This is a genomic window from Microbacterium sp. X-17 (genome assembly GCF_039615055.1).
In genome coordinates, this window is sequence record NZ_JBDHNI010000006.1 from 1 (window position 1) to 56924 (window position 56924).

A 56924-nucleotide genomic window follows, 5' to 3' on the forward strand; every position below is an offset into this window, starting at 1 on the left:
CTTCAACCTGGCCATGGATAGATCACTTCGCTTCGGGTCTAGGACATGCGACTGAATCGCCCTATTCAGACTCGCTTTCGCTACGGCTACCCCTCACGGGTTAACCTCGCCACATATCGCTAACTCGCAGGCTCATTCTTCAAAAGGCACGCTGTCACCCCTACAAGGAGGCTCCAACGGTTTGTAAGCAAACGGTTTCAGGTACTATTTCACTCCCCTCCCGGGGTACTTTTCACCTTTCCCTCACGGTACTTGTCCGCTATCGGTCATCTGGGAGTATTTAGGCTTATCAGGTGGTCCTGACAGATTCACACGGGATTTCTCGGGCCCCGTGCTACTTGGGATACTCTTCGCGCCATTGGACCATTTCGGCTACGGGGTTGGCACCCTCTATGACCGGCCTTTCAATGCCGTTCGCCTATGATCCTCTGTAACGCTTGCAGTTCGGCAGAAGCTGCTGAAAAGTCCCGCAACCCCGACCATGCAACGCCTGCCGGCTATCACACATGATCGGTTTAGCCTCTTCCGGTTTCGCTCGCCACTACTAACGGAATCGCTTTTGCTTTCTCTTCCTGTGGGTACTGAGATGTTTCACTTCCCCACGTTCCCTCTACCCGCCCTATATATTCAGGCGGGAGTCACTGGGTCACCTTACGGGCCCAGCGGGGTTTCCCCATTCGGAGATCCTCGGATCAAAGCTCGTTTATCAGCTCCCCGAGGCTTATCGCAGATTACTACGTCCTTCTTCGGCTCCAGATGCCAAGGCATCCACCGTTTGCTCTTAGAAATTTGAAATCACATGAGTTTTAGAATCGATCGGCTCATCCGAAGATGAGCAGATTGACCAATGATCTATCAGTACATAAGTACTGTGATCATCTATGTGATTCGAACCCGAAGGTTCGAATCTAAGATGCTCGCGTCCACTGTGTAGTTCTCAAAGTACGGGCGGTACCTTCTCCGCCGGCCGAGTTATGACCGACTAGAAAAGGTCCAGAGGATTCGGTTCTCATCCGTTCGAATGAGGTCCGGTCCCTCAGGACCCAACAGCGTGCATGTGCGGGGCTTCCGGGTCCGAGCCGTTCCTATCTACAAGAGATGTACTGAGTTCGAGCCGTTCGGCTCCGCACCAATGTCAATGTTCCACCCATGAGCTAACCGGCTGAGACGTTCGCTCAGATCTGGCGCCTGGACACCCGAGGGTGCCAGATGCTCCTTAGAAAGGAGGTGATCCAGCCGCACCTTCCGGTACGGCTACCTTGTTACGACTTAGTCCTAATCACCGATCCCACCTTCGACGGCTCCCTCCACAAGGGTTGGGCCACCGGCTTCGGGTGTTACCGACTTTCATGACTTGACGGGCGGTGTGTACAAGGCCCGGGAACGTATTCACCGCAGCGTTGCTGATCTGCGATTACTAGCGACTCCGACTTCATGAGGTCGAGTTGCAGACCTCAATCCGAACTGAGACCGGCTTTTTGGGATTCGCTCCACCTTACGGTATTGCAGCCCTTTGTACCGGCCATTGTAGCATGCGTGAAGCCCAAGACATAAGGGGCATGATGATTTGACGTCATCCCCACCTTCCTCCGAGTTGACCCCGGCAGTCTCCTATGAGTTCCCGCCATTACGCGCTGGCAACATAGAACGAGGGTTGCGCTCGTTGCGGGACTTAACCCAACATCTCACGACACGAGCTGACGACAACCATGCACCACCTGTTTACGAGTGTCCAAAGAGTTGACCATTTCTGGCCCGTTCTCGTATATGTCAAGCCTTGGTAAGGTTCTTCGCGTTGCATCGAATTAATCCGCATGCTCCGCCGCTTGTGCGGGCCCCCGTCAATTCCTTTGAGTTTTAGCCTTGCGGCCGTACTCCCCAGGCGGGGCGCTTAATGCGTTAGCTGCGACACGGAAACCGTGGAATGGTCCCCACATCTAGCGCCCAACGTTTACGGCGTGGACTACCAGGGTATCTAATCCTGTTCGCTCCCCACGCTTTCGCTCCTCAGCGTCAGTTACGGCCCAGAGAACTGCCTTCGCCATCGGTGTTCCTCCTGATATCTGCGCATTCCACCGCTACACCAGGAATTCCATTCTCCCCTACCGCACTCTAGTCTGCCCGTACCCACTGCAGGCCCGAGGTTGAGCCTCGGGTTTTCACAGCAGACGCGACAGACCGCCTACGAGCTCTTTACGCCCAATAATTCCGGACAACGCTCGCACCCTACGTATTACCGCGGCTGCTGGCACGTAGTTAGCCGGTGCTTTTTCTGCAGGTACCGTCACTTTCGCTTCTTCCCTACTAAAAGAGGTTTACAACCCGAAGGCCGTCGTCCCTCACGCGGCGTTGCTGCATCAGGCTTGCGCCCATTGTGCAATATTCCCCACTGCTGCCTCCCGTAGGAGTCTGGGCCGTGTCTCAGTCCCAGTGTGGCCGGTCACCCTCTCAGGCCGGCTACCCGTCGTAGGCTTGGTGGGCCGTTACCTCACCAACTACCTGATAGGCCGCGAGTCCATCCTTGACCGAAATTCTTTCCACGCACAGGAGATGCCTCCGTGCGTCATATCCGGTATTAGCTTCCGTTTCCGGAGGTTATCCCAGAGTCAAGGGCAGGTTACTCACGTGTTACTCACCCGTTCGCCACTAATTCCCTAGAGCAAGCTCCAGGTTCATCGTTCGACTTGCATGTGTTAAGCACGCCGCCAGCGTTCGTCCTGAGCCAGGATCAAACTCTCCGTAAAATGTTCAGCTCCAAGTCGCAAGCGACTGGAAACATTGTGCAGGATCGGAGAGGAATATCTCGTCTCCTGCGAGTTTGTCTTGACTAGTTTCGAATATCTACTGACATTCTGTTTCTAATCCAAAGGAATCTCTTGCATCGACTTTCAGACCGAGGTCTTCGGGTCAATGCCGAGGTTTTTGGCATTTGACATTGTGCACGCTGTTGAGTTCTCAAGGATCGGACGCTCTCACCTTCAACCCTCTCGGGCTTCTCTGTGAGGCAACTTCTCTACCTTACCACTCTCAGTCAGTTTGTCAAGTTGGCCGTTTCGCGCTCTTTCGTTCATCCATCGTGGGATACATCCGATTTGCACGACCCGAACCGGTCAGACCTGCTCAGTGAGTGGGGTGTTAATCCTAAGCGCAGCAAAGCAACTCTTTCAAGTTGAGATTTGCCGCTAGGCTAAGGATTCGGTCCCGCTTGAGGCCGGGGAGCTCTTCCGCTCTCCCGCACCTTTGGGGTGACAAGTAAGTACTTTACGCAGGCCTCCGGGACGTCGCAAATTCCGCGGACATCCCGGGCGTGTCGCACGGCAGGATCCGCGTGATTCCGCGGAAGTAGCCCCCTGGAACGCGAAAACGCGGTCGCCCGGAGGGGCGACCGCGTCAGGCGGGAGGGGCGGAATCCGATCAGGATCCGAGCCCCGAGTAGGCGTGGAGTCCGTGGAAGAACACGTTGACGACGCCGAAGTTGAAGAGCACCGCTGCGAAGCCGATGATCGCGAGCCATGCGGAACGCGATCCGCGCCAGCCGCGCGTCGCCCGCGCGTGGATGTAGCCGGCGTAGATCACCCAGATGATGAACGTCCAGACTTCCTTGGTGTCCCAGCCCCAGTAACGGCCCCACGCCTTCTCGGCCCAGATGGCTCCGGCGATCAGCGTGAACGTCCAGGCGATGAAGCCGACGATATTGATCCGGTACGCGAGGTTCTCCAGAGCGACCGCGCTGGGGAGGGTCGCGAGGAACTTGAACTGCTGGGGACGGGACTCCGCGACCTGGCGTTCGCGCCGGTACTGCAGGAGCTGGAGACCCGAGAGCGCGAAGCCGAGTGCGAAGAACGCCGTGCCCAGCACGGCCACGATGATGTGGATCACGAGCCAGTACGACTGCAGCGCCGGCTGCAGCGGGACCACTGGGACGAAGTACCGGAGCAGCGCGATCCCCTGCAGCACCAGGACCAGGCCGATGATGAACGTGCCGAGGTACTTGATGTCCCACTTGAGGTTCGCGACCAGGAAGACGCCGACGATGACCAGGGTCCCGGTCATCGAGAACTCCCACATGTTGGCCCACGGCACCCGGTCGGCCGCGATGCCGCGCAGGACGGTGGCGATCAGGTGGAAGCCCCAGCCCACGATGGTGAGGCCGAACGCCCACTTGATCGACGCCGACGAGGCGGCGCCGTTCATCACGTCGTCCTCGAGTCGTGTGCTGATCCGGGAGGACAGCCGGCCGAGCGCAGACGACGGCGGCGTCGCCGGAGGTGCCTCAGCCCCACCGCCCGACGCGGACATCCGCGCGGCCGTGGCTCCCACCGGTTGGGCGACCTCCGCCCGCCGGGCGACGGCGCTCGGGACGACCGCGGCCTCCTCGGCTGTGGCTCTGGCTCCTCTGCGGGCGAGGTCGAGCGCGAACGCGATGAACGCGGCCGCGTAGAACCCCATCGCCACATAGATGAAGACCGTGGACAACTGGGACAGGGTTTCGGTCACGAGTGCAAGCCTAATTCTTCGGGGTTCGGGTGAGGAGTGCGGTGTGCTCGTCGGCGACGGCGGTCACAGCCGCGAGGAGGTTGGGGTCCTCACCACGGGCGAGGCCAGCGTACTCCAGGGTCAGGGAGCCGTCGGGGTTCTCGACGGCCTTGACCCAGATGCGACGTCGGGGCACGAAGAGCGACGTCAGCAGGCCGCCGAGGATGAGGATCGCGAACAGCAGCACCCAGCCCTGGGCGGGGTCGTGGTGCACGTCGAGCGATGCGTAGCGTTTGACGTCTCCCATCGAGATCGTGCCGAGCCCGCTCGGGAGCTCGACGGTCTGACCCGGCTTCAGCTGCAGCGCCTTGGTCTTCGTGCCGGGCCCGGCCAGCTGGGACATCTTGTCGGTGTTCAGGCTGTAGACCGATTGCGGGACGCCGCTGTCGACGCCGAGGTCGCCTGCGTAGACGTTCAGGCTGAGGACCGGATCGTTCAAGCCGGGGAACGTCGAGGTCAGAGCGCCGGCCGCCGTCGCGCTCTTGCCGACCGTCGGGTAGAAGAAGCCGATCATCCCGACCTGCTCCCGGAGGCCGTCGGGCACTTTCACCCAGCCGAGCGAGGTGAGCTGCGCGTCCTCGGCGATGAAGGGCACCGAGTCGTTGAACACCACCTTGCCCTGGGGATCGCGGACGGTGATGGTCGGCGCGTAGCCGTTGCCGAGCAGGTAGACGTTCGTGCCGCCGATCGCCAACGGCTCGTTGACCTTGATCGTCGAATCGCTCGACGTGTCGCCCGGACCTGTCGTCGTCACCTTCGCGGTGTAGTCGAGCGGGGTGCCTTTGGCGTTCGGGTTCTTGGTCTCGTACGCGACATCCAGGCTGTTGACCCGGATCGAGAACGGCTCGAGCGACCCGTCGGAGAAGAACCTCCCCGGGTTGAACGAGTTGTAGGACGGCAGGCTGTTGACGAAGCTCTGCCCGACGACGACGACCTTCTGGCCGGTGTAGCCGAAGCCTCCGCCGATGCCGACGGCGACCAGCACGCCGAGCAGCGCGATGTGGAAGACCAGGTTGCCGGTCTCGCGGAGGTAGCCGCGCTCGGCGGAGACCGACGTCGATCGGGCGTCCTGGTAGAGGGACACCCGGTAGCGCGAGCGGCGGAGCACCTGGCGCGCCGCTTCGATCGGGTTCGGGGCGTCCGCGCGGAGTTCGGCGGGCAGGATGCGCGCTTGGAACGCCGACATCCGGGTGAGCCGGACGGGAGTCTTGGGCGGCCGGGCCCGCAGCGCGCGGAAGTGGTGCGCGGTGCGCGGGATGATGCAGCCGATCAGCGATGCGAACAGCAGCAGGTAGATGGCCGAGAACCAGAACGACGTGTAGACGTCGAAGAGCTGGAACTTGTCGAGCACCGGCGCGAGCTGCGGGTTGTCGCTGAAGTACTTGGTGACGCCGTTCGGGTCGGCGCCGCGCTGCGGGAACAGCGAGCCGGGGACCGCCGCGATCGCGAGCAGGAGCAGCAGGAACAGCGCGGTGCGCATGCTCGTGAGCTGGCGCCAGGCCCAGCGGAGCCAGCCGAGCGGGCCGAGCTTGGGCTGGACGACGTTCGGATCCTCGCGGGGAGGCGCGACGTCGATGTGGTCAGATGGCCGGGACAAACCCGCGGATCACCTCCAAGAACTGGGACATGAGGTCGGTCCACAGGCCGGAGGCCATCAGCACACCGATCACCACGAGGAGCGAGCCTCCGATGATGTTGACGACGCGGATATGGCGCTTGACGAAAGCCACCGATCCCGCGACCCAGTCGAATCCGAGCGCGACGAGGAGGAACGGGATGCCGAGGCCCACGCAGTAGAAGAGTCCGAGCAAGGCGCCTCGCCAGGGTGAACCAGAGCCGAAGCTCAATGAGAGGATCGCCGCGAGCGTCGGGCCGATGCACGGCGTCCAGCCGAGGCCGAAGACGACGCCGAGCAGCGGCGCGCCGATCAGGCCGGTCGCCGGACGCCAGGTCGGCTTGATCGTGCGTTGCAGGAACGAGAACTGGCCGATGAACACAAGGCCCATCAGGATGACGAGCACGCCGAGCACCCGGATGACCACCTCCTGCCATTGGAGGAGCCATCCGCCGAGAGCGCCGAATGCGGCGCCGTAGGCGATGAAGACGACAGCGAAGCCGAGCACGAACAAGGCCACCCCGGTCAGCACCCGGCTGCGGTCGCGCTTGGCACCCGGGTCGCTGATCCCGCCGACGTAGGCGAGGTAGCCGGGCACGAGCGGCAGGACGCACGGGGACGCGAACGAGACCAGCCCGGCTAGGAGCGCGATGGGGAGTGCGAGCAGGAGCTGGCCGCTGAAGACGATCTGACCGACGTTCACGGTCACTTCCCGGCCACGGCGTCGGAGATGAGCGAGTCGAGGATGCTCTTGTCCGGGATGGCGCCGAGGATGCGGGCGGCCACGCGGCCCTGCTTGTCGATCACGATCGTGGTCGGTGTGGCCTTGGGCGGGACGGTTTTGCTGAAGGCGAGCAGGACGGACCCGGTGTCGCGGTCGAGGACGGAGGGGTAGGTCACGCCCTTGTCCTGCTCGAAACTGGCCGCCGTGCTCGCGGAGTCGTAGAGGTTGACGCCGAGGAAGCTGACGCCCTGGGAGGCGTACTTCTGCGACAGCGATTCGAGGTCGGGCGCCTCCACCCGGCACGGCGGGCAACCCGCGTACCAGAAGTTCACGACGAGGACCTTGCCGGCGTAGTCCTTCGAGGACACCGCGGTGCCGTCCGCGAGCTTGCCGGAGAAGGCGACGGGGGCGCCGCGATTCGCCGCGGCGTACTCGCTCACGCTGCCGTCGCCCGCGATGTAGTTCTGGCCGTTGCCGGAACGGTACTGGTTGGCGAGGGCGTCGTTGGACGTGCACCCCGAGAGCAGGAGGGCCGTGGCCGCGGCGGCCGCAGGAAGAAGGAGTGCGAGGCGGCGTCGAGCGGAGAGTCGGACGGAGGTCACACGGCCCCCACATCGGTCGCTGCCTTGATCAGGCTGCCGGCGGGCTCGACGTAGCCGACCTCCACCACCCGGACGACGGGCGGGGCGTCCGGGTCGGCCGGGACCTGCGCCTCGCCGGGACGCGGCTGAGGTGCAGGGGCCGGCTCGGTCGTCCGCTCGAAGGTGGTGATGCTGGAGAGCGCGCAGCGGCGCTTGCGCGGGTCGTGCGGGAACCGCTCCCCCGCTGCCGAGAGGTGCATGACCCAGATCGGGAGTTGGTGGCTGACCAGGACGACGTCGCCGGACTCGACCGAGTCGAACGCTGCGTCGACGGCCTCCTTCATCCGCTTCTCGATGCTGGTGTAGGCCTCGCCCCAGCTCGGCCGGGGCGGGTAGACGATGAACGGCCAGTTGGCCGGGTTCTTCAGGGCGCGGCGCATGTTGGTGCCCTCGAAGTGGTTGGTGGGCTCGATGATCCGCTCGTCCACCTCGGGGTCCAGACCGAAGGCCGCCGCGATCGGCGCCATCGACTCGCGGGTGCGCTGCAGCGGCGACATGCGCAGCAGGGACACCGGTCGGGAGCGGGCGGCCAGGTCGTCGGCGGCGGCCTGCGCCATCCGGTGACCGAGTTTGGACAGCCCGAAGCCGGGCAGCCTGCCGTACAGGATGCCGTCGGGATTGAACACCTCTCCGTGACGGACGAGATGTACCTGGCTTGCTACCACCGCACCAGTCTACGGAGCGGCTTGCCTTGAATTCACTGAGCGTGGGAGCGCTGCACCCCCGGCCGCCCCTCTCGGGCGGTAATGGCGAGCGGTAGGCTTGTCGATCGTGACCGCACGCGTTTTGATCAAAGACCTCGCCGCTCTGCCCGACGGCCCCGTGAGCGTCGCCGGATGGGTCGAGACCGTCCGCGACCAGAAGAAGGTGCAGTTCGTCGTGCTGCGCGACGAGTCGGGCGCTGTCCAGCTCGTCAATCCGCGCACGGTCGACGAGGACGGCGCCGTGGTCGCCGACGAGCCGGCGACGACCATCTCCGGTCTGTCGCAGGGGTCGTTCGTGCGCGCCACCGGGGAGCTCAAGCACGACGAGCGGGTCAAGCTCGGCGGCATCGAGATCAAGCTGAACACCCTCGAAGTCGAGACGGCCGCCATCCCGGAGACGCCGATCGCCGCGGACAGCGGCATCGACAAGCGCATGGACTGGCGCTTCCTCGACCTCCGCGAGCCGAAGCACAACCTGATCTTCCGCGTGCAGACCACTCTCGAACACGCCATGCGGCAGTACTGGGTGGACAACGGCTTCATCGAGATCCACACCCCGAAGCTCATGGCCTCGGCGTCCGAGTCGCGCGCGGAGCTCTTCGAGTTGCCCTACTTCGAGACGACCGCGTACCTCGCCCAGAGCCCGCAGATCTTCAAGCAGATGGCCCAGGCCGCCGGCTTCGGCCGCGTCTTCGAGATCGGCCCGGCGTTCCGCGCCGACCCCAGTTTCACCAGCCGGCACGCGACCGAGTTCACGAGCGTCGACACCGAGCTGAGCTGGATCGACAGCCACGAGGACGTCATGAAGGTGCACGAGGACCTCCTCGTCGCCGGCTTCACGGCGGTCAAGGAGAAGCACGGCGCGGAGATCGAGGCGCTGTTCGGCGTCGAGGTCACGGTTCCGACGACTCCGTTCCCGCGCATCCCGCTGGCCGAGGCCAAGCGCATCGTCGCCGAGCAGGGCTACGAGGTGCCCCGCGCGGACGACGACATGGACCCGGAGGGCGAGCGCCGGATCTCCGCGTATGTGAAGGAGACCTACGGTCACGAGTTCGTGTTCCTGACGGACTACGCCTCCAGCATCCGGCCGTACTACCACATGCGTCACCCCGAGGACCCGTCGATCACCAAGAGCTACGACCTCATCTTCAACGGCGTCGAGATCTCCACGGGCGCCCAGCGTGAGCACCGCGTCGAGATCCTCGAGGAGCAGGCCGTCGACAAGGGGCTCTCGGTGGAGGAGCTGGAGGACGTGCTCGCGACGTTCCGCTACGGCATCCCGCCGCACGGCGGATTCGGGATGGGACTGGCGCGCGTGCTCATGCTGATGCTGCACCTCGCCAACCTGCGCGAGACGACCTATCTCTTCCGCGGACCGACGCGACTGACCCCGTAGCCGAGAGCGCGGTCCACTGTTCGCCGGCCACCAGGATGTGGCCGAGGAAGCGCAGCCCGATGGTGGCCGCCGCCTGATCAAGCCTGCGGGTGAGGACGGTGTCGGCCACGGACGGGTCGAGCAATCCCGACGGATGATTGTGCGCGACGGCGAACGACCGTCCGCCGCGAGTGAGCACGGCCTGGAGGATGTCGGCCGGCTGGATGGACCGCTCGTCGACGCCGCCGTCGCGCAGAAGCACGAGCTCCAGGGGCCGGGCCGCGCGATCGGCGACGACCACGACGAACCGCTCGCTGTCGCGGTGCAGCAGCTCGGGCCTGACCACGTCCGCGATGGCGTCGTGGTCGACCAGCCGCGTCCACGAGGATGATCGTCCGGCCCTGCGCCAGATCTCGATGATGGCGACGAGCCGGCCGGCTGTCGCGGGGCCGACGCCCGGCAGGGTCTCCAGCCGGGCGAAGTCCATCGTCGCGAGCCCGGGGAACCCGCCGCAGCGGGCCAGGATGGCGCGTGCCAGGGACAGGACGCTCCGCCCCATCTGGCCGGAGCCGAGGACGAGGGCGAGGACTTCGTCGTCGGTGAGCGAACCGACGCCGAGCCGGCGCATCCGTTCCCGTGGACGGTCGTGATTCGGTACATGGGCAAGTGACTCCTCTGCTTCTTCCGACTCGGACATGCGTCCACGCTAGGAACGGGATGGAGTCCTTCGTGGCCGATCGTCTCAATCTGTGGAGAACTGGCCTGCGGCCTCCACCTGTGGATGACAATGGGTGGAGAGAATCAGCCGACGAAGGAGTCGTCCCGCAATGACCAGCACCCTCCCCGAACCCCGCCCGAACGATGTCGTCATCCTCTCCGCCGCGCGCACGCCGCTCGGCAAGGTGACCGGCGCGCTCGCCAGCCAGACCGCCGTCCAGCTCGGCACCGTTGCGCTGCGGAAGGCGATCGAGCAGTCCGGGCTCCAGGCGTCCGACATCGACACCGTGATCTTCGGGCAGGTGCTCCAGGCCGGCGCGGGACAGAACCCGGCGCGGCAGACGGCCATCGCCGCGGGGATCGGCTGGGACGTCCCGGCGACGACCATCAACAAGGTGTGCCTGTCCGGACTCGCGGCCGTGATCGACGCCGCGCGGCTCATCCGCGCCGGCGAGGCCACCGTGGTCGCGGCGGGCGGCCAGGAGTCCATGACGAACGCCCCGCACATCCTCCCCGGCTCGCGGAAGGGCTGGACCTACGGGTCGCTCGAAGCGCTGGACACGGCCGCCTATGACGGGCTGACGGACGCGTTCGACAAGATCTCGATGGGCGCCTCGACCGAGAGCTACACGGAGAAGCTCGGACTCACGCGGGAGGCGCAGGACGCGTTCGCGGCGTCGTCGCACCAGCGCGCGGGCGCGGCGGCGGCCTCCGGGGTGTTCGCGGAGGAGATCGCGCCGGTCAGCATCCCGCAGCGGAAGGGCGACCCGATCGTCGTCGCGGTCGATGAGGGGGTGCGGCCGGACTCGACGGTGGAGGTGCTGGCCAAGCTGCGGCCGAGCTTCGCGGAGGGCGGGACGCTCACTGCGGGCAACTCGTCGCCGTTGAGCGATGGGGCGGCGGCGCTGATCCTCACGTCGCGGGAGAACGCCGAGCGGCTCGGGCTGGAGTGGCTGGCCGTCGTCGGGGCCAGCGGGCAGGTCGCGGGGCCGGACAACTCCCTCCACTCGCAGCCGTCGAACGCCATCAATGCGGCGCTGAAGCGGGCCGGGTGGAGTGTGGACGAGCTGGACCTGGTGGAGATCAACGAGGCGTTCGCGGCCGTGGCGTTGCAGTCGACGGCCGACCTCGACGTGGACCCGGAGAAGGTCAACATCCATGGCGGTGCGATCGCGCTCGGGCATCCGATCGGGGCGTCGGGGGCGCGGCTGGCGGGGCATGCGGCGCATGAGCTTGCGCGGCGGGGGGCCGGGCGGGCGGCGGTTGCGTTGTGCGGTGGTGGCGGGCAGGGGGATGCGCTACTGCTGTGGCGGTGATAACGGAGGAGATCGGGGTGCGGTGAGCCCGGAATAGCAGTCAACGGAGGAGATCCGGCCCGAGGTGGGGCGGGTCTCCTCCGTTGTTTGCGGGGGCGGGGTTAGGGGAGGTGGCGCTCGGTGGGGCCGTTGTACAGCGACAGGGGGCGGATGAGGGAGTTGGCGGCGTACTGCTCGAAGATGTGGGCGGTCCAGCCGGTGACGCGGGCCGCGGCGAACAGCGGGGTGAAGGTCTCGGTGTCGAAGCCCATCAGGTTGTAGGCCGGGCCGGAGGGGTAGTCCAGGTTCGGCTTGATGTTCTTGCGGTCGCCCATCGCCTTCTCGAGCGCGTCGTAAAGGTCGAGCATGTCCTGGCGGTCGTAGTGGTCGACCAGCTCGACGAGGGAGGCCCGCATGGTCGGCACGCGCGAGTCGCCGTTCTTGTAGACGCGGTGGCCGAAGCCCATGATCTTGCGCTTCTCGGCGAGGGCGTCGTCCAGCCAGGCCTCCGCCCGGTCCGCGCTGCCGATCTCGTCGAAGGCGTGCATGACGGCCTCGTTCGCGCCGCCGTGAAGCGGGCCCTTGAGGGCGCCGATCGCACCGGTGACCGCCGAGTAGACGTCCGACAGCGTGGAGGCGATGACGCGCGCGGTGAATGTGGAGGCGTTGAACGAGTGCTCCGCGTAGAGCACGAGCGAGACGCGGAAGGCGTTCACGACCACCTCGTCCGGCACCTCGCCGAAGGTCAGCCAGAGGAAGTTCTCCGCGTAGTCGAGGTCGTCCCGCGACTCCACCGGGTCGAGCCCGCGACGGCGGCGCTGGATGTACGCCACGATCGTCGGGAGCTGGGCGAAGAGGTAGACCGCACGGCTGAGGTTGAGCTCCGGGTCGAGGATGCCGTTCTCCTGCTCCAGCGTCGGGTCGAGGCCGCCGAGCTGGCTGACCGCGGTCCGCAGGGCGTCCATCGGGTGCGCCGAAGCGGGGATGTCGTCCAGCGCGCGGCGGGTGCGGTCGTCCATGCGGCGCAGGCCGCGCTCCAGCTTCTCGAACCCGGCCAGCTCCTCCGCCGTCGGCAACTCGCCGTGCCACAGCAGCCAGGCGACCTCCTCGAACGAGCAGTTCGCGGCCAGTTCCTGCACCGGGTAGCCGCGGTACAGCAGCGAGTTGGTCTGCGGGTTGACGGACGAGATGGTCGTGGTGTCCACGACGACGCCGGCGAGGCCCTTGTGGATCTCGGGGTCGGTCATTGTGCTGCTCCTTCGCTGCTGTGCTGGTCGTGACTCGTGCTGGACGCGGCTATGAGCGGAGCTCAGCGGCGCACCTCGAAGTTGTACACCGATGTGTCGAACGCGTTGTAACCCTCGTAGTCAATCAGGTCGTACAGCTCGGCGCGATGCTGCATCCACCCGAGCATCGGCTCCAGGGTGCCCTCCGCGAGGAGCTGGTCGAGACCGCGCTCGGCGGCCCCCATCGCCAGGCGGAGCAGGGAGACCGGCCAGATCACGATGTTGACGCCGATGTCGCGGAGCTGGTCGACGGTGAACAGGTCGCTCTTGCCGAACTCGGTCATGTTGGCCAGGATCGGCACGTCCACGGCGGCGCGCACGGCCGCGAACTCGGACAGGTCGGCCATGGCCTCCGGGAAGATCGCGTCGGCGCCCGCGTCGACGAGCGCCTTGGCCCGGTCGATCGCGGCCTCCAGACCCTCCACCGCTCGGATGTCGGTGCGCGCCATGATCAGCAGGTTCGGGTCGCGGCGGGCGTCGGCGGCGGCGCGGATGCGCTTGAGCGCGGTGTCTTCGTCCACGACCTGCTTGCCGTCGAGGTGGCCGCAGCGCTTCGGGTTGACCTGGTCCTCGATGTGGAGGCCGGCGACGCCGGCGTCCTCCAGCGTCTGCACCGTGCGGGCGACGTTCATCGGCTCGCCGAAGCCGGTGTCGGCGTCGACCAGGGTCGGGAGGTCGGTCATCCGCGCGATCTGTGCCGCACGGCCGGCCACCTCGGTGAGGGTGGTGAGCCCGATGTCCGGGAGGCCGAGGTCGGCGGACAGCACGGCGCCGGAGATGTAGACGCCCTCGAAGCCCTTGCGCTCGATGAGGCGCGCGCTCAGCGGGTTGAAGGCTCCCGGCATCCGCACCAGCTCGCCGGACGCCAGCCGCGCCCGGAACGCCGCGCGCTTCTCGTGCGCGGGAAGGGAGGAGTACAGCATCAGAACAGTCCTCTCGGCGCGGGGACGCCGGCCAGGAGGCCAGGGCGCGCGGTGATGGTGAGGCCGCCGAGCTCGGCGGCGGACAGCTCGGGGAGGCGCTCGGCGAGGGCGAGGAACCGCTCGACCTCGGCCTCCTCCAGCACCTCCGCCGCCAGTGAGCGGAACTTGGCGACGTAGTCGGCGCGGGCGAACGGCCGGGCGCCGAGCGGGTGGGCGTCGGCGACGGCGATCTGGTCCTCGATCACGCGGCCGTCGGCGAGGGTGATGACGACGCGGCCGCCGAACGCCTTCTCGGCCGGGTCGATGGAGTGGTAGCGGCGGGTCCACTCCGGGTCCTCGGTCGTGGTGACCTTGCCCCAGAGCGCGACGGTGTCGGGACGGGCGGCGCGGGTCGGGAGGTAGGACTCCACGTGGTGCCAGCCGCCGTCCTGCAGCGCGACGGTGAAGATGTACGGGATGCTGTGGTCCAGCGTCTCGCGCGACGCGGTGGGGTCGTACTTCTGCGGGTCGTTCGCGCCGGAGCCGATGACGTAGTGGGTGTGGTGCGAGGTGTGGATGACGATGCTCTCCACACGCTCGGGGTCGGCGGCCTCCGGGTGCTCCTTGTGGAGCTTGCGGGCGAGGTCGATCCAGGCCTGCGCCTGGTACTCGGCGGAATGCTCCTTGGTGTACGAGTCGAGGATGGCGCGCTTGGCCTCCCCGGCCTCCGGCAGCGGCACGTCGTAGGACGCGCTCGGGCCGTCGAGCAGCCAGGCGATGACGCCGTCCTCGCCCTCGTAGATCGGGGTGGGGCTGGTCTCGCCGCGCAGCGCCCGATCGATCGCCTCGACGGCCATCTTGCCGGCGAACGCGGGGGCGTGCGCCTTCCAACTGGAGATCTCGCCCTTGCGCGACTGGCGGGTGGCGGTGGTGGTGTGAAGCGCCTGGCCGATGGCCTGGAAGATCGTCTCCGGCGGCAGGTGCAGCAGCGTGCCGATGCCCGCGGCAGCGCTCGGGCCGAGGTGGGCGACGTGGTCGATCTTGTGGGCGTGCAGGCTGATCGCCTTCGCGAGGTCGATCTGGATCTCGTACCCGGTCGCGATGCCGCGCACCAGGTCGCGGCCGGTGAGACCGTACGCGCGGGCGGCGTGCTGGGCGACGGCGGTGATCGGCGGGATGTTGTCGCCGGGGTGCGAGTACTCGGCGGCGAGGAAGGTGTCGTGGTAGTCGAGCTCGCGCACGGCCACACCGTTCGCCCAGGCGGCCCACTCCGGGCTGACCCGGGTCCGCTGCGGCTCCCCGAACACGGTCGCGCCGTCCTGCGGGTGGTCGGCGGAGGCGGTCAGCTCCTCCAGCTGCGCGGCGGGCAGCGGGTGGGCCAGCGCCTGCGAGCGGGCCGACACGACCGGCCTGCGGGTGAGGGAGGCGGCGGCCACGGCGGCGTTGTCGATGACGCGGTTGATCACCATGTCGGCGACCTCGGCGTCGACCTCCACCGGGTCGGCGGCGACCTCCGCGATCTTCCAGGCGAGCTGGTCCTGACGGGCGAGGTTCTCGTCGCTTCTGTGCACACGAACGTTGTGGAGCTTCACGTAACGAACCTACCTCGCCTACGCTCCTGCTATGGTCCCGCCGCCCTCCCTGCTCGCCTTCGCGCTCGCGTCGATCGCGCTCATCGTGATCCCCGGACCGAGCGTGCTGTTCGTGATCGGGCGCTCGCTGGCCCTCGGGAGGCTCGGCGGCCTACTGAGCGTGCTCGGCAACGCGCTCGGGATGCTGCCGCTCGTGGTCGCGGTGTCGCTCGGGATCGGGGCGCTCGTCGCGCAGTCACTGGTCGCGTTCACGATCGTGAAGTTCGCGGGCGCTGCGTACCTGATGTACCTCGGGGTTCAGGCCATCCGGCACCGCAGGCACACGGCGGTGACGCACGAGGCGACGCCGCCGCGGCGGTCCCGCTGGAGGATCGTCGGTGAGGGGATGCTGGTCGGGGTCACCAACCCGAAGTCGCTGGTGTTCTTCGTGGCGGTGCTGCCGCAGTTCGTCGACTACCGGGCGGGCGGCATCCCGGTGCAGCTGTTCGAGCTGGGGGTGGTGTTCCTGCTGCTGGCGTTGACGTTCGACAGCGTGTGGGCGCTCGCCGCGGGGACCGCCCGGGCGTGGTTCGGGCGGTCACCGAAGCGAGTGGAGCGGCTGGGTGCGACCGGCGGCGTGCTGATGATCGGTCTCGGCGGGGTGCTGGCGTTGACCGGGAACAAGCACTGAGCGTCGGCTAGATGTCCCCTGCGGTCGCGATCGGGGTGACGACGGCGCGGCCCAGCGAGTGGAAGTGCGCGTTGAAGCCCAGCACCGCCGGGGTCGACTCAGGGTCGAGGTCGAGGTGGTCGACGTCGAGGGCGTGGACGACCACGTGATAGTGGTGCGTCCCGGTTCCGGGAGGCGGGCCCGCGCCGGTGAAGCTCTTCGAGCGCAGCTCGTTGGAGAGCATCGCGGCGCCCTGCGGGAGGCTCGCGCCGCCCTCCGCTCCCGCGCCGGACGCCAGCGAGGTCACCGACGCCGGGATGTTGTAGACGGCCCAGTGCCAGAAGCCGGAGCCGGTCGGGGCGTCGGGGTCGTGGATGGTGACGGCGAAGCTCTTCGTCCCGGCGGGGAACCCGCTCCAGGAGAGCTGCGGCGACACGTCGCCACCGCCTCCGCCCGCGCCCCACTGCGCGCGGCCGAGCGGGCGGTCGTCGGCGACGTCGTCGCTCGTGACGGTGAACTGGGGAACGGCGCCGAAGCGCTCCAGCGGATCTTTCGACATAGCGCTCACGCTACGCCCGCTGCGTCGTCTCCGTCACGGTCGCGGGGACAGGGCGGCGGCGGAAGCGGCGCGGGAGGCCGACGATCCCCCAGCCGGTGACCCGCAGCATGGCCTCCGCGACGATGCCGCCGCTCATCTTGGAGACGCCGTGCTCGCGCTCGACGAACGTGATCGGGACCTCCACGACGGTGAGGCCGGCGTCGTATGCGCGGCGCAGCATGTCGATCTGGAAGCAGTAGCCCTGGCTCTCGACGTCCTCGAAGTGGATGCGGCGCAGGGCGTCGGCGGTGAAGGCGCGGTACCCACCGGTCACGTCCTTCGCCGGCACGCCCAGCCAGAACCGGGAGTACGTGCTGCCGCCCTTGGAGAGGAACCGTCGGCGCGCCGGCCAGTTGACCACACCGCCGCCAGGGACCCAGCGGGAGCCCAGCACGAGGTCGGCGCCGTCCGCCGCGTCGCCCTGCGGGAGCTGGCGGAGCGACGCGAGCAGGGCGGGAAGCTCCTCCGGGCGGTGCGAACCGTCCGCGTCCATCTCGACCACCGCGTCGTACCCGGCGTCGAGCGCCCAGGCCATCCCGGCCCGGTAGGCGGCGCCGAGGCCCTCCTTGCCCGCGCGGTGCAGCACCTTGACGTTGGCGTCGGTCGCGGCGAGCGCGTCCGCGATCTCGCCGGTGCCGTCCGGCGAACCGTCGTCGACCACGAGCACGTCGACCTCCGGCGCCGAGGCGCGGATCCGGCCGACCACGGGTCCGATGTTCTCCCGCTCGTTGTACGTGGGCAGGATGACGATGGTTCGCATGCGACCACTCTGGTCCATTCCGCTGAACGGATGACTAACGAATCTGTCTGTTCTCGCAGTCGCCGCTGCTAGCATCCCCCGGTGCCCGTCGCGAAAGTCCTCCTTTATTACGCCTTCGCACCACTGTCGGACCCGGACGCGGTGCGGCTCTGGCAGCGCGACCTGTGCGAGGCGCTCGGGCTGCGCGGGCGGATCCTGCTGTCCAAGGACGGCATCAACGGGACGCTGGGCGGCGAGCTCGGCGCGCTCAAGCGGTACCTGCGCAAGACCAAGGAGTACGCGGCGTTCCACGACCTCGACGTGAAGTGGAGCGAAGGGTCGGGGCTGGACGCCTCGGGCGGGAGCCTGGACTTCCCGCGGCTGTCGGTGCGCGTGCGGGACGAGATCGTGTCGTTCGGGGCGCCGTCGGAGCTCCAGGTGGATGCGTCGGGCGTCGTCGGCGGGGGCGAGCGGCTCGACCCGGACGCTCTGCACGCGCTCTTGGACTCCCGCGACGACGTGGTCTTCTTCGACGGGCGCAACCGGTTCGAGGCGGAGATCGGCCGGTTCCGCGGGGCCGTCGTGCCCGACGTGGCGACGACCCGGGAGTTCGTCGCCGAGCTGGAGAGCGGACGGTACGACCACCTCAAGGACAAGCCGGTCGTGACATACTGCACCGGCGGCATCCGCTGCGAGGTGCTGTCGGGGCTGATGCGCTCGCGCGGATTCGGCGAGGTCTACCAGCTCGACGGCGGCGTAGTCCGCTACGGCGAGCGCTTCGGGGACGACGGGCTGTGGGAGGGGTCGCTGTACGTCTTCGACGGGCGCGGGTCCGTCCGGTTCTCGGACCATTCCGCGGTGGTCGGGCGCTGCGCGGGGTGCGGAACGGCGACCGACCGGATGCGGAACTGCAGCGACCTGTCGTGCCGGGAGCAGCTGGTGGTGTGCGCGGAGTGCGATGTGGTGGAGTGCGCCGCTCACGCTGCGTGACGCGGGGTAGTCCTGTAGTCCTGTAGTCCTCCACAGGCTCCGGGATCGACGGGTTCTCCACCGATTCGCGGGAACCATTGCTGGCCCTTTCGCGTTGCGGCCAAGATGAACCTCATGGATCCGGTCACCACCATCGTCTGGATCGTGTCCTTCGTCGTCGTCACGGTCACGGTCACTGGGCTCTCGCGGCGCGTCAACTGGTCGGCGCCCGTGGTGCTGGTGGTCGTGGGCGCGATCGCGTCCTTCATCCCCGGGGTGCCGCAGGTGGCGCTGGAGCCGGAGGTCGTGCTGTACGGGCTGCTGCCTCCCTTGCTGTTCGCCGCGGCCATCCAGACGTCGATCGTCGACGTGCGCGCCAGGCGCGACGGCATCCTCCTGCTCTCGGTCGGGCTGGTGGTGTTCACCGTGGTCGTGGTCGGCTTCACCACCTGGCTGGTGGTGCCGGCGATAACGGTCGCGGCGGCCTTCGCGTTCGGGGCGGTGGTGGCGCCGACGGACACGGTGGCGGTGACGGCGATCGCGGGCCGGGTGCACCTCCCGCGGCGACTCGTCACCGTGCTGGAGGGCGAGAGCCTGCTCAACGACGCGACCGCGCTGGTGGCGCTGAACGCGAGCATCGCCGCGATCGTCAGCATCGTGAACCCGTGGGCCATCGCCGGAGACTTCGTGATCGCGGTCGTGGTCGGGGTCGGGATGGGCCTCCTCGTGGGGTGGGTGCTCTCGCTCATCCGCAAGCAGCTCCGCTCCCCCGTGCTGGACACCTCCATCGGGCTGATCACGCCGTACCTGGCGTTCATCCCCTCGCAGTTCCTGCACGGGTCGGGCATCCTGTCGGTGGTCGTGGCGGGCCTGTACCTCGGGTACCGGTCGCCCACCATCCAGACGGCGGAGGCGCGGATCGCAGAGACCATCAACTGGCGGACGATCGAGTTCCTGCTGGAGAACGCGGTCTTCCTCTTCATCGGGCTGGAGCTGTCGAGCATCCTGAACTCGGCGTTCCGTTCGGGCATCACGGTGGCGCAGACGGTGTGGATCAGCATCGCCGTGCTGCTGGCGCTGTTCCTGGCGCGGTTCCTGTGGATGGTCGGAACGACGGCGCTGTACCGGTACGGGCCGCAACGCCTCCGCGAGCGCGGCTGGACGTGGCCGACCGGCATCGCGGTGTCGTTCGCGGGGATCCGCGGGGTGGTGACGCTGGCGGCGGTGTTCTTGCTGCCGGAGTCGACCCCGCACCGCGAGTTCCTGCAGTTCCTGGCGTTCGTCGTGGTGGTGGCGACCCTGCTGGAGGGGCTCGCGCTGCCGTGGGTCATCCGCCGCCTGAAGCTGCCGCCGCCGGACTTCGCGCAGGAGGCGGGCGAGATGGAGCGGCTGCTCGCCGAGGCGCAGGCGGCGGGGCTGGAGCATCTGGAGTCGCGGGTGACCGGGCAGGAGGACGAACGGGTGATCGAACGGCTGCGGGTCAACGCGGTCTTCCTCTCCGAGGCGCTCGAGAACCCGGTCCCGGACGCGGAGGTCCCTGCTCCGCTCGAGTACCGGAAGCTACGGCGGTCGATGATCGTGGCGGAACGGCAGGCGGTCCTCGAAGCGCGGGCCGAAGGGCGATACCAGGAGCTGGCGGTGCGGTCGGTGCTCGCGTTCCTGGATGCGGAGGAGTCGGCGCTGAAGGCGGGAGGGGCGGAGGGGAAGAAGTTGATGTGAAGGTGGGGTGACGGCTACTGGGCGGCGGGAAGCTGGGCGGCCGCGGCCGGTCCTGCAGCGATCGCGGTGGGGTGCCCTCCACGTCGCCGGTGTACCCGGGGGCGTCGGGCCCACAGCCGGGCGCGCTGGGAGGACAGGGCGAGCACCACCAGGATGTCGAGCGGGAGGCCGAGGATGTTGGTGCGGAGGGTGACCTGCTCGCCGCCGTTGAAGAAGTCGATCGCGGCGAGGATGATCAGCAGAGCGCTGTACGACATCGCGACGATGCGGGCCCAGTTGCTCCCCGTGAAGACGAGCAGGGCGATCGCGAAATAGAACACCAGCCCCGCGGCGAACAGGCCCATCGCGATCCCGAAGACCAGGTCGGCGCTCTGCTGTTCCGCGGCGGTGAGGGCCTTGCCGGTCGCGGACACGAGCTCCGACCGGATGAACAGCGGCCACGCCAGCACGGTGAGCACCACGGTCAGCACGCCCGCCAGCACGCGCAGCAGCATGAGCAGGAAGCCCAGCGTCGTCGGCACCGGGCGGCGCTCGGCGCGGTCGATCCTCCGTTGGTCCGCGCCGGCGGCGACTGCGACGGCGCGGGGCTCCACCAGCACCTCCGTCAGGTCGACCACAGGGAGGTCGCCGTCGGTCTCGATGGCGTCGCCGCCACCGTTGCGTGCGTGGTAACCGGACGAGAAGTCGCGGATCACCGCGACCTCCGCGCCGATGTCCGCGCTCGTCAGCGTCGAGACGATGTGGTCGCGTTCGATGTCCGTGTTCGCGTCGATCTTGTGCGTGATCTGGAGAGTGAACAACGAGAAGCCCACCGAGCGGTCGAAGGTCCCGGCTGCCAGCCAGTCGACGCGGTGGCCTCCCGGCAGCAGCCAGCCCTCCGGGCAGCGCCAGAACCGGACGTGATGGCGCTTGGCCGGGTTGCCTTTGACCTCCTGCTGGTACGCGACGTCCTGCTGGTGCCCGAACAGGAAGAGCGGGCTCACCGGCGCCTCGTCGTAGCTGCGGCGCAGCAGCGTGGAGGTGATGATGCGGCGGCTGGAGGCGGCGGTCACGTCGTCGGCGCGCGTCCACCCGGCTTCGGTCATCGCCTCGTCGAGCTGCGCCTCCGACCCCAGCAGCGCCAGGTTGATCGGGTCGCCGAGGAGTCCATCGCTGGTGCGGGCACGGCCGATGAAGTAGTCCGGCACGTAGATCTGGGTGAGGATGCGGTGCAGGCGCGGAAGCACCAGGTAGGCGAGGACGATCCAGAAGACGACGAAGAAGAGGAGCAGGAACCAGCCCCACGCGAAGCTCTCGGTGAAGATGAGCCACGCCAGCCAGACGGCCGCGACGCCGCCGAACACGAAGAAGACGTTGTCGACGACGGCGTTGATCGAGACGCGCCGGCCGGTGGCGGAGAGGGTCTTGGCGGGGCCGGGTGCGCCGGTCGGCGGCGCATCGCGCAGCCGTCCCCCGCCCGCCGCGGGCTCCGCTCGCGGCGGCCCCTCCGGCTCAGCGGCGCCCGCCATGCGCTCATCCTAGAGCGCGCCGGGCGCGGGTCGTAGGGTGGCGTCATGACCTCCATCACCGAACGCGGCGCTGAGCTGCGCCGTCTTCACGACGCCCCCGAGCTGCTGCAGGTGGTCAACGTGTGGGACGCGATCAGCGCGAAAGCCGTCGCCGCCCTCCCGGAGACCCGCGCGCTCGCGACGGCCAGCCACTCGATCGCGGCGACGCTCGGGTACGAGGACGGCGAGAACATCCCGCTCGACCTGATGCTCGACATGGTCGGGCGCATCGTCGCGGCCACCGACCTCCCGGTGAGCGCCGACCTCGAAGGCGGGTACGGCGATCCGGGCGAGACGATCCGCCGGGCGATCGGCGTGGGCGCGGTCGGGGCGAACCTGGAGGACCAGGTGCGTCCGTTCGAGGAGGCCGTCGCTCACGTGCGGGCGGCGGTCGCGGCGGCCGACGCCGAGGGCGTGCCGTTCGCGCTCAACGCGCGCACGGACGTGTGGATTCAGAACGCCTACCCGACGGCGGCGGAGAAGACCGAGGAGGCGATCCGGCGCGGCCGGGCGTTCCTGGACGAGGGGGCGACCTGCGTGTTCGTGCCCGGGCGCCTGGACGAGGAGACGGTGACGCAACTCGTCGCCGGGCTCGGGGTGCGGAAGCTGAGCGTGATCGCGGTGCCCGGGTCGCTGCCGCCGGCGCGGCTGCACGAGCTCGGGGTCGCGCGCGTCTCGTATGGGCCGTGGCCGCAGCGCGTGGCGCTCGCCGCGGTGCAGCGGACGGCGGCGGAGCTGTACGCGGGTGGGGAGCTGCCGGCGGGTGTCCCCATCCTGAACTGAGCCGCGCGATCGCACGCTCGCCAGGACCGAACGACGACCGAAGGACAAGAATGACCGACTTCCGTGCCATCGTCATCGAACAGGAGAAGGAGGGGTCCCGCATCCTCGCGCACACCGCTGAGGTGCGGCGGCTGACCGACGCCTTCCTCATGCCGGGGGACGTGACGATCGCCGTCGAGTTCTCCGACCTCAACTTCAAGGACGGGCTCGCCATCTCCGGGAAGCCGGGGGTCGCGCGGGTGTCGCCGCTCATCCCGGGCATCGACCTGGTGGGCGTCGTGGAGGCATCCGACGATCCGCGGTGGCGGCCGGGCGACCGGGTCGTGCTCAACGGCGACGGGATCGGGGAGAGCCATCACGGCGGCCTGGCCGAGCGGGCGCGGGTGCGCGGGGAGGCGCTGGTGCGGGTGCCGGACGCGCTGAGCTCCGAGCAGGCCGCGGCGATCGGGACGGCGGGGTTCACGGCGATGCTGGCCGTCCTCGCGCTGGAGCGGAACGGGATCCAGCCGGAGGCCGTGCACGCCGCCGGGTCGAGTGTGCTGGTCACGGGCGCTGCGGGCGGGGTCGGGTCGGTCGCGACCGCACTGCTGGCGAAACTCGGTTATCCGGTTACGGCCTCCACGGGGCGGCCGGAGGAGCTGGGAGGCTATCTCACCGACCTCGGGGCGACGGCGATCGTCGACCGGGCGGAGCTGTCCCTGGAGGGGCGGCCGCTGCAGAGCCAGAAGTGGGCGGGGGCCGTGGACTCGGTCGGCAGCCACACGCTCGCGAACGTGCTCGCGCAGACCCGGTACGGCGGGACGGTCGCGGCGTGCGGTCTCGCGCAGGGCCCGGACCTCCCGGCGACCGTGATGCCGTTCATCCTGCGGGCGGTGACGCTGGTCGGGATCAACTCGGTGGAGGCGCCTGCCGCGCTCCGCGAGACGGCCTGGCGGCGGCTGGCGACCGACCTCGACGAGGAGGCGCTCGCCGCGATGACGCGGTTCGTCCCGCTCGCGGAGGCCATTCCGGCGGCGGAGGACATCCTGGCCGGGCGGCTGCGCGGGCGGACGGTGGTCGACGTTCGGGCGTGATCCGCGTGGCTGCCGTTAGGCTGACCGCATGATCGTGCTCGCGACCGTCGTCGTCACGCTGGCTGCTGCGCTCCACGTCGGGATCTTCTTCATGGAGAGCGTCGGATGGGTGCGGCCCGGCGTCTGGAAGCGGTTCGGGGTCGCCGATCAGGCGGCGGCGAACACCACGCGGCCGATGGCGTACAACCAGGGGTTCTACAACCTGTTCCTCGCGATCGGCGCGATCATCGGGCTGATCCTTTTCGGCGTGGGCGCGCACGCCGCGGGGCTGGCGCTCATCTACTTCACGATGGGCAGCATGCTCGCGGCCTCCGTCGTGCTCGTGACCACCGGGCGCGGGTACCTGCGACCGGCGCTCATCCAGGGCATCCTGCCGCTGATCGGCATCGTGCTCATGCTGTTCTCGTAGCGGCGCTCAGCGCAGGGACGGCACGACCGACTCTGGCCGGAGGCCGCGGCCGATCAGGCGTGCGGTGAGGCGTTGCGCGACCGGAGTCGCCGCGCCGATGGCCAGCCGCAGCGCGGGCGACGGCGAGCGCGAGAGCAGCGGGCCGGCGCCGGGGCGGGAGATGCCGCGGTGGGCGGCGAGCTGGATGCGCTGCATCCACTCGACCGGGGGGAGGCGGCGGCGCTGCACGGCGTCGAGGAGGCGGAGGTCGACGGGGCCGTCGCGCAGCGCTGCGGCGAGCGCGTTCGCGGTGGCGACGGCGTCCTGCACGGCGTAGTTGACCCCGACGCCGAAGGCCGGGGACATCGCGTGCGCGGCGTCCCCGATGGCAAGGAAACCGTGCCGGTACCAGCGCGGCAGCCGGTCGATCTGGACGCTCAGCAGCTTGAGCGGCTCCCAGTCGGTGATGGTCTCCAGCGGCTCGCGCAGGAACGGCGCGGCACCCGCCACGGCCGAGCGGAACGCCGGGAGACCGGCGGAGCGCAGCGCGTCGATGCCGCCCTTCGCGATCACGAGGCCGGTCTGGAAGTAGTCGCCGCGGTCGATCGTGATCACCATCGCGCCGTCGCCGAGGTAGGCGAGCGTCGAGGGCTGGGTCTGCGCGGGTTTCGGGAGGCGGAACCAGATGACGTCGATGGGCACGCCGAACCGCCGGGGACGCAGGCCCGCGGCGGCGCGGAGGACGGAGTCGCGGCCATCCGCCGCGACGGTGAGGTCGGCCTCCACCCGCACGGGACCGTCCGGCCCCTCGGCGGAGAGCCCCCGCACGACGTCGCCGTCGCGGATCAGCCCGGTCGCCTCGGTCCGCATGAGCAGCCGGAAGTTCGGATACCGCTCCGCCTGCTCGGCGAGGAAGGTCAGGAAGTCCCACTGCGGCGCGAGGACGAGGAAGTCGTCCGGCGGCGGCAGCCTCCCGAAGTCGATCGGATGCAGCCGGGTGCCGTCGACCACCGCGTCGAGCGTGCGGATGCTGGTGTGCGGGAGGCCGAGGAACGCGTCCCGCAGCCCGAGCTCGCCGAGCACGCCGACCGTCGACGGGTGGATGGTGTCGCCGCGGAAGTCGCGGAAGAAGTCGGCGTGCTTCTCCAGCACGACCACGTCGAGCCCGGCGCGGGCGAGGATCAGCCCGAGCATCATCCCGGCGGGGCCGCCCCCGGAGATGGCGCAGGATGCCTGCAGCGATTCCATCACCACGCAGCGTAGTCTCCCCCCATGACGATCCTCGGCTCCGCCCTCATCGCGCTCGCGGCCGTCGTGCACCTCGTGTTCTTCGCGATGGAGAGCATGCTGTGGTCGTCGCCGAACGTCTGGCGGCGATTCGGGCTCACGACGCAGCGGGACGCCGACGTGGTGCGGCCGATGGCCTACAACCAGGGGTTCTACAACCTGTTCCTCGCGGGCGGCGCCGCGGTCGGGCTCGTGCTCTACTGGACGACCCTGCGGCACGTCGGCTTCGGGCTGATGTTCTTCACCGGGGCGTGCATGGTGCTGGCGGCGATCGTGCTGCTCACGACCGGGCGGCGGTTCTGGGGCGCGGCACTGCTGCAGGGGGTGCCGCCGCTGGTGGGGCTGGTGCTGTTCTCGGTCGCGCACGCGGGGTGAGGTGCGCCCGGCGGTCAGTCGATGATCTCCCCGTCGGCCGGGATCTCGCCCACGTCCACGCGCAGCGCCTCCACCAGCTTCGCGGCGTGCGGTGTCGAGACGATCACGCGGGAGAATTCCTCGCCGTCGAGGTCCACGACCACCGCGGCGCGCTGCTTGCCCTTGATCAGCAGGAAGTCCTTGCCGCCGTGGAACTTCCACGTCCCGACCGACAGCGTGAGCGGGACGGCGGCTCCCGGGGCGCGGATGCCGCGGATCCAGATCCACGGGTCCTCCGTGATCGCGACCGATCGGATGCTCTCCCGCGGGATCACCAGATCCTCCCGACGCACGGAGAGCACCTTCTCGGCCCGGGTGAGGTGGATCTCCAGGCGGTCGGGGTGAACGTGCAGGTCGGCCATAGCTCTATCCTGCCCGCCGACCGGGGCCGACGGGGGTCGTGAACCTCACAAACCCGTAACCGTTGGCTTGGAGGGGCGCGACGGACGGCGCGCAGCGGTCGCAGGACTCTCATGATCCGCTTTGCCGGGCGGCATGTATCCTTCTCGTCGTGGCAACGCAGCGGCGAACTCCGGGCTCGCAGACTTCACTTCGTGAAGCCAACCGGGCTCGGATCGTCGACGCCATCAAGAAGCACGGCGGCCTGACGCAGGTCGAGCTGGCCGGGGCGACGGGACTCTCCCCCGCCACGGTCTCCAACATCGTCAAGGAGCTCGCCACCTCCGGCGTGCTGCACACCGCGCAGAGCATCCGCTCGGGACGGCGCGCCCAGCACGTCACCCTCGCCCACGCGCTCGGGCTCGTGGTCGGCGTCCACTTCTCCACCCGGCACCTGCGCGTCGCGCTGGCCGACGTGGCGAACACGGTCGTCGCCGAGAACCACATGCCGCTGGCCAAGGACCACCGCGCGGACAACGAGCTCGACAAGGTCGCGTTGCTGCTGAACGACATGCTCGACTCGGTCGACGCCTCCCGCGACGAGGTGCTGGCGGTCGGCCTCGCAGTGCCGGCGCCGCTCGACCGGGCCACCGGCACGATCGCGCGCAGCGGCATCATGCGCGGCTGGGACGGCGTGGTGATCGCGGAGGCCCTGGAGCGCAGGGTGAAGCGCCCGGTCTTCATCGACAACGCCGCCAACCTCACGGCCCTGGCGGAGTCGCGGCTCGGCGCGGGCCGCGGCAAGCGCACGTCGATCACCCTCGACGTCGGCGACGGGATCGGGGCGGGGCTCCTCCTGAACGGCCAGCTCTTCCGGGGCAACAACGGCGTCGCGGGCGAGTTCGGCCACACCACGATCCGGGAGAACGGGCCGCTCTGCCGCTGCGGCAACCGCGGCTGCCTGGAGGCCATCGCCGGCGGCCCCGCGATCCTGGACGAGCTGCGCGACCACCTCGGCAGCCTGAAGCTCGGCGACGTCGTCCTGCAGGCGATGGCCGGCGACGCCCGCTGCATCCGGGCGATCGCGGACGCCGGGCGGCACATCGGCATCGCGACGGCGAACCTCTGCAACCTGCTCGACCCGGAGCGGGTCGTGGTGGGCGGCGAGCTCGCCCGCGCGGGAGAGCTGCTGCTCGGTCCGATGCGGCACGCCGTCGAGCGATCCATCATCGTGAACCAGGACCTCATGCCCGACATCGTCCAGGGCCAGCTCGGCGTGCGGGCGGCCACGCTCGGCGCCGTGGCCCACGCGGTCGACAGCGTCTCGATCACGAGCGTGGGGGTCGCCGTCTGACCGCTCGCGGCCCGCGTGTCCCCCATTGACCCCCGTCCGTGACGAACCGTTATCGAAAGCTTGAATTCAAGTATTGACGCCAAAGGCCGGGCTTTGACACACTCAACCCAGCCGCCAACGTCGGCGGCCTCGAATCGGAGGTTTTTCAATGAAGATCGCCACCAAGAGAGCGGTCATGGCGTCCGCCGCGATCCTGGCCACAGCCCTCACCCTCACAGCCTGCTCGAACGGTTCCGGCAACTCCTCGACGAACAACGCGTCGGGCGCCGCGAACGCCAAGATCGGCCTCCTCCTGCCCGACTCGGTCACCGCCCGCTACGAAGCCGCGGACAAGCCGTACTTCGAGGCGAAGGTCAAGTCGCTCTGCTCCGGCTGCACCGTCCTGTACGCGAACGCGGACGGCGACGCCAGCAAGCAGCAGCAGCAGGCCGAGTCGATGCTGACCCAGGGTGTCAAGGTGCTCGTCCTCGACCCGTTCGACGGCGAGGCCGCCGCGTCGATCGTCGGCGAGGCGAAGGCCAAGAACATCCCGGTCATCTCCTACGACCGTCTCATCAACAGCCCCGACCTGAACTACTACATCTCGTTCGACAACGAGAAGGTCGGACAGCTTCAGGCCCAGGCGCTCGTCGACAAGCTGAAGAAGGACAACGTGCCCTCCGGGTCCGGAATCCTGATGGTCAACGGCTCGCCGACGGACAACAACGCGACCCTCTTCAAGAAGGGCGCGCACAGCGTCATCGACTCCAGCGGCTACAAGGTGCTGGCCGAGTTCGACACCCCAGGATGGGACCCCGCCAAGGCCCAGGACTGGGTGTCCGGTCAGGTCTCGCAGTTCAAGAACCAGATCAAGGGCGTCTACGCGGCGAACGACGGCACCGGCGGTGGCGCGATCGCGGCCATGAAGGCGGCCAACCTGAGCCCGCTGCCCCCGACGACCGGTCAGGACGCTGAGCTCGCGGGCATCCAGCGGATCCTCGCCGGCGACCAGTACATGACCGTCTACAAGGCGCTGAAGCCGGAGGCCGAGCAGGCGGCGACGCTCGCCATCGCTCTGACCAAGGGCCAGAAGCCGTCCGAGCAGACCTCCGAGGTCGCCACGGCCGGCGGCGCCAAGATCGCGTCCATCCTGCTGACCCCGGTCGCGGTGACCACGGACAACATCGAGTCCACGGTCGTGAAGGACGAGTTCTACGGTCCCGACTCCGCCTCGAAGATCTGCACCGCGGACTACAAGACGGCGTGCGACAAGTACGGCATCAAGTAACACAACCGATTCACCTGGGGCCACCCGGCCCGGAGTTGCGGAATCCCGCATCCCCGGGCCGGGTGGTTCCGCCATACAGTTAGCCCAAGCACCGACAGCTACACGCGCACGACGCGTCAGGCCCGAAGGAGAACGCCGTGACGATGGAATCCCCGGTCACCGACCAGGAGCGGTCCAGCCGACAGCCCGTCCTCTCGCTACGGGGGGTGTCGAAGGGGTTCGGAGCCGTGCAGGCGCTCACCGACATCCACCTCGACGTCTACCCGGGGGAGGTCGTCGCCCTCGTCGGCGACAACGGAGCGGGGAAGTCGACCCTGGTCAAGATCCTCGCCGGGGTCCACCCGCAGGACGCGGGGACGATCACGTTCGACGGTCAGGACGTCCACATCCCGTCGCCCGCGGCGTCCCGCGGGCTCGGCATCGCCACGGTGTTCCAGGACCTCGCGCTGTGCGACAACCTGGACGTCGTGTCCAATCTCTTCCTCGGACGGGAGATCACCCGAGGAACGCTCGACGAGGAGGAGATGGAGAAGCGGTCGTGGAGCCTGCTGCGGCAGCTCTCGGCCCGTATCCCGTCGGTGCGCATCGCGGTCGCGTCGCTCTCCGGAGGCCAGCGCCAGACCGTCGCGATCGCCCGCTCGCTGATCGGCGAGCCGCGCGTCGTCATCCTCGACGAGCCGACGGCCGCCCTCGGCGTCGCTCAGACCGCCGAGGTGCTGAACCTCATCGAGCGCCTGCGCGAGCGCGGCCTCGGGGTCATCCTGATCAGCCACAACATGGCGGACGTCCAGGCGGTCGCCGACCGGGTCGCCGTGCTCCGGCTCGGCCGCAACAACGGGGACTTCCGGGTCCCCGACGTCAGCTACGAAGAGATCATCTCGGCGATCACCGGCGCCACCGACAACGTCGTCGCGCAGCGGGCAGAACGCATCGAGGAGCGCGTCGAGCGCGTGGAGAACAGCGAAGGGAACCAGGCCTGATGACCAAGGCACCAGAGACTCCGGCCCAGATCGCGGCCGACCTCCAGGACGAACGACTCATCCGCGAGGAGGGGCTCAGTGGCGCGGTGCGCGCCTTCGGGCGCCGGGTGCGCGGCGGCGACCTCGGCTCGCTGCCCGTCGTCGTCGGGCTGATCGTGATCTGGGTCGTGTTCCAGATCCTGAACCCGAACTTCCTCAGCGCGAACAACCTGGTCAACCTGACCCTGCAGTGCGCTGCGATCGGCACCATCTCGATCGGCATCGTGCTGGTGCTGCTGCTCGGGCAGATCGACCTCTCGGTCGGCTCGGTCAGCGGTGTCGCGGCGGCGATCCTCGGCGTCGGGTTCACACAGCTCCACTGGCCCCTCGCGCTGACCGTGATCGTCGCGATCCTCGCGGGCTCGGCGATCGGCTACCTCTACGGCCTGCTGTTCACGCGGTTCGGCGTCCCGAGCTTCGTCATCACGCTGGCCGGCCTCCTGGGCTTCCTGGGCGTGCAGCTCTGGATCCTCGGGCCGAACAGCTCGATCAACATCCCCTACGACTCGTGGATCGTGAAGTTCGCGCAGCAGACCTTCCTGCCGCCGTGGGCGGCCTACGCCCTCGCCGCGATCGCCGCGATCGCGATGTTCTGGTCGGACTGGCGCCGCAACGCCCGCCGTCGCCGCGCCGGCCTGTCCGAAGGCTCGATGGCCGTCGTGCTGATCAAGGCCGTGCTGCTGCTCGTCGGCCTCTGCATCGCCGTCTGGTACCTCTCCACCGACCGCGGCACGGGAGCGATGTTCCTGCTGTTCGTGGTGCTGGTGATCGTGATGAACTTCTTCCTGACCCGTACCAAGTGGGGCCGCTCGGTGTTCGCCGTCGGCGGGTCCGTGGAGGCCGCACGCCGAGCCGGTATCAAGGTGAACCGGGTGTTCATCAGCGTGTTCATCCTGTGTTCGACCTTCGCCGCCATCGGCGGACTGCTCGCGGCGGCCCGCCTCGCGTCGGTGAGCGCGTCGTCCGGTGGCACCGACACCAACCTGAACGCGATCGCGGCGGCGGTCATCGGCGGGACGAGCCTCTTCGGCGGCCGCGGATCGGCGTGGTCGGCGCTGCTCGGCATCCTGGTGATCCAGTCGATCTCGAACGGTCTGACGCTGCTCAACCTGGACTCGTCGTACCGCTTCATGATCACCGGAGCGGTGCTGCTGCTCGCCGTGATCATCGACTCGCTGTCCCGCCGCTCGCGCGAATCGCACGGGCAAGCCTAGGCGGACAGCACTCCGGGCGGGTGTGAGAAGGTGGACCGGTGACCCGAACCACCACCTTCCACGCCCGCCTTCTCCGTTCGGGCGTCGACCCGCAGACGGTGACGGTGCGGGCGTCGTCGGACGTCCCGCCGCGCACGCTGCGGCGCGCCGCCGGCGGCGGCGGGGCCCTCACGTTCGACGTCTACGCCCTCCTCGACGCCGACGGCTGGCCGAGTTCCGCGACGTACACCTACGTAGAATCCCTCTCCCGCACCCCCTCCGCGTCCGACGAGTAGTCGAGGGGCACGTCGTTGTCACTTTTGCGCCCGAAAAGTGACAACAACGTGCCCTTCGGCGGTAGGGGTCAGGCGGGGTGAGCGGTTGCGGCGGCGCGGGCGGCGGCGGGGAGGGCGGTGAGGATGCGGTCGACGGCGGTGTCGTCGTGGGCGGCGGTGACGAACCACGCCTCGAAGACGCTCGGCGGCAGCGAGACGCCCGCGTCGAGCATCGCGTGGAAGAACGGCCGGTAGCGGAACGCCTCCTGCGACTGCACCTCGGCGTAGGTCCGCGGCGCGGCCGCGAAGTCGCCGAAGACGAAGCTGAACAGGTTGCCCGCGCGCTGCACGCGGTGGGCGACGCCCTCCGCGGCCAGAGCGTCGGAGACAGCGCTCGACAGGGTCTCGGCCACGACATCCAGCCGGTCGTAGACCGCCTCGTCGGCGTGCGCCAGCGTGGCGAGGCCGGCGGCGACCGCGACCGGGTTCCCGGAGAGGGTGCCGGCCTGGTAGACCGGGCCGGTCGGGGCGAGGAAGTCCATGAGCTCCGCGCGTCCGCCGACGGCCGCCAGCGGCATCCCGCCGCCGATGACCTTGCCGAAGGTGACCAGATCGGGCGTGTAGCCGCGGTCTAGGCCCCAGTACCCTGCCTCGCTCACGCGGAAACCGGTGAGCACCTCGTCGAGGATGAGCAGCGCGCCGTACTCGTGGGCCAGGTCGGTCAGCGCGGCGTTGAAGCCCTCGTCGGGGGCGACGACGCCCATGTTCGCGGCGGCGGCCTCGGTGATCACGGCCGCGATGTCCGGGCCGTTCGCCTCGAAGGCGGCGCGCACGGCGTCCAGGTCGTTGTACGGGAGGACCAGCGTCTGCGCGGCCGTCGCCTCGGTGACGCCCGCGGAGCCCGGCAGCGACAGCGTCGCGAGGCCCGATCCGGCCTCGGCGAGCAGGCTGTCCGAGTGGCCGTGGTAGTGGCCGGCGAACTTGATCAGCAGCGGACGGCCGGTGAAGCCGCGCGCCAGGCGGATCGCGGTCATGGTCGCCTCGGTGCCGGTGGAGACGAGCCGCAGCTTGTCGATGAAGGGCACCCGTCCGAGCACGGCCTCCGCCAGTTCGGTCTCGGCCGGCGTGGAGGCGCCGAACGAGAGCCCGCGTCCGGCGGCCGCCTGCACGGCGTCGATCACGGCCGGATGCGCGTGGCCGAGGATCGCCGGACCCCACGACGCGACCAGGTCGACGTACTCGCGCCCCTGCGCGTCCACGATGTAGGGGCCGTGCGCCGACACCATGAAGCGCGGCGTGCCGCCGACCGAGCGGAAGGCGCGGACCGGGGAGTTCACGCCGCCGGGGATCACACGCTGGGCGCGCTCGAACTGCGCCAGGTTGATGTCGCCGAGCGCGGCGTCGTCGGCAAGGCCCTGCAGGTCCTGAGAGTCGGTGTCGTTCATCGCAGCCATCCCGCGACCTCGGTCGCCCAGTAGGTGAGCACTGCGTCGGCGCCCGCACGGCGCGTGCCGATCAGGGTCTCCTCGATGACGCGCTCGCGGTCGATCCAGCCGTTCGCGGCTGCGGCCTCCACCATCGCGTACTCGCCGGAGACCTGGTAGGCCCAGACCGGCACGTCGCTGATGGCGGCGACGTCGCTGAGGACGTCGAGGTAGCTGAGGGCCGGCTTCACCATGAGGATGTCGGCGCCCTCGTCGAGGTCGAGCTGCGCCTCGCGCAGGCCCTCGCGGCGGTTGGCCGGGTCCTGCTGGTAGGCGCGGCGGTCGCCGGAGAGCTGCGAGTCGACGGCTTCCCGGAACGGGCCGTAGAAGCCGGACGCGTACTTGGCGGCGTAGGCGAGGATGACGACGTCGATGCGGCCGGCGGCGTCGAGCGCGTCGCGCACGGCGGTGACCTGGCCGTCCATCATCCCGCTCAGGCCGAGGAGCTGCGAGCCGGCCTCCGCCTGCGCGATGGCCATGTCCCGGTAGCGCAGCAGGGTGGCGTCGTTGTCGACGTGGCCCTCGCCGTCGAGCACGCCGCAGTGGCCGTGGTCGGTGAACTCGTCCAGGCAGAGGTCGGTCTGGACGACGAGCGCGTCGCCCACCTCGGAGGCGAGCGCGCGGGTGGCGACGTTGAGGATGCCGTCCGGGTCGGTCGCGGCGGTGCCGGTCGCGTCGCGGGTCTCCGGGACGCCGAAGAGCATGACGCCGCCGACGCCGGCCTCCGCGGCCTCCACGGCTGCGCGCTTCAGGGAGTCGAGGCTGTGCTGCACGACGCCGGGCATGGAGCCGATCGGCTGCGGTTCGGTGGCGCCCTCCCGCACGAACAGCGGGAGGATCAGCTCGGCCGGATGGAGGCGGGTCTCGGCCGTCAGACGGCGCATGGCAGGTGACTGCCGGAGGCGCCGGGGCCGTACGACGGGATGCAACTCACTCACTCTCCCCAGCCTACGCCGCACCACCGGGTGCCCGCGCACGCTCAGGAGGCGGCGGACCGGTTCGCGGTCGCGGCGGCGGCGACCGCCTCGATGAGGGAGGCCGCGGTGCGCTCGTCGGCGATCACGTCGACGCGGAGGCCGTACTCGCGGGCATCCCGCGCGGTCTGCGGACCGATCGCCGCGACGAGGGTGCTCTCGGGGATCGGGCCGAGCTGCACCTGCACCTGCTCGGCCACGGAGCCACTCGTGACGAGGATGGCCTGCACCAGGCCCTCGCGCACGTCGGCGACGATGTTATCCGGCACCGGGATGCCGATGGTCCGGTACGCCACCACGGACTCCACGTCGTGGCCGATACGACGCAGCCCCTCGGTGAGGAGGGGCTTGGCGATCTCGGAGCGGAGGGTGAGGATGCGCAGCGGGACGACGCCCTCGGTCGCGGCCTCCCACTCGGCGAGCAGTCCGCGCGCGGAGTTGTCCTCGGCCGGGACCAGGTCGACCGCGTACCCGGCGGCGGCCAGCGCGGCGGCGGTGGTCTCGCCGACGGCCGCGATCCGGGTGGAGGGCGGGACGACCGCGCGGGCGGCGCTCAGCACGTCGACCGTGGTGGCGCTGGTGACCGTCACCCAGTCGAAGCCGCCGGCCGCGAGCCGCGCGAGGGCGGCCTCCAGGGCGGGGGCGTCGGCGGTCGGCGCGAAGTTGATCATCGCGGCCACCACCGGCGAGGCGCCCTTGGCGCGGAGGTCGGCGGCGACCGAGTCGCCCCACGGCCCTCCCCGGGGCACGAGCACCCGCCAGCCGGCGAGCGGCTTCGGAGAGGACGGCGTGGAGGGCATCATTCGCTCCCGAGCGGGGCCAGGTCGGCGGCCCCCGCGCCGAGCAGTTCGGCCACCACGCGGGCGCCGACCTCGCGCGCGGCCTCGTCGAGGTCGGCGAGGCCGAAGGAGTCCGGAGTGGCGGCGTGGGATGCCGTGAGCCGCTCGGTCCCGTCCGGGCGGTACACGGTGGCTGTCAGGAACAGGAGGCCGTCGTCGACCAGCGCGGACGCGCCGATCGGGGCGGCGCAGCCGGCTTCGAGCCCGGCGAGCACGGCGCGCTCGGCGGTCGCGCACGCGTGCGTGGTCGCGTGGTCGACGGCCTTCAGCGCGCGGGCGACGTCGCCGCGGCCGGTCTGCTCGCCCGAGCGGACCTCCAGCGCGAGCGCGCCCTGGCCGGGAGCGGTCGGCACCTGCGACAGCGCGAAGAAGTCGGTCACCGCGTCGAGGCGGCCGAGCCGGCCGAGGCCCGCGGCGGCGAGCACGACGGCGTCGAGGTCGCCCTCTGCCACCCTGCCGAGCCGGGTGTCCACGTTGCCGCGGATGTCCACGACCTCCAGGTCCGGGCGCACCGACTTGAGCTGGGCGACCCGGCGCGGCGAGCCGGTGCCCACCTTCGCGCCCTCCGGCAGCGTGTCGAGCGTCAGGCCGTCACGGGCGCACAGGGCGTCCCGGGCGTCGGCACGCTTGGGGACGGCGCCGATGACGAGCCCGGGCGCCGGCGCGGTCGGCAGGTCCTTGAGCGAGTGGACGAGGAGGTCGCACTCGTCCGCGAGAAGGGCCTCCCGCAGCGCGGTGGCGAACACCCCCGTGCCGCCGAGCTCCGACAGCGACTCGCGCGAGGTGTCGCCGTGCGTGGTGATCGTGACGAGCTCGATGTCGAGCCCGGTCGCCCGCGCGATCGACTCGGCGACGGCGGTCGTCTGCGCGACCGCGAGCGCGCTGCCCCGCGTGCCGATGCGCAGCACGCCGACGCGACGCGCGGACGCGCCCTCGGCCCTGCTCACCGTGCCGCTCACGGCGCGAGTCCAGCGGCCGCGGGCTTGAAGCCGAGGCGGACGTTCTCGCAGCATCCCGGGCGGCACACGTCGTACCAGGGGCCGAGCGTGGTCAGCGCCGGACGCTGCTCGACCGGGTCGCCGTCGCGGCGCTCCAGGACGAGGTCGACCAGGCCCTTCACGTAACGGGCGTGGGTGCCGGGGGTGGGCACGCGGACGGCTACGAGGCCGTTCTCCTCGCTGGTCTCCATCGCCTCGTTGTCGAGGTCCCAGAGCACCTCCATGTGGTCGCTGACGAAGCCGAGCGGGACGATGATGACGGCCTTGACGCCGAGCGCCGGGAGCTCAGCGATGCGGTCGTTGATGTCGGGCTCCAGCCACGGCATCGACGGCGGGCCGGAGCGGGACTGGTAGACCAGGTCCCAGCCGATGACGCCGCCGGCGGCCTCCTGCGAGACGACCTCCGCGACGGCCAGGTGCTGGGCCGCGTAGGCGCCGCCCTCACCGAAGCCGCGGTCGGCCGGGCCGGACTTGGCGGCGTCCGTCGACGGGATGGAGTGCGTCGAGTACAGGATGCGGATCTCGGTCGCCGGGTCGATGCCCGGGATGCGCTCGCGCAGCTCGTCCACCGCGTTGCGGACGCCCTCGATGAACGGCTCCACGAAGCCGGGGTGGTCGAAGAACTGGCGCACCTTGTCGATCTGGATGGTGCCCTCCAGGCCCTTCTCCTCCAGCACGCGGGCGAAGTCCTCGCGGTACTGGCGGCAGCTCGAATAGGAGGAGTACGCGCTCGTCGCGATGGCGATCAGCTTGGTGAGGCCGCGCTCCTGCGCCTCGGCCAGGGCGTCCTCCAGGTACGGGTCCCAGTTGCGGTTGCCCCACAGCACGGGGAGGTCGATGCCGCGCGAGGCGAGCTCGGCCTCCAGCGCGGCCTTCAGCTCGCGGTTCTGGTCGTTGATCGGGCTCACGCCGCCGAAGTGGCGGTAGTGGTGGGCGACCTCCTCCAGGCGCTCTTCGGGGATGCCGCGGCCTCGGGTCACGTTGCGGAGGAACGGGATGACGTCGTCCTGACCCTCCGGGCCGCCGAAGCCGGCGAGGAGGATCGCGTCGTACGCGACCGGCTCGGTCACGTGCTCGGGACCGGACGCGGCGGCGGCGGTCGCGCCGAGCACCCGCGGAACGGCGGTCGTGTCCGTCACTGCAGCACCTCGACGACCTCGGCGGGCTGGATGCGGCGGCCGGTGTAGAACGGGACCTCTTCGCGCACATGGCGGCGGGCCTCGGTGTAGCGGAGGTCGCGCATCACGTCGACCAGGTCGGTCAGTTCGTCGGCCTCCAGCGGCAGGATCCACTCGTAGTCGCCGAGCGCGAACGCGGCGACCGTGTTGGCCAGCACCCCGCGGAACGCCGCGCCCTTGCGGCCGTGCTCGGCGAGCATCTTCGAGCGGTCGGCGTCGGGCAGCAGGTACCACTCATAGCTGCGCACGAACGGGTAGACGCACAGCCAGCCCTTCGGCTCCTTGCCGCGCAGGAAGCCGGGGACGTGCGAGCGGTTGAACTCGGCGTCGCGGTGCACGCCCATCGCGTTCCAGGTCGGGAGGAGCGCCTTGAACAGACGGGTGCGGCGGAGCTGGCGGAGACCCCACTGCAGCGTCTCGGCCTCCGGGCCGTGCAGCCAGATCATGATGTCGGCGTCGGCCTTGAGGCCGCTCACGTCGTAGAGTCCGCGGGTCACGACGCCCTGCAGCTCGATGTCGGCGATGACGCCTTCGAGCTCCTGGACGGCCTTGGGGACGTCGGTGCCGTCGAGGTCGTCGGGACGGGCGGGGTCACGGCGCAGGACGGCCCACAGGGTGAAGCCGCTGGGGCTTTCGGGGGCGGTGTCTTCGGGGGTGGTCGACTCTGCCGGAACGGCAGCCGGGGTACTCATACCGACAGTCTCCCTCGCAAAGCTGAGAAGGCAAAAACCAGGGTCAGCGGCGGGAGGCGGCGACGATCCCCCAGACCGCGCCTCCCACGACGACGGCCACCCCGACCGCGATGCCGACGAGCGCGAGCGGGTTGTCGTCGCGGAGCCGCCGGAACCGCTCGGACGCCCGCGCGGGCACGTTGACCTTGTACTGGATGGCGTCGATGGTCGCGGCCAGGTCGGCCCGGGCCTTCTCGACGCCGCTTCGGTCAGTTGTCATACTTGCCCAGCCCCTTCACGGCGTCGATGTCGGACTTGACGCTGGCGATGGTCTCCTTGGGCGCCGCGCCATCCACCCGCTTCAGCGAGCCGACGCCGATCAGCGCGAGGATCACCGCGATGAGGACGAGGCCGCCGAAAACGATGAGCGCTGCAGCCCAGCCGGGCAGCACGAGCGCGAGCCCGAGGATCGCCGCGGCGACGAGCACGCCGAGCGCGAAGAAGAGGAAGGCCGCGGCCACCACGAAGAGCCCTATGCCGATCCCGGCATACTTCGCCTTCTCGGCGTACTCGGCCTTCAGGTTCGCCAGCTCGGCCTTGACGAGCTGGATCAGCAGCCGCGGGAGCGACGCGATCAGCTCACCGAGCGACTGCGATCTGGCACGTTCCCGATCGGTCATCGGCTCACCGCCCTTCCGTGACACTCGTACTGCGCGCTACCGGATCACTTCGTCAGGATCATCTCGCGTGACGGCGACGACGGCCACCCCCGTCGTGCGGGAGTCGGCACGAGCCTCCTTGCGGCGATCGTTCGCCCGGACCACGGCCTTCTTGATCGTGACGTAGAGCGCCTCGGGAGCCTCGCCGATCTTCTCGGCGACGAAGTCCTCGACGGCGTTCACCTGCTTTTGCACCCCCGGCGACTCCCAGACCTTGAGGGCGGCCGACTTCATCTGGTCGTAACGCTTGCGACCGGCGCGCGTGCCGAGCACGTAGCCCACCGCCGCCCCCGTCACGAAGAGAATCTTGCCCCGCATTCCGTCCTCACCCCTCCAGGTCGTCGGTCAGTGCCTTCCAGCGTAGACCCCTGGCCCGTTCCGCCACCCGGCGCGCGTCCGGGATGACGGACGCGAGCCCGGTCCCGGTCAGCCAGGAGCCGGTCACTTCGAGGCCTTCGACGGTCTCAGCTCCGTCGCGGACGCGCTGGATGCGCTCCCGCTGCCCCACTGTCGCATAGGGGAGGGCGTTCGTCCAGGGGGTCCGGGCGAACGCGGAGACAGCGGATTCCGTGAGCGGAATATTCAGCAGGGCTGCGGCGTCGGCGACCGCGCGCTCCCGGAGCTCGGCGTCGGAGAGCGCCAGTGTCTCGGAGGCGCGGCCGGCGCGGCCGTAGGAGAGCCGCACGACGTGGCGGCCGGGGCCGGCGGCCTCCGCGACCCACGCCCACTTGGCGCTGGAGTGCGTCATCGCCTTGGCGGAGACGCCGGAGTCGGGACCGTCGGCGACGAGCACGCCGGTGCCGCGCGGCGCGGCGCCGACCCGGTCGTCGGTGAGGACGAGCGTGACCAGCTCGACGCTGGACGCGGGAGGCCAGTCGAGGGCGGCGAGGTCGCCGAGCGCTTCGTCCATGCCGGGCAGGAGCGCGAGCGCGGCGTCGGCGGGCGCAGTGATCACCACGGCGTCGGCGTCGAGAGTGCAGCCGTCCGCGAGGGTAACGGTCCAGCGGGCAGGCCGCGGGGCGGCAGGCTCCTCAGTGGGTTCGGCCGGCTCGGCGGGTGGCTGCCCGGCGAGCGCGAGCCCGTCGAGCGCGGCCTCGTCGGCGGCGTCGGCCATCGCGGCCTCCACCGCCGCGGCGGCGATGTCCTCCGGAGCGGGCGCGACCCACGGCGTCACCGAGGCGACCGCCGCGTCGGTGCGGATGGTCCCGCCTCGTTCCGCGATGTCCGCGGCGAGCGCCGCCGGAAGACGCCACATGCCCCCGCGGATGCCTCCCACCGCGCTCCCCGCCTTGGCGGCGGCGCGCAGTTCGCCCACGGCGCCGGAGAGCGAGCCGAGCCGGGTGAGGGCCGCGTTGAGTCCGGGAGCGACCACATCCACGTCGAGGTCGTCGGGGTCGGCCGAGTACACGCCGGTCACGACCGGGGCCACCAGCTCGGTCAGGACCTTCGACCCCATGCGCTTGCGCACCAGGGTGCCGAGCTTGCGCTCCTGGCCGATCTTCAGCACCGGGAGGAGCCGGTCCACGTACGCGCGCACCGCGCCGCCCCACCCGATCGCGGCGACGACGTCCGTCGCCAGCGGGGAACTCGGGATGCCGAGCAGGCCGGCCTTCGGCAGTGGGACGGTGCGCGAGCCGTTGCGGACCCACGCACCGGCCGGGTTCGGCTCCACGACGTCGTCCGCCAGGCCAAGCTCGGTGAGCAGGGCGGCGACGTGGCCGCCGCGGGTCGCGAAGCTCTCGGCGCCGGCGTCGACCGTGATGCCGCCGAGCTCCAGCGGCGCCACCGAACCGCCGACGCGGCCGGACGCCTCCAGCACGGTGACCTCGAAGCCGGGGCGGGCGCACTCTCGCGCCACGACCAGCCCGGAGACGCCGCCGCCGATCACGATGATGCGCGTCGGCGCGGCCTCCACCGCGTGCCGCACGCTCTCCGTGACGGCGTCGTGATCGAGCGGCTCGGAGGTCATGCCCGCCATCCGTGGACGAGCTCGACCACGCGCGTCAGCACGGTCGGGTCGGTCTCGGGCGGGACGCCGTGGCCCAGGTTCAGCACGTGCGCCGGCGCCTCGCGGCCGCGCTCCAGGACGTCGACGACGTGCGCCGAGAGCACCTCCCAGGGTGCGTCGAGCATGGCGGGGTCCACGTTGCCCTGCACCGGGACGACGTGGCCGAGCCGGCGGGCGGCCTCGTCCAGCGGCGTGCGGTAGTCGACCCCGACCGCGTCGGCGCCCACCCCGTGCATCGCCTTGAGGAGCTCGCCGGTGCCCACGCCGAAGTGCACGATCGGCACGTTGCGGACCAGCGGCTCGTCGTTCGCCGGCGCGTCTCCGACGGCGTCGACGCCGGCCACAGGAGGCTGCGGCACCTCGTAGGTGAGGTCGCGGATGTGCGAGAGGGCACGCGCCGAGGCGGGGGCGACGTGCTCGACGTAGTCGTGCAGCGACAGCGATCCGGCCCACGAGTCGAAGAGCTGGGCGGCGCTCGCTCCCGCCAGCAGCTGCGCCCGCAGGAAGGCCCCGGTCACGTCCGCGCTCCACGCCATCAGCCGGGCCCAGGTCTCCGGGTCGGCGTGCATGAGGGTGCGGGCGCGGATGTGGTCCTTGGAGGGGCCGCCCTCCACGAGGTAGGCGGCGAGGGTGAAGGGGGCGCCGGCGAAGCCGATCAGCGGGGTGTCGCCGAGCTCGGCCGTCGTCAGCCGCACGGCCTCGGCGATGGGCGCGAACGTGTCGGCGCCGAGCGAGGCCGGATCGACCTCCTCAAGCCGTGCGACGTCGGCGGCGGTGCGCACCGGGGTCTCGAACACCGGGCCCTTGCCGGGCTGGATCTCCACCGCCACACCGGCGAGCTTCAGCGGCACCACGATGTCGCTGAAGAAGATGCCGGCGTCCACGCCGTGGCGGCGCACCGGCTGCAGCGTGATCTCGCTCGCCGTCGCGGGGTCGAGACAGGCGTCGAGCATGCGCGTGCCGACGCGCAGCTCCCGGTACTCGGGCAGCGACCGACCGGCCTGGCGCATGAACCAGACGGGCACGGTCTCCTGGCGTTCGCCCTGATAGGAGCGGATTAGGCGGCTGCCCGCGGTTCGGCCTTCGGAGAGCGGGTGGGTCGGGTCGAGGGAGGTCACCCGATGATTCTGCCAGGGCCGAATCTGCCAATCCCCCGGGAATCCTGTCGAACCGGCTCAGGACGGGGTATCCCGATTCGAGTCTGGTCGGCGCCGAGCGTATTCTTTCCCCCGTGCTTCTCTGCTTCTCGTCGAGCCACCGCACTGCGGAGTTCGACCTCCTCGAACGGCTCGAGCGCCATGCGCCCGCCGTCACCGCGGCACTCGCGGAGCAGCACGGGATCGTCGCAGGCTCGGTCGTCCTCGCCACCTGCAACCGCTTCGAGGCCTATCTCGACGTGGACGCGCAGCCGCTCGCCGCGGACGCGACCGCGGACCGGGTGATCGAGACCGTCGCCGCCGCGAGCGGCATCGACGCCGGCCTGCTCCGCTCCTCCAGCGCCGTCTACAGCGACGACGCCGTCGCCGAGCACCTCTTCTCCGTCTCCAGCGGCCTCGAGTCCGTCGTGGTCGGGGAGGGCGAGATCGCCGGGCAGGTGCGCAGGGCACTGCAGGCCGCCCGCACCTCCGGCACCGTGACCGGGAACCTGGAGCGCGTCTTCCAGGTCGCGTCGCGCACCTCCCGGGGGGTCAAGAACCAGACCGGCATCATGACGGCCGGCCGCTCGATGGTCCGCCTCGCGCTGGAGCTCGCGGAGAGCCGGATCAGCGACTGGGCGGCCGTGCGCGTGCTGCTCGTCGGGACCGGCAAGTACGCCGGCGCCAGCCTGGCCGCGCTGCGCGAGCGCGGCGTGGTCGACGTCCAGGTGTTCTCGCCGACCGGGCGCGCGGCGAAGTTCGCCCTGTCGCACGATGTCGTCCCCGTCGAGTCCGACGACCTCCTGGAGGCGCTCGGTTCCGCGGACCTCGTCGTCACCTGCTCGGCCGTCACCGACCACGTCATCACCCGCGCCCTGCTGGCGGACGCGATCGCCGCGCCGGACGCCGCCGCGCGCCGCCTCGTGATCGACCTCGGCCTCCCCCGCAACGTAGACCCCGCCGTCGCCGAGCTGCGTGACGTCGAGCTGCTCGACCTGGAGACCATCAGCATCCACGCGCCGGTCGAGGAGCTGAACGCCGCGGCCGATGCCCGCGAGCTGGTCGGCGCCGCCGCTGCGGAGTTCGCGGCGCAGAACGCCGAGCAGGCCGTCACGCCCGCGCTGGTCGCCCTCCGCACCCACGTCTTCGGCATCCTGGACGCGGAGATCGCCCGGGCCCGCTCGCGCGGCGACTCGACCGAGCAGACAGAGGCGGCGCTGCGCCACCTGGCCGGCGTGCTCCTGCACACCCCGTCGGTCCGGGCGCGCGAGCTCGCGAGGAACGGCGAGGCGCAGACGTTCGTCGACGCCACGTCCGCACTGTTCGGCGTGGAGGTCGAGGACGCGCCCCGCCCGCAGACGCTTCGAGCCGTCGACGACGAGACCGCCGCATCCTGACGTCCGTCCAGGATCACCCACCAGAGGAGGACACGTGAGCGACGAGGCCACGATCACCGCCACCGAGCCGCACGCCGCCACCGGCCTGCCCTACGCCGCGGAGGAGCTGCGCACCGAGCGCCTGCTGCTCCGCCCGCTGAACAGCGGCGACCTGGAGAACGGCCACGAGTTCGAGCGCCTGAAGGACGTCGCCCGCTACCTGTTCTGGGAGGTGCACGACCACGACGAGTCGGCCGAGCACCTCCGCAAGCGCATCGCGATGAACCGCCTCGCCGCGGACGGCGACGGCATCGTGTACGCGGTCGAGCTCCCGGACCCGGAGGGCGGTCACACCAGGGTCATCGGCCACGTGAGCCTGTTCCTCAAGAAGGCGGAGTGGGCGAAATTCGAGATGGGCTGGGTGTTCCACCCGGCGGTGCACGGCCGCGGCTACGCGACCGAGGCGACGACCCGCCTCCTGGAGCTCTGCTTCGACTCGCTCGGCGCCCACCGCGTCTTCGCCCAGCTCGACGCGCGCAACGAGGCGTCGGCCCGACTGTGCGGCATCCTCGGGATGAAGCAGGAGGCCCTGCTGCGCCAGAGCGAGATCTTCAAGGGCGAGTGGTCGGACACCGCGGTGTTCGCGATCCTGGAGGACGACTTCCGCGCGAGCTGAGCCGGGAGACGTCCCCGGCCCAGCGCACCGCGTCTCAGAGGATCTGCGTCCAGGGGCCGAACGCTCCGTTGACCGCCAGCTGGCCCGCACCGACCGCCTGACCGGAGGAGTCCGTGCCGTAAGCGACGATCAATCCGGATGGAGTCCGAACGGCGGTCACGGCCGTCCACGGACCTGAACCCGTTCCGATCCGGGCCCAGCCGCCGGAGGCCGTCCGCCCCGGCACCAGGACAGTGCCCCACGCCGAGCCGGTCGCTCCCGCCACATAAACGGCATGGGAACCGTCGGAGAGCGGGACGACGGAAGGCGTCGTGCTCGGCCCCAGGCTCGCCGACCCCGACCCGAAGTTGGTCCAGGCCCCGAACGACGCCCCCGCGCTCGGCTGGGTGACGCCGGCGAGTGTGCCGTCCAGCGCGGTCGCATAGACGCTGATGCGGTCGCCGGAGTCGATCGTGGCGGCCGGTTCGCTCCCGACATTGCCGCCGCCGGTGCCGATGAGCGACCACGTCCCGAATGTCCCGCCCGCCGCCGATTGCGCCGCTCCGAAGATGCGGAAGTCTGTGGAGTGCGCGTAGAGGACGATCCGGCCATCAGACGTCTGGAGGACCGATGGCCGGTAGTTCAACCCGACCGGCGCCGCCCCGATGGCCTGCCAGCCGCCGAAACCGCCGCCGACGACGGTCTGCGCGACACCGGAGACCGTGTTGGCACCGGTCGTGGCGTAGATCGCGATGATGCCGCTCTTCAACACGATCGCGGCCGGGTCGCTCGCGATGCCGCCACCGCCCGCGCCGATCGCCCCCCACGGGCCGAAGGGTCCGCCGGGAACCGATTGGCCGGACCCGACGATCGTCCCGGACGTCGTCCGCGCGTAGGCGGCGATCAGTCCGGACTGCGTGCGCACGACTGAGGGACGACCGACCAGATCCCCCCTCAGTCCGCCGATCGGCTGCAACGGCCCGAACGACCCGCCGGCCGCGGCCTGCGAAGTGCCCCAGAGGTTGCCGTCACCGCGAACGGTGTACAGCGCCAGCTGCCCGCCCGGGAGGACCAGCGGAGTCACCCCGTAGCGCGCCGTCGGCCCGGCGCTGTCCACGCCGTTCTCGTGCGCCACGATGAACGCGTATGGATCGAGCAGCTTGCCATATCCCCCGAACGCCGTAGGCAGATCGGAGATCGTGATGTGAAGGTGTGCGCCCCTGCTGTTGGTCCCCGTGTCGCCGACGTACCCGATCGTCTGACCGATCACGACGCTGTCCCCCGGATTAACAGACGCCGGCCGATCGAGATGGAGGTAGGCGTAGAAGTGGCCGTCGGGAAGAGCGACGGTCACGGTGTTGCCGTTGCCGCTGTGCCACTGCTTGTTGACCACGACGCCGCTTCCGATCGCCAAGGCCGGCGTGCCCGCGGGAACTCCGTTCCAGTCGCTGCCCGTGTGCGGATACTTTCGATCCTTCACGCTTTCGAAAGGATCACTCGCGTCGTATCGGCCCGGAGGATCAAGCGGCTGCCGCAGTCTCATACCCGCCGCGGCCGCCGGCGACACCGGTGAGCCGAGGCCGGTCACGCCCTGCAACGCGATCGCGGCCGTCGCTGCGGCACCGCCGAGGAACGTGCGGCGACGCACTTCGTTGATTCGGATATCGGCCATCAGTCCTCTTTCTCTCGATGGTTACATACCAATTTCAAGCATACTGTCCTCGACGGATTCATTGCACACGGCGGCGCTGCGCGCATCGTCAGTAGGATGGACGGGTCCCCCACCACCCCGGCACCGAACAGGGAGCACCCATGGCCGCACCGTCGAGACTGGAATCCGTCATCACGCTGGCGCAGCACCGCGGATTCGTGTTCCCCTCCGGGGAGATCTACGGCGGCACCCGTTCGGCGTGGGACTACGGTCCCCTCGGCGTCGAGCTCAAGGAGAACATCAAGCGCGAGTGGTGGAACGCCTTCGTGCGCGGCCGCGGCGACATGGTCGGCCTCGACTCGGCGATCATCCTGCCGACCGCCGTGTGGGAGGCCTCCGGTCACGTGCAGGTCTTCAGCGACCCGCTGACCGAGTCGCTCATCACACACAAGCGCTACCGCGCCGACCACCTCTTCGAGGCGTACGAGGCGCAGCACGGCCACCCGCCGGCGAACGGCCTCGACGACATCGCCGACCCCGACCACCCGGACAAGGTCGGCCAGTGGACGCCGATCCGGCAGTTCTCGGGCCTGATGAAGACCTTCCTCGGTGTCGTGGACGACGAGTCCGGCCTCCACTACATGCGCCCGGAGACCGCGCAGGGCATCTTCACCGACTTCGCGCACGTGCTGCAGGCCGCCCGCAAGAAGCCGCCGTTCGGCATCGGCCAGATCGGCAAGGCGTTCCGCAACGAGATCACGCCGGGCAACTTCATCTTCCGCACCCGCGAGTTCGAGCAGATGGAGATCGAGTTCTTCGTGGAGCCCGGCACCGACGAGGAGTGGTTCCAGACCTGGATCGACCTGTGCTGGGACTGGTTCGTGGACCTCGGCATCGACCCGGCGAACATCCGCCGCCTGGAGCACGAGAAGGACAAGCTCGCGCACTACTCGAAGCGCACGATCGACATCGAGTACAAGTTCGACTTCGTCGGCAGCGAGTGGGGCGAGCTGATGGGCGTCGCGAACCGCACCGACTTCGACCTGAAGACGCACATCGAGCACTCGGGCAAAGACCTGAGCTACTTCGACCAGAACAAGAACGAGCGCTACGTCCCGTACGTGATCGAGCCGTCCTTCGGCCTCACCCGCGCGCTGATGGCGTTCCTGGTCGACGCGTACGACGAGGAGGAGGTGCCGAACGCCAAGGGCGGCACCGACAAGCGCACGGTGCTGCACCTCGACCCGCGCCTCGCGCCCGTCAAGGTCGCCGTCCTCCCGCTGTCCCGCAACGAGGCGCTGTCGCCGCTCGCGCGCGGCCTGGCCGACAAGCTGCGCAAGCGCCGCAACGTCGACTTCGACGACTCGGGCGCGATCGGCCGCCGCTACCGCCGCCAGGACGAGATCGGCACGCCGCTCGCCGTCACGGTCGACTTCGACTCGCTCGAAGACGACGCCGTGACCGTGCGCGACCGCGACACGATGAAGCAGGAGCGCATCCCGCTGGAGGGCCTCGACCGCTACCTGGCGGAGCGTCTGCGCGAGATCTGACGCAGGTTCTGCCTCCGGGAACGGATGGCGGACGCTAGGGTGGGGGCCACCGCGACGGAGACACCATGAGCACGGCTCCCACTGACACCGCACCGGCGCCGCCGGCCGATCCCTCCCCGGGACGCCCGCCGGCGTGGGCGATGCTGCGCGCCTACGTGCAGATCGCGCCCGCGAGCGTGACGCTCGCCGTGATCCTGCTCGCGACCTCCATCGCGACCGGGACGCTGTGGAGCGCCGCGAGCGTGGGCGGCGGCTCGCTGGTCTGGGCGGCGGGGGTTCCGACGACAATCCGGGCCGGGTACTGGTGGACGCCGATCACGGCGCTCTTCGTGCCGGAGGACCCGATCCAGTTCGTGATCTCGTTCCTGCTGGCGCTGACGGTGCTCGCGGCGGCCGAACGGCTGCTCGGGACCGTGCGCCTGATCATCGCCTTCCTCGTCACCGGGGCGCTGGGCATCACGCTCGGCGTGCTCGGCCAGTGGGCGGCGGCGAACGTGGGAGAGATCCTCGCGCACGCCACGGAGTTCGACTTCACGCTGGACCCGACGATCGGGATCGTGGGGGCGCTGGTCACGGCGAGCGCGTTCGCGACGACCCTGTGGCGACGCCGCATCCGGCTGCTCACCTTCGCCACCGTCGTCATGTTCGTGCTCTACAACGGCGACCAGAACAACGTCTACCGGCTGTTCGCGGCGCTGCTCGGCCTCGCGCTCGGCGTCATCCTCCGCCGTGGGCCGCTGCACCGGATGCGGCGCAGCTCGCACGGCGAGACCCGTACCCTGGTCGCCGCGATCGTCGCGATCACCGCGATCGGCCCGCTCGCCGCGCTCCTGCCGCCCGGCGGCCTCGGCCCGCTCTCGTTCATCTCGGCGCTGTTCCAGCATCGGGAAGTCGCCGCAGCGACGGTGCTGGCGGCGTGCAAGGCCGCCGACACGACCAACTGCCGTGACGAGCTCGCCGCCGTCTCCGTGCAGGGGGTCGGTCCCCTGCTGCTCAGCCTGCTGCCGCTCGTGCTGCTCATCGTGACGGCCATCGGTCTCCGCCGCGGCCGGCACTTCGCGTGGCTGCTCGGGATCGTCGTGAACGCGGCGATGATCCTCCTCCCGTTCACGGCGCTGCCCGGTGGCGAGATCACCATCGACGTGGACAGCATCGACGCCCTCGCGCCCGCGATCGAGGTGCTGCTCTGGCTGGCGGCGACGCTGCTGGTGCCGCTGGCCTCGATCGTGCTGTTGATCGCCACGCGGCGCCAGTTCCAGATCCGCGCGCCCAGGGACGCGGTCGTGCGCTTCACGATCCTGGCGGTCGTCGCGTTCGCGCTGCTCGGGGTGCTGTACCTGATCGCGGGCCTGGCGACGCTGTCGTCGTTCGTGCCGGAGGCCTCCATCGGCGACGTCTTCGCGTCCACGCTGCGCCGCTTCGTCCCGTCCGGCTTCGAGTCCGTGCTCGGCCCCGTCATCGTGCCGACATCGCCGTTCACGCTGCTGCTCTACCAGTGGGTGGGGCCGGTGTTCTGGACGATCTTCGTCATCGGGACGATGCGGCTGTACCGGGCGACCTCCACCGGGCGGACGGTCGGCGACGAGCTGCACTTCCAGGAGCTGCTGCGCGCGGGCGGCGGCGGGACGCTCGGCTTCATGGGCACCTGGCCGGACAACGTCTACTGGTTCTCGGAGGACGGGGAGGCGGCCGTCGCCTACCGGGTGATCAACGGCGTGGCGATCACCCTGTCCGACCCGGTCTGCCGCCCCGAGCGGGCCGAGCAGACGATCATCGACTTCATCGGATTCTGCGACGCGAACAGCTGGACGCCCGCGTTCTACAGCATCCACGGCGCGTTCCTGGCGGTGTTCGAGTCGCTCGGCTGGCAGAGCGTGTCGGTCGGCGAGGAGACGCTGATGCACCCGCAGACCTTCGACATGCAGGGCAAGCCCTGGCAGAAGGTCCGCCAGGCGCACAACCGCGGGGTGAAGGAGCGCATCTCGACGCTGTGGACGACCTGGGCCGAGCTGGCCCCGATCCAGCAGAACCAGATCGTCGCGCTCAGCGAGCAGTGGGTGTCCGAGAAGGAGCTGCCCGAGATGGGCTTCACCCTCGGCGGCATGGCCGAGCTGAAGGACCCTGAGGTGCGGCTCTACCTCGCCTACAACCCGCAGGGCGACCTCCAGGCGGTCACGAGCTGGCTGCCGAGCTGGCAGGACGGCCGGGTGGTCGGCTACACGATCGACTTCATGCGCCGGGCGGACAAGAGCATCCCGGGCATCATGGAGTTCGTCATCGCGTCGGCGGCGCAGCGGATGCGCGGCGAGGGCGTGGAGGTGCTGAGCCTGTCGGGGGCGCCGCTGGCGACGAAGCCGGCGGGGGCTGCTGACACGGACTCTTCCGACGAGGGGCCCGCGGTGATGGACCGACTGCTCGCATTCCTCGCCAGGACACTGGAGCCGGCCTACGGGTTCGCCTCGCTGTTCGCGTTCAAGAGCAAGTTCAACCCGACCTACGAGACGCTGTGGCTGGCGTACCCGGACGCGGTGTCCCTGCCGGCGATCGGCAACGCGATCGGGCGCGCGTACTTGCCGGACGCGAACGCGCGGGAGTACCTGGCGCTGGCACGGACGCTGCTGGGGTGAGGGGCGTGCGCCTGCGACATCGCCGTGATCGATATGGACGATTTGAGCGATTTGGGCGATAATGGGAAAATGAGCGCGAAGGACACCCTTATTGTCGACCCTCCCCAGGATCTCAACGAACTGCTTGACCTGGCACGGTTCTTGGAGCACCACTCGGCTCCTGCCGTTCTCGTCGGACCGGATGGCGAACAGATCGCTCTGCCACTCGAAGCGTACGAAGTGCTTCGCCAGGTTGTGGCTGCGATGCAGCACGGTGAGTCGGTCAGCGTCGAACCGATCGATCGGCAGTTGACAACACAACAAGCGGCGAGCCTTCTCGGAATCAGCCGCAGCACCCTGGTGCGACTCCTGGACGAGAACGAGTTGCCATTCGATCGGCTCGGAGAGTCCCGGCATCGGCGGCTGCGGTTGCACGATGTGCTGGCCTACCGAGAGCGCACGCGCGTCGACCGACGAGCCCGGCTTGATGAGCTGACCCGCCAGGCGGACGAGGACGGCCTATACGACATGGACAGTGAGGCATACCGGACCGCGCTCATCGAGGCGAGGAAGTCGTAACGTTGGCGCTGTTCACCGCGTTCCTGGACGCGTGTGTCCTGGTGCCACTGACTCCGTGCGACACCATGCTTCGGCTGGCGGACGAGGGCGCGTTTCGCCCTCTCTGGTCCGAGCGGGTCATCCGCGAAACTCAGCGCGCCCTCGAACGAGTGCACCCCGACATCGATCCGAACCGCTTTCGAAGTCGGTTCAGATCGATGAACGATGCGTTCGACGACGCACTCGTGGAAGGGTGGGAACCGTTGACGGGAGCGATCAGGCTCCCCGATCCCGATGACGTGCATGTTGTCGCTGCGGCACTTGTCGGGAGGGCCGATGTGATCGTCATGGAGAACACGAGGCATTTCCCGGACGCCGTGCTCGAGCCGATCGGATTGAAGGCTGTTCGTCTGGACGACTTCCTGCTCGACCAATTCGATCTGTCACCTTCAGTCGCCTGCCGAATCGTCATGGAGCAAGCGGCTGCGGGACGACGCCCGTCTGTCGGGACCGGACAGCTACTGGACCGGCTGGCGCGTAGCGGAGCGCCGCGATTCGCCAAGCGGGTCGGCGACCAGCTTCAGCGTGACTGACTGAGAGTCGTCGCCTCAGAACACATACTCCAGCAGGTCCAACCCCACCGTGCGCATCCCGTCGATCACCGACAGCCGCGCCGGCAGCGCCGTGTCGTCGAAGTACGTCGACACCGCGTAGGTGACTCCCGCGCGCGGCCCGCGCAGCACGCCGACCTCGCTGCGGACTCCCGCGTCGGTGCCGGTCTTGTTGACCAGCAGGATGCCGTGCTCCGGGTGGCGGTGCGAGTGCGGGTCGAGGCCGAACGCGCTCGACACCAGGGAGAAGTCGCTGTTCAGGGACAGCCAGGAGATGACCTGGCGGCTCGTCGCGGCGTCCACGACCTCCCCGCGGGCCAGCGCCGAGAACAGCCAGGTGAGCTCGTTCGCGCTGCCGACCGAGAGCTGCGGGGCGTCGTCCGGGCCGCGGTGGTCGCGGACCAGGTCGAGGAGGGCGGTGCGGGTGAGGCCGAGGGACTCGGTGCGGGCGCTCACGGCCTCCAGGCCGACGCGGCGCAGCAGGACATTGGTCGCGAGGTTGTCGCTCGTCGCGCCGACGAGGGCGGCCAGGTCGGCGACGGGGAGGGCGGGGACCTGCAGGTGCTGCCAGATGCCGGACTCGCCTGCGATGTCCTGAGGCGCGCGGTCCAGCTGGGCCAGCGGGCTGAGCTGGTGCGTCTGGAGGCGCGCGGCGACCTCCACCAGCAGCAGGACCTTGCCGATGCTCGCCGTCGGCATCACCACGTGGTCGTCGACCGAGAAGAGCACTTCGCCCGTGGAGAGGTCCGTCGCGCGCGCAGAGACCTGCACGCCCTGCACGGCCAGCCGGCCGAGCGCGTCGAAACCGCGGCTGAAGACCTCGGGGGCGGCGGGCGCGGACCCGCGGTGCCGGCCGCGGCGCGCACTCGCATGCCGGCGGCGGTGGTCGGTATCCGGGGTCTGGATCGTCACAGTCGCGCTGGGTCTTTCTTCCGAGTCGGGGCATCGGTCCGTGCTGCGGTCCCCCCGGCCCGCGACGCGTCGAGGCAGGGTGTCCTCGACGCGATAGGGACGATGTTACCTCGCCGGAGGGGTCGTCGGGCGATCCCTTTCGCGCACTCCCCGGCGCGTCACCAGATGGTCACGCGCTCCTCCGGAGCCAGCCACAGCTTGTCGCCGTCCGCGACCCCGAACGTCTCGTAGAAGGCGTCGATGTTGCGGACGATCTGGTTGCATCGGAACTCGTTCGGCGAGTGCGGGTCGATCGCCAGCAGGCGGATGACCTCCTCGTCGCGGCCCTTCTGCTGCCAGGCCTGCGCCCAGCTGAGGAAGAACCGCTCCGCGCCGCTCAGGCCGTCCACCACGGGAGGCTCCTCGCCGCCGAGCGAGAGGAGGTACGCCTTCCACGCGATGCCGAGACCGCCGAGGTCGCCGATGTTCTCGCCGATGGTGAGCGCGCCGTTCACGTGGTGGTCGGGCACCTGCGCCGGGGCGAGCGCGTCGTACTGGGCGATCAGGCTGCCGGTGCGCTTCTCGAACGCGGCGCGGTCGGCGGCGGTCCACCAGTCGTCCAGCTTGCCGTCGCCGTCGAACTTGGAGCCCTGGTCGTCGAAGCCGTGGCCGATCTCGTGGCCGATGACCGCACCGATCGCGCCGTAGTTGGCTGCGGCGTCCCGGCCCTGGTCGAAGAACGGGTACTGCAGGATGGCAGCAGGGAAGACGATCTCGTTGAAGCCCGGGTTGTAGTAGGCGTTGATCGTCTGCGGGGTCATGAACCACTCGTCGCGGTCGATCGGCTTGCCGATCTTGTTCAGCTCGCGGTTGAACTCGAACAGCGCGGCGGCGCGCACGTTGCCGACCAGGTCGGTCGGGTCGATGACGAGCGCGGAGTAGTCCCGCCACTTCACCGGGTAGCCGATCTTTGGCGTGAACTTGCCGAGCTTGTCGAGCGCGCGGTCGCGGGTGTCCTCCCCCATCCACTCGAGCTTCTGGATGCTCTGCCGGTACGCCTCGATCAGGTTGGCGACCAGCTCGTCCATCTCCTGCTTGGCCGCGGGCGGGAAGTGCTTCTCGACGTAGATGCGGCCGACGGCCTCCCCCATCACGCCCTCCACGAGCGAGACGCCGCGCTTCCAGCGGGCCCGCATCTCCGGCGTGCCGGTGAGGGTGCGGCCGTAGAAGTCGAAGTTGGCGTCCACGAAGTCGCCGGTCAGGTACGGGGCGGAGTCGTGGATGATCTGCCAGGCCAGCCAGTCCTTCCAGGACTGCAGCTTGTCCTCGGTGAGGAGGCCGGCGACGCCGGAGGTGAAGGACGGCTGGCGCAGGACCACCTCGGCGAGCGCGCCCTGCGGCGCGCCCAGACCGGCGGCCCAGTCGTCCAGGCCCGTCGAGCCGAACAGGGCCGTGGCGTCCGCCCAGGAGAACAGGTTGTAGGTCTTCTCGGAGTCCCGGGAGGTCACGTTGTCCCAGTGCTGCGCGGCGATCTCCACCTCGAGGTCGTAGACGCGCTGGGCGCGCTCGGGGGCGTCCTGGAAGCCGGCCAGCTCGAACATCCGCTGCACGTGCGCGGCGAAGGCCTCCCGGATCGGCGCGAACCGCTCCTCGCGGAAGTAGGACTCGTCCGGCAGCGAGATGCCCGCCTGCTCGGCGAACACGAGGTAGCGGCTGGGGTCGCCCGGGTCATTGTCGACGAAGAGCTGGTAGATGCCGCCGACGCCGTGCCGCTCCAGCTCGCCCAGGGTCTTCAGGAACTCCGGGATGGTGGCGACGTCGTCGGCGATCGCGAGCTGCGCGCGGATCGGCTCCACGCCGAGCGCGTCGACGCGGTCCTCGTCGAGGAAGCTCGTGTAAAGGTCGCCGAACTTGCGCTCCTCGGTGCCCTCAGGTGCGGTCTGCGCGGCCTCCACGATCTCGCGCACGGCCGCCTCCGACTTCTCGGCGAGCTCCATGAAGGAGCCCCAGCGAGCCTTGTCGCCCGGGATCTCGGTGCGGTCGATCCAGGTGCCGTTGACGTGCCGGAACAGGTCGTCCTGCGGGCGGATCGTGGGGTCGAGTTCGTCGGTGGCGATGCCGGAGGAGAGCGTCATGCACTCCAGCCTACGGCGCGGGCGCCCCGCCTGTCAGGTGCGCGCGCCGCCGGAGACGCGCGGGCGGGACTGCTGCCGCCCAGGCGCCTGTGCAGGCGCGGCCCGCCGTGGACGGAGGCAGGCGTACGAGTTCAGGAAGAGCGCCGCCAGGACCAGCTCGGCGAGAATCGAGACGGTGCCGGAGAGGCTGCCGAAACCGGCGAGCGAGAAGCCGATGTTGACCAGCGCGAGTACGGCGTAGCCGACGCCGAAGACCCCGGACAGGAGCGGCCGGTTCGTCATCCGCCACCACGGCCGCGCCGCGCGCACGGATTCACCCGGCCCGCGGAACATCCGGGAGACGATGTACCACCCGGCGACCTGCAGCACCGTCAGCACGATGGACGCCGGCTCCGAGTGGAGGGCGTCGAACAGCAGCGCGAGCGCCACGTTGACCGCGAGCAGCACCGCGACCACCAGCGCCTTCCGCGCCGGAGTGGTGAAACGCATGTCGATCCCCCTGGTGAGTCCGATCATTAGCATTTCAGATGTTCACGACCGGCAGGCGAGGCACGCCGGTCGCCGAACCGATCCACGGTGCGGCGACGGCCTCCCGAAGCCGCCGCCCAGCGGTGGCCCGGGCTCGCGCAGGGCCCCCTTGTCCGCCCTCGCAACGCCCGGGCCGACCACCGCCCGGACCCGTTCGGCAACCGGCCGCGCCGGCTCCCCCAAGCGCGACGCGGCGTCCGTGAGGACGCAGGTTAGACATTAGTTTGATATTTGTGAAATGGCAAATCGGGTCGTGCTCGCTCACGCATCCCGCGACGCCCGGATCTGCTCCCACTCGTTCAGCATCTCCGGGAGCCGGTCCTGCATGAAGCGGTAGAAGCCGGCCATGTCGCGCAGCCGCTCGGTCGCCGGGTCGTCCGGGTCGTCCACGGCGGCGAGGCCGGCGTCCGCCTGGTCGGCGAGCACGCCGTAGATCGGGCTGTTGCGGACCATCAGGGCGTACCAGTCGGCCGGCATCTGGTAGAGGTCGCGGCGGCTGCCGTTCTGCGACAGGCGCCGGACGATCCCGAGGGTCTGGAGGTAACGGACCGCTCCGGAGATCGCGGCCGCGCTCACATCCAGCCGCTCGGCGAGCTGCGCGGCCGTCAGCCCGGTCGACTCGGTGACCGTGAGCGCCATCAGCACGCGGGCGGGCATCTTCGGGAACCCCGCGGCGGTCAGCACCGCCGCGGAGTGCTCCATCATCTCGGTCAGAGCCCGTTCGTCCCTCGCCATGCCCGTCCCTAACCGATCGCGAAGTCCCGGCGTCGGATGAGCGCCGCGGCGGCGGCGAGCGCGACAACCGCGATGCCGAACATCCAGTATCCACCGGTCCAATCCACCTTCCCGACGACGACGGGGGCGTCGGCGAACGGGGAGAAGTGGCGCAGCCAGTCCGGGAGCTTGATCAGGGCGCCGAAGATGCCGATGAACGCGCCGGCGCCGAGGGCGGCCCAGCCGACCGGGACGGTCCAGCTCGGCAGCACCACGAAGACCAGCGTCAGCACGCCGAGGTAGACGAGCGCCACCGGGAACTGCGCGGCCGCGGCGGCGAACGCGTCGTTGAAGACGGACGCCTTCTCGCCGGCCGCCGTCGCCGACAGGCCCGCGGCGAGCGCCGCCGCCAGCAGCACCAGCACGATCGCGATCAGGCCGACCAGCACGAAGTCGAGCAGCCAGCGCACCCGGGAGACCGGGGTCGCCATCATCACCTCGGCCGAGCCCCCGACCTCCTCCTGGCGCAGCCGGATGACCGCCTGCACCGCGCACGCCGCGGCGAGCACGCCGACGATCGACATGATCGCGGAGAGGAAGAGCGCCGTCATCGGGCCGGAGCCGCCCGCGCCCAGGTGGGCGACGGCATCCCGGATGTTCCCCAGGCTGGGGTCGTTCGCGATGGACGAGCTGACCACACTGCCGAGCGCGCCGGCGAGGACACCGGTGAGGAGGCCGCCGATCGTCCAGCCGAGGACCGTCGGCCACTGCAGGCGCCAGGCGAGACCGAGCGGGCCGTTCAGCATCGGGAGGGCGTCCCGCCGGCCCGCGCGCTCGGGGACGATCCCCGCGCCCGAGTCGCGCACGGCCTGGAGGCCGAACACCGCCGCGATGAGCACGGCCGCGAAGCCGAGCTGCAGGAGCAGCGGCGTCCAGTCGTTGCGGACGTACGGCGAGAACTGCTCGCCCCAGCCGATCGGGCTGAGCCAGGTCGGCCAGCCGGAGACCATCGTCGTGCCGGAGCCCGTGACCGTGCCGATCGCGTCGCCGATCCCGCGCAGCACCCAGGCGAGCACCACGACGGCGGAGGCGTAGCCGTTAGCGCCGCGCGAGGTGCTCATCACCTGGGCGAGCAGGAGGCCGACGGCCAGGAACGCGATGCCCGCGCCTCCGACCGCGGCCCCCGCGACGAGCGAGCCGTACGCCGGGAGACCGGACGCCATGAAGCCGAGCGCCGTGGCCAGCGCGAGCACGATGTCCGCGAGGACGCCGTGGATGACCGTCGCGACCGTCGGGGTGAGCCGCGCCGCGGGGGTCGATCCGACGAGCTCGGCGCGACCGGACTCCTCCTCCGCCCGGGAGTGCCGGACGGCGAGGAACGTGTTCATCAGCCCGGCGAGCAGGGCGAGGAAGGTGTAGATCTCGAAGAAGGTGACCGCGGCGAGGCCGGTGCCCTGCGGGAGCCCGCGGAGGACGAGGACCGTCGGGTTCGCGATCGCGAGCCGGATCAGCTCCTCGCGGCCGGTCGCGGACCCGTAGGTCTGGTCGATGCTCGCCGCGGAGAACAGCGCGAGGAACGCGATGCAGAGGATCCAGATGAGGAGCTGCCAGCGGTCGCGGCGCAGGCGCTGGCGGAGCAGGACACCGAGGGTCGCGACGCGTCCGCGTTCGGGGACGGCGGTGTGCCCGGCGCGCGTGGCCGGGCGGTCGGTGGTCGTGGTGCTCATCGCCCCTTCGCCTCCAGCTCGGCCACACCTGCCAGTTCGTCGCCGTAGTGGCGGAGGAACAGCTCCTCCAGCGACGGCGGGGCGACGGTCAGGCTCTTCACGTTCAGGTCGGCGAGCGCTGCGAGGACCGGCGGGAGGCCGTCGCTGTCGGCGGTGAACTTCACGCGGCCGTTGTCGGTGCGCAGGTCGTGGGCGTCGGGGATGCGGGCGAGCTGCTCGTCCGTCATCCCGTCGGCCGCGAACGAGATCTCGGTGCGCGTCAGGTGGCGGAGCTCGTCCAGCGTGCCGGACTCGACCGTCTTGCCCTCGCGGATGATGCTGACCCGGTCGCAGAGCTGCTCCACCTCGGAGAGGATGTGGCTGGACAGCAGGACGGTCGCGCCGTCCCGGGAGATGCGCGCGATCTCGGCGTTGAAGGTGGCCTCCATCAGCGGGTCGAGCCCGCTGGTCGGCTCGTCGAGGATGTAGAGGTCGGCCGGGGTCGCGAAGGCGGCGACGAGCGCGACCTTCTGCCGGTTGCCCTTGGAGTAGGCGCGGCCCTTCTTGGTCGGGTCGAGCTGAAAGACCTCGATCAGCCGCTTCTTGCGCTCGGCATAGGCGGCCTTGTCGGCGGTGCCGCCGCGGAGCCGGGCGAGGAGGTCGATGGCCTCCCCGCCGGAGAGGTTCGGCCAGAGGCTGACGTCGCCGGGGACGTAGGCGATGCGGCGGTGCAGGGCGACGGCGTCCCGCCAGGGGTCGCTGCCGAAGACGCGGGCGGTGCCGCCGTTGGAGCGCGCGAGGCCGAGGAGGACGCGGATGGTGGTCGACTTGCCTGCGCCGTTCGGGCCGAGGAATCCGTGGACTTCACCCTCGGTGACGGTGAGGTCGAGCCCGTCGAGTGCCCGGACCCGGCCGAATCGCTTCTCGAGGCCCGAG

At 69.8% G+C, this 56924-nt stretch carries 52 protein-coding genes and 2 rRNA genes (1 of these 54 running past the window's edge); 20 read left to right on the forward strand and 34 right to left on the reverse strand.

Features of this window, described 5'->3' with window-relative positions; genetic code table 11:
* The 7 genes from ABCS02_RS25995 to ABCS02_RS26025 form a co-directional block, all read right to left on the reverse strand.
* Positions 1-795 (reverse strand): 23S ribosomal RNA (locus ABCS02_RS25995); the annotation flags it as partial.
* Positions 796-1220: 425 nt separating this feature from the next.
* Positions 1221-2744, reverse strand: a 16S ribosomal RNA gene (locus ABCS02_RS26000).
* 670 nt (positions 2745-3414) lie between these two features.
* Positions 3415-4497, reverse strand: a complete 1083-nt coding sequence (ccsB, locus tag ABCS02_RS26005; protein WP_345838610.1) for a c-type cytochrome biogenesis protein CcsB — start codon at positions 4495-4497, stop codon at positions 3415-3417.
* A 10-nt stretch (positions 4498-4507) separates the two neighbouring features.
* Complete coding sequence (locus tag ABCS02_RS26010) at positions 4508-6133, reverse strand: cytochrome c biogenesis protein ResB (protein WP_345838611.1); 1626 nt, start codon at positions 6131-6133, stop codon at positions 4508-4510.
* The gene (locus tag ABCS02_RS26015) at positions 6117-6854 is read right to left on the reverse strand and encodes a cytochrome c biogenesis protein CcdA (RefSeq protein WP_345838612.1); all 738 of its coding nucleotides are present in this window, start codon (positions 6852-6854) and stop codon (positions 6117-6119) included. Before ABCS02_RS26015 ends, ABCS02_RS26010 begins: the two co-directional genes overlap by 17 nt.
* 2 nt (positions 6855-6856) lie before the next feature.
* Positions 6857-7477, reverse strand: a complete 621-nt coding sequence (locus ABCS02_RS26020; protein WP_345838613.1) for a TlpA disulfide reductase family protein — start codon at positions 7475-7477, stop codon at positions 6857-6859.
* The gene (locus ABCS02_RS26025; protein WP_345838614.1) at positions 7474-8181 is read right to left on the reverse strand and encodes a histidine phosphatase family protein; all 708 of its coding nucleotides are present in this window, start codon (positions 8179-8181) and stop codon (positions 7474-7476) included. The genes ABCS02_RS26020 and ABCS02_RS26025 overlap by 4 nt, the downstream gene beginning before the upstream one ends.
* Before the next feature lie 106 nt (positions 8182-8287).
* On the opposite strand from ABCS02_RS26025, the gene aspS reads away from it, so the two are divergent.
* Positions 8288-9616 (forward strand): aspartate--tRNA(Asn) ligase, encoded by a 1329-nt coding sequence (aspS, locus tag ABCS02_RS26030; protein WP_345838615.1) that lies wholly within the window; start codon positions 8288-8290, stop codon positions 9614-9616.
* Here the strand turns inward: aspS and radC are convergent.
* Positions 9540-10292, reverse strand: coding sequence for a DNA repair protein RadC (gene radC, locus ABCS02_RS26035; RefSeq protein ID WP_345838616.1), 753 nt, complete (start codon positions 10290-10292; stop codon positions 9540-9542). The genes aspS and radC overlap by 77 nt on opposite strands.
* A gap of 130 nt (positions 10293-10422) precedes the next feature.
* On the opposite strand from radC, the gene ABCS02_RS26040 reads away from it, so the two are divergent.
* Positions 10423-11628 carry an acetyl-CoA C-acetyltransferase gene (locus ABCS02_RS26040; protein WP_345838617.1) on the forward strand — a complete coding sequence of 402 codons (1206 nt, stop codon included), beginning with the start codon at positions 10423-10425 and terminating at the stop codon, positions 11626-11628.
* Between the two features lie 101 nt (positions 11629-11729).
* On the opposite strand, the gene ABCS02_RS26045 is transcribed toward ABCS02_RS26040, so the two are convergent.
* From ABCS02_RS26045 to ABCS02_RS26055, 3 genes are all read right to left on the reverse strand, one after another.
* Positions 11730-12854 carry a bifunctional 2-methylcitrate synthase/citrate synthase gene (locus ABCS02_RS26045; protein ID WP_345838618.1) on the reverse strand — a complete coding sequence of 375 codons (1125 nt, stop codon included), beginning with the start codon at positions 12852-12854 and terminating at the stop codon, positions 11730-11732.
* Positions 12855-12916: 62 nt separating this feature from the next.
* Entirely contained in the window at positions 12917-13816 is a 900-nt protein-coding gene (prpB, locus tag ABCS02_RS26050; RefSeq protein WP_345838619.1) for a methylisocitrate lyase, read from the reverse strand.
* Positions 13816-15387: an MmgE/PrpD family protein gene (locus ABCS02_RS26055; RefSeq protein ID WP_345838620.1), complete on the reverse strand. Its 1572-nt coding sequence runs from the start codon at positions 15385-15387 to the stop codon at positions 13816-13818. The genes prpB and ABCS02_RS26055 overlap by 1 nt, the downstream gene beginning before the upstream one ends.
* A gap of 31 nt (positions 15388-15418) precedes the next feature.
* Between ABCS02_RS26055 and ABCS02_RS26060 the strand changes: the two genes are divergently transcribed.
* Positions 15419-16057 carry a LysE family translocator gene (locus tag ABCS02_RS26060; protein ID WP_345838621.1) on the forward strand — a complete coding sequence of 213 codons (639 nt, stop codon included), beginning with the start codon at positions 15419-15421 and terminating at the stop codon, positions 16055-16057.
* Between the two features lie 7 nt (positions 16058-16064).
* Here the strand turns inward: ABCS02_RS26060 and ABCS02_RS26065 are convergent, their stop codons facing one another.
* Both ABCS02_RS26065 and ABCS02_RS26070 read right to left on the reverse strand, forming a co-directional pair.
* On the reverse strand, positions 16065-16595 hold the full coding sequence (locus ABCS02_RS26065; RefSeq protein ID WP_345838622.1) for a YbhB/YbcL family Raf kinase inhibitor-like protein: 531 nt from the start codon (positions 16593-16595) through the stop codon (positions 16065-16067).
* Between the two features lie 10 nt (positions 16596-16605).
* Positions 16606-17394: a polyprenol monophosphomannose synthase gene (locus ABCS02_RS26070; RefSeq protein ID WP_345838623.1), complete on the reverse strand. Its 789-nt coding sequence runs from the start codon at positions 17392-17394 to the stop codon at positions 16606-16608.
* 81 nt (positions 17395-17475) lie between these two features.
* On the opposite strand from ABCS02_RS26070, the gene ABCS02_RS26075 reads away from it, so the two are divergent.
* The gene (locus ABCS02_RS26075) at positions 17476-18363 is read left to right on the forward strand and encodes a rhodanese-related sulfurtransferase (protein WP_345838624.1); all 888 of its coding nucleotides are present in this window, start codon (positions 17476-17478) and stop codon (positions 18361-18363) included.
* 114 nt (positions 18364-18477) lie between these two features.
* A complete protein-coding gene (locus tag ABCS02_RS26080) occupies positions 18478-20061 on the forward strand; it encodes a Na+/H+ antiporter (protein ID WP_345838625.1) in 1584 nt (527 codons plus the stop codon).
* 14 nt (positions 20062-20075) lie between these two features.
* On the opposite strand, the gene ABCS02_RS26085 is transcribed toward ABCS02_RS26080, so the two are convergent.
* On the reverse strand, positions 20076-21569 hold the full coding sequence (locus tag ABCS02_RS26085) for an LssY C-terminal domain-containing protein (protein WP_345838626.1): 1494 nt from the start codon (positions 21567-21569) through the stop codon (positions 20076-20078).
* 45 nt (positions 21570-21614) lie between these two features.
* Between ABCS02_RS26085 and ABCS02_RS26090 the strand changes: the two genes are divergently transcribed.
* The 3 genes from ABCS02_RS26090 to ABCS02_RS26100 are packed head-to-tail and all read left to right on the forward strand — an operon-like array spanning position 21615 to position 23873.
* On the forward strand, positions 21615-22391 hold the full coding sequence (locus ABCS02_RS26090; RefSeq protein ID WP_345838627.1) for an isocitrate lyase/phosphoenolpyruvate mutase family protein: 777 nt from the start codon (positions 21615-21617) through the stop codon (positions 22389-22391).
* A 50-nt stretch (positions 22392-22441) separates the two neighbouring features.
* The gene (locus ABCS02_RS26095; protein ID WP_345838628.1) at positions 22442-23464 is read left to right on the forward strand and encodes an MDR family oxidoreductase; all 1023 of its coding nucleotides are present in this window, start codon (positions 22442-22444) and stop codon (positions 23462-23464) included.
* A gap of 28 nt (positions 23465-23492) precedes the next feature.
* Entirely contained in the window at positions 23493-23873 is a 381-nt protein-coding gene (locus ABCS02_RS26100; RefSeq protein ID WP_345838629.1) for a DUF1304 domain-containing protein, read from the forward strand.
* 6 nt (positions 23874-23879) lie between these two features.
* Here ABCS02_RS26100 and ABCS02_RS26105 read toward each other — a convergent pair whose 3' ends face one another.
* Positions 23880-25100, reverse strand: coding sequence for an FAD-dependent oxidoreductase (locus tag ABCS02_RS26105; protein WP_345839166.1), 1221 nt, complete (start codon positions 25098-25100; stop codon positions 23880-23882).
* Positions 25101-25124: 24 nt separating this feature from the next.
* Between ABCS02_RS26105 and ABCS02_RS26110 the strand changes: the two genes are divergently transcribed.
* Positions 25125-25514, forward strand: coding sequence for a DUF1304 domain-containing protein (locus tag ABCS02_RS26110; protein ID WP_345838630.1), 390 nt, complete (start codon positions 25125-25127; stop codon positions 25512-25514).
* A gap of 14 nt (positions 25515-25528) precedes the next feature.
* On the opposite strand, the gene ABCS02_RS26115 is transcribed toward ABCS02_RS26110, so the two are convergent.
* Positions 25529-25915, reverse strand: coding sequence for a hypothetical protein (locus ABCS02_RS26115; protein ID WP_345838631.1), 387 nt, complete (start codon positions 25913-25915; stop codon positions 25529-25531).
* A 149-nt stretch (positions 25916-26064) separates the two neighbouring features.
* Here ABCS02_RS26115 and ABCS02_RS26120 point away from each other — a divergent pair, with 149 nt between their 5' ends.
* The 5 genes from ABCS02_RS26120 (at position 26065) to ABCS02_RS26140 (ending at position 31021) form a co-directional block, all read left to right on the forward strand.
* A complete protein-coding gene (locus ABCS02_RS26120) occupies positions 26065-27246 on the forward strand; it encodes an ROK family transcriptional regulator (protein ID WP_345838632.1) in 1182 nt (393 codons plus the stop codon).
* Positions 27247-27394: 148 nt separating this feature from the next.
* Positions 27395-28513: a sugar ABC transporter substrate-binding protein gene (locus ABCS02_RS26125; RefSeq protein ID WP_345838633.1), complete on the forward strand. Its 1119-nt coding sequence runs from the start codon at positions 27395-27397 to the stop codon at positions 28511-28513.
* Positions 28514-28656: 143 nt separating this feature from the next.
* Positions 28657-29493 (forward strand): ATP-binding cassette domain-containing protein, encoded by an 837-nt coding sequence (locus tag ABCS02_RS26130; protein WP_345839167.1) that lies wholly within the window; start codon positions 28657-28659, stop codon positions 29491-29493.
* Entirely contained in the window at positions 29493-30746 is a 1254-nt protein-coding gene (locus tag ABCS02_RS26135; protein ID WP_345838634.1) for a sugar ABC transporter permease, read from the forward strand. Before ABCS02_RS26130 ends, ABCS02_RS26135 begins: the two co-directional genes overlap by 1 nt.
* Positions 30747-30784: 38 nt before the next feature.
* The gene (locus ABCS02_RS26140) at positions 30785-31021 is read left to right on the forward strand and encodes a hypothetical protein (RefSeq protein WP_345838635.1); all 237 of its coding nucleotides are present in this window, start codon (positions 30785-30787) and stop codon (positions 31019-31021) included.
* 68 nt (positions 31022-31089) lie between these two features.
* Here ABCS02_RS26140 and hemL read toward each other — a convergent pair whose 3' ends face one another.
* Genes hemL through hemE form a run of 11 tightly spaced genes read right to left on the reverse strand, consistent with a single transcriptional unit; the run spans position 31090 to position 40989 of the window.
* On the reverse strand, positions 31090-32445 hold the full coding sequence (gene hemL / locus ABCS02_RS26145; RefSeq protein ID WP_345838636.1) for a glutamate-1-semialdehyde 2,1-aminomutase: 1356 nt from the start codon (positions 32443-32445) through the stop codon (positions 31090-31092).
* Positions 32442-33413 carry a porphobilinogen synthase gene (gene hemB / locus ABCS02_RS26150; RefSeq protein ID WP_345839168.1) on the reverse strand — a complete coding sequence of 324 codons (972 nt, stop codon included), beginning with the start codon at positions 33411-33413 and terminating at the stop codon, positions 32442-32444. Before hemB ends, hemL begins: the two co-directional genes overlap by 4 nt.
* 50 nt (positions 33414-33463) lie before the next feature.
* The gene (locus ABCS02_RS26155; RefSeq protein ID WP_345838637.1) at positions 33464-34258 is read right to left on the reverse strand and encodes a uroporphyrinogen-III synthase; all 795 of its coding nucleotides are present in this window, start codon (positions 34256-34258) and stop codon (positions 33464-33466) included.
* Positions 34258-35256: a hydroxymethylbilane synthase gene (gene hemC / locus ABCS02_RS26160; RefSeq protein WP_345838638.1), complete on the reverse strand. Its 999-nt coding sequence runs from the start codon at positions 35254-35256 to the stop codon at positions 34258-34260. The genes ABCS02_RS26155 and hemC overlap by 1 nt, the downstream gene beginning before the upstream one ends.
* On the reverse strand, positions 35253-36434 hold the full coding sequence (locus tag ABCS02_RS26165; protein ID WP_345838639.1) for a ferrochelatase: 1182 nt from the start codon (positions 36432-36434) through the stop codon (positions 35253-35255). The genes hemC and ABCS02_RS26165 overlap by 4 nt, the downstream gene beginning before the upstream one ends.
* Positions 36431-37165 (reverse strand): hydrogen peroxide-dependent heme synthase, encoded by a 735-nt coding sequence (gene hemQ / locus ABCS02_RS26170; protein ID WP_345838640.1) that lies wholly within the window; start codon positions 37163-37165, stop codon positions 36431-36433. The genes ABCS02_RS26165 and hemQ overlap by 4 nt, the downstream gene beginning before the upstream one ends.
* 43 nt (positions 37166-37208) lie before the next feature.
* Positions 37209-37424 (reverse strand): DUF3618 domain-containing protein, encoded by a 216-nt coding sequence (locus ABCS02_RS26175; RefSeq protein WP_345838641.1) that lies wholly within the window; start codon positions 37422-37424, stop codon positions 37209-37211.
* Positions 37414-37824 carry a phage holin family protein gene (locus ABCS02_RS26180; protein ID WP_345838642.1) on the reverse strand — a complete coding sequence of 137 codons (411 nt, stop codon included), beginning with the start codon at positions 37822-37824 and terminating at the stop codon, positions 37414-37416. Before ABCS02_RS26180 ends, ABCS02_RS26175 begins: the two co-directional genes overlap by 11 nt.
* 36 nt (positions 37825-37860) lie before the next feature.
* Complete coding sequence (locus ABCS02_RS26185; protein ID WP_345838643.1) at positions 37861-38160, reverse strand: hypothetical protein; 300 nt, start codon at positions 38158-38160, stop codon at positions 37861-37863.
* 28 nt (positions 38161-38188) lie between these two features.
* Positions 38189-39832 (reverse strand): FAD-dependent oxidoreductase, encoded by a 1644-nt coding sequence (locus ABCS02_RS26190; RefSeq protein ID WP_345838644.1) that lies wholly within the window; start codon positions 39830-39832, stop codon positions 38189-38191.
* The gene (gene hemE / locus ABCS02_RS26195) at positions 39829-40989 is read right to left on the reverse strand and encodes a uroporphyrinogen decarboxylase (protein WP_345838645.1); all 1161 of its coding nucleotides are present in this window, start codon (positions 40987-40989) and stop codon (positions 39829-39831) included. Before hemE ends, ABCS02_RS26190 begins: the two co-directional genes overlap by 4 nt.
* Before the next feature lie 113 nt (positions 40990-41102).
* Here hemE and ABCS02_RS26200 point away from each other — a divergent pair, with 113 nt between their 5' ends.
* Positions 41103-42404: a glutamyl-tRNA reductase gene (locus ABCS02_RS26200; protein WP_345838646.1), complete on the forward strand. Its 1302-nt coding sequence runs from the start codon at positions 41103-41105 to the stop codon at positions 42402-42404.
* Positions 42405-42438: 34 nt separating this feature from the next.
* A complete protein-coding gene (locus ABCS02_RS26205) occupies positions 42439-43059 on the forward strand; it encodes a GNAT family protein (protein WP_345838647.1) in 621 nt (206 codons plus the stop codon).
* Between the two features lie 34 nt (positions 43060-43093).
* On the opposite strand, the gene ABCS02_RS26210 is transcribed toward ABCS02_RS26205, so the two are convergent.
* Positions 43094-44710, reverse strand: coding sequence for a peptidoglycan DD-metalloendopeptidase family protein (locus tag ABCS02_RS26210; protein WP_345838648.1), 1617 nt, complete (start codon positions 44708-44710; stop codon positions 43094-43096).
* 140 nt (positions 44711-44850) lie between these two features.
* On the opposite strand from ABCS02_RS26210, the gene ABCS02_RS26215 reads away from it, so the two are divergent.
* The 4 genes from ABCS02_RS26215 to ABCS02_RS26230 all read left to right on the forward strand — a co-directional run bounded on the left by ABCS02_RS26215 (position 44851) and on the right by ABCS02_RS26230 (position 49996).
* On the forward strand, positions 44851-46239 hold the full coding sequence (locus ABCS02_RS26215) for a glycine--tRNA ligase (protein WP_345838649.1): 1389 nt from the start codon (positions 44851-44853) through the stop codon (positions 46237-46239).
* A 65-nt stretch (positions 46240-46304) separates the two neighbouring features.
* A complete protein-coding gene (locus tag ABCS02_RS26220; protein ID WP_345838650.1) occupies positions 46305-48866 on the forward strand; it encodes a DUF2156 domain-containing protein in 2562 nt (853 codons plus the stop codon).
* Between the two features lie 69 nt (positions 48867-48935).
* On the forward strand, positions 48936-49424 hold the full coding sequence (locus ABCS02_RS26225; protein ID WP_345838651.1) for an excisionase family DNA-binding protein: 489 nt from the start codon (positions 48936-48938) through the stop codon (positions 49422-49424).
* A 2-nt stretch (positions 49425-49426) separates the two neighbouring features.
* Positions 49427-49996, forward strand: a complete 570-nt coding sequence (locus ABCS02_RS26230; protein ID WP_345838652.1) for a PIN domain-containing protein — start codon at positions 49427-49429, stop codon at positions 49994-49996.
* A gap of 15 nt (positions 49997-50011) precedes the next feature.
* Here the strand turns inward: ABCS02_RS26230 and ABCS02_RS26235 are convergent, their stop codons facing one another.
* The 6 genes from ABCS02_RS26235 to ABCS02_RS26260 form a co-directional block, all read right to left on the reverse strand.
* Positions 50012-50926: a serine hydrolase gene (locus ABCS02_RS26235; RefSeq protein ID WP_345838653.1), complete on the reverse strand. Its 915-nt coding sequence runs from the start codon at positions 50924-50926 to the stop codon at positions 50012-50014.
* 158 nt (positions 50927-51084) lie between these two features.
* Positions 51085-53040, reverse strand: coding sequence for a M13-type metalloendopeptidase (locus ABCS02_RS26240; RefSeq protein WP_345838654.1), 1956 nt, complete (start codon positions 53038-53040; stop codon positions 51085-51087).
* A gap of 33 nt (positions 53041-53073) precedes the next feature.
* Positions 53074-53529: a hypothetical protein gene (locus tag ABCS02_RS26245; RefSeq protein WP_345838655.1), complete on the reverse strand. Its 456-nt coding sequence runs from the start codon at positions 53527-53529 to the stop codon at positions 53074-53076.
* A 300-nt stretch (positions 53530-53829) separates the two neighbouring features.
* Positions 53830-54303, reverse strand: a complete 474-nt coding sequence (locus tag ABCS02_RS26250) for a helix-turn-helix domain-containing protein (protein ID WP_345838656.1) — start codon at positions 54301-54303, stop codon at positions 53830-53832.
* A gap of 8 nt (positions 54304-54311) precedes the next feature.
* Positions 54312-56009: a hypothetical protein gene (locus ABCS02_RS26255; protein ID WP_345838657.1), complete on the reverse strand. Its 1698-nt coding sequence runs from the start codon at positions 56007-56009 to the stop codon at positions 54312-54314.
* Positions 56006-56924, reverse strand: the 3' portion of a protein-coding gene (locus ABCS02_RS26260) for an ABC transporter ATP-binding protein (protein ID WP_345838658.1). Its footprint extends 20 nt past the window's final position; the window shows 919 of its 939 coding nt (coding positions 21-939); the start codon falls outside the window, past its right edge; its stop codon occupies positions 56006-56008. The genes ABCS02_RS26255 and ABCS02_RS26260 overlap by 4 nt, the downstream gene beginning before the upstream one ends.

Bases quoted from the DNA above. Each gene is read 5' to 3' on its own strand.
- ABCS02_RS26245 (WP_345838655.1), bottom strand. From the start codon at position 53,529: ATGCGTTTCACCACTCCGGCGCGGAAGGCGCTGGTGGTCGCGGTGCTG.
- ABCS02_RS26240 (WP_345838654.1), bottom strand. From the start codon at position 53,040: ATGACGCTCTCCTCCGGCATCGCCACCGACGAACTCGACCCCACGATC.
- ABCS02_RS26040 (WP_345838617.1), top strand. From the start codon at position 10,423: ATGACCAGCACCCTCCCCGAACCCCGCCCGAACGATGTCGTCATCCTC.
- ABCS02_RS26115 (WP_345838631.1), bottom strand. From the start codon at position 25,915: ATGGCCGACCTGCACGTTCACCCCGACCGCCTGGAGATCCACCTCACC.
- radC (WP_345838616.1), bottom strand. From the start codon at position 10,292: ATGTCCGAGTCGGAAGAAGCAGAGGAGTCACTTGCCCATGTACCGAAT.
- ABCS02_RS26155 (WP_345838637.1), bottom strand. From the start codon at position 34,258: ATGCCCTCCACGCCGTCCTCTCCGAAGCCGCTCGCCGGCTGGCGGGTG.
- ABCS02_RS26060 (WP_345838621.1), top strand. From the start codon at position 15,419: ATGGTCCCGCCGCCCTCCCTGCTCGCCTTCGCGCTCGCGTCGATCGCG.
- ABCS02_RS26175 (WP_345838641.1), bottom strand. From the start codon at position 37,424: ATGACAACTGACCGAAGCGGCGTCGAGAAGGCCCGGGCCGACCTGGCC.
- ABCS02_RS26190 (WP_345838644.1), bottom strand. From the start codon at position 39,832: ATGACCTCCGAGCCGCTCGATCACGACGCCGTCACGGAGAGCGTGCGG.
- ABCS02_RS26095 (WP_345838628.1), top strand. From the start codon at position 22,442: ATGACCGACTTCCGTGCCATCGTCATCGAACAGGAGAAGGAGGGGTCC.
- hemL (WP_345838636.1), bottom strand. From the start codon at position 32,445: ATGAACGACACCGACTCTCAGGACCTGCAGGGCCTTGCCGACGACGCC.
- ABCS02_RS26045 (WP_345838618.1), bottom strand. From the start codon at position 12,854: ATGACCGACCCCGAGATCCACAAGGGCCTCGCCGGCGTCGTCGTGGAC.
- ABCS02_RS26100 (WP_345838629.1), top strand. From the start codon at position 23,493: ATGATCGTGCTCGCGACCGTCGTCGTCACGCTGGCTGCTGCGCTCCAC.
- ABCS02_RS26180 (WP_345838642.1), bottom strand. From the start codon at position 37,824: ATGACCGATCGGGAACGTGCCAGATCGCAGTCGCTCGGTGAGCTGATC.
- ABCS02_RS26085 (WP_345838626.1), bottom strand. From the start codon at position 21,569: ATGGCGGGCGCCGCTGAGCCGGAGGGGCCGCCGCGAGCGGAGCCCGCG.
- ABCS02_RS26210 (WP_345838648.1), bottom strand. From the start codon at position 44,710: ATGGCCGATATCCGAATCAACGAAGTGCGTCGCCGCACGTTCCTCGGC.
- ABCS02_RS26250 (WP_345838656.1), bottom strand. From the start codon at position 54,303: ATGGCGAGGGACGAACGGGCTCTGACCGAGATGATGGAGCACTCCGCG.
- prpB (WP_345838619.1), bottom strand. From the start codon at position 13,816: ATGCTGTACTCCTCCCTTCCCGCGCACGAGAAGCGCGCGGCGTTCCGG.
- ABCS02_RS26065 (WP_345838622.1), bottom strand. From the start codon at position 16,595: ATGTCGAAAGATCCGCTGGAGCGCTTCGGCGCCGTTCCCCAGTTCACC.
- ABCS02_RS26255 (WP_345838657.1), bottom strand. From the start codon at position 56,009: ATGAGCACCACGACCACCGACCGCCCGGCCACGCGCGCCGGGCACACC.
- ABCS02_RS26130 (WP_345839167.1), top strand. From the start codon at position 28,657: ATGGAATCCCCGGTCACCGACCAGGAGCGGTCCAGCCGACAGCCCGTC.
- ABCS02_RS26070 (WP_345838623.1), bottom strand. From the start codon at position 17,394: ATGCGAACCATCGTCATCCTGCCCACGTACAACGAGCGGGAGAACATC.
- ABCS02_RS26220 (WP_345838650.1), top strand. From the start codon at position 46,305: ATGAGCACGGCTCCCACTGACACCGCACCGGCGCCGCCGGCCGATCCC.
- ABCS02_RS26080 (WP_345838625.1), top strand. From the start codon at position 18,478: ATGGATCCGGTCACCACCATCGTCTGGATCGTGTCCTTCGTCGTCGTC.
- ABCS02_RS26090 (WP_345838627.1), top strand. From the start codon at position 21,615: ATGACCTCCATCACCGAACGCGGCGCTGAGCTGCGCCGTCTTCACGAC.
- ABCS02_RS26215 (WP_345838649.1), top strand. From the start codon at position 44,851: ATGGCCGCACCGTCGAGACTGGAATCCGTCATCACGCTGGCGCAGCAC.
- ABCS02_RS26125 (WP_345838633.1), top strand. From the start codon at position 27,395: ATGAAGATCGCCACCAAGAGAGCGGTCATGGCGTCCGCCGCGATCCTG.
- ABCS02_RS26135 (WP_345838634.1), top strand. From the start codon at position 29,493: ATGACCAAGGCACCAGAGACTCCGGCCCAGATCGCGGCCGACCTCCAG.
- hemQ (WP_345838640.1), bottom strand. From the start codon at position 37,165: ATGAGTACCCCGGCTGCCGTTCCGGCAGAGTCGACCACCCCCGAAGAC.
- ABCS02_RS26225 (WP_345838651.1), top strand. From the start codon at position 48,936: ATGAGCGCGAAGGACACCCTTATTGTCGACCCTCCCCAGGATCTCAAC.
- ABCS02_RS26110 (WP_345838630.1), top strand. From the start codon at position 25,125: ATGACGATCCTCGGCTCCGCCCTCATCGCGCTCGCGGCCGTCGTGCAC.
- ABCS02_RS26105 (WP_345839166.1), bottom strand. From the start codon at position 25,100: ATGGAATCGCTGCAGGCATCCTGCGCCATCTCCGGGGGCGGCCCCGCC.